Source organism: Chryseobacterium sp. WG14, assembly GCF_024586945.1.
In the GTDB taxonomy this organism is placed as follows: Bacteria; Bacteroidota; Bacteroidia; order Flavobacteriales; family Weeksellaceae; genus Chryseobacterium.
Genome location: NZ_JALCZD010000012.1, coordinates 1 through 57,671, shown reverse-complemented (window position 1 = coordinate 57,671; position 57,671 = coordinate 1). Strand labels below are relative to the sequence as shown.

The window sequence follows — 57,671 nt, the reverse complement described above, 5'->3', positions numbered from 1 at the left end:
ATATCTTAATGGAAATCAATGCTCATCAAAAACCGATGATCATGGTTTTCAATAAAATTGATGATTTCAGCTACGAGAAAAAAGATGAAGACGATCTGACTCCAGGTACAAAGAGGAATATTTCTCTTGAAGAATGGGAAAAAACATGGATGGCAAAATCTAAATATCCTACCGTTTTCATCTCTGCACTGACGAAAGAAAATTTTCCAGAAATGAAGAAGATGATTTACGATGAGGTGATGAAAATTCATATCTCCAGATTCCCATACAATGATTTCCTTTTCGAGTATTTCGATAACGACGAGGAAGAAAGCAGCAATTGATGAAATATCACTTTTTCCTTCTGTTCATCTTTTTTTCGGTTTTTGGTTTCAGCCAGAAATCAAAAATTGATATGAAAGCTATTGAGAAAAGTCTAAGCAACAATGGTTCCCCATATAATTATGATAAACTTATTTTTAAGTACAAAGGGCTCCCAAGATCTTTAGACAGTATAGAATCTCAATATCTTTACTATGGAAGAAATTTCAGAACGGATAAAATCATCACTTCGGATGAGCGCTTCAAAAGTCTGGCGGAAGCTTTTAAGCAAAATAATTTTGAAGACTGTATAAAGCAGGGAAAAGCCTTATATGGTAAAGATCCTACCAATCTGGATATTCTGTTAATTCTTCTCAGGGCCTATGATTCTTTAAAAGACGGAAGCAATTTTATGCACCATCTTAATCAGTTCCGCTCATTAGCTGATGGCATAAAAAGCTCCGGAGACGGCAAATCTGAGAAAACAGCCTACCTGGTTAATTCCGTAGGAGATGAGTATATTTTACTGAATATTTTGAAAATTGGACAGGACTATACCAGAGGTTCAAAACCTTCCAAAGACGGAATGTTTGACATCTGGGAGAAAGAAGGGGTTAAAACCTATATTAAAGTACTTTATTTAGACTCATAAATTAAATTTAAAAAACACTTAGTGGAGTTATATTATTCATTCTCAGCATTAATCGTATTAGCATCAATATTTGCCTATCTTAACTATAGGTTCCTTAAACTTCCAAGTACCATCGGAATAATGGTTATCGCCATTGTAGTTTCTATTTTCCTGGTATTGTTTGGGGAAACGGTTCTTCCAAGAACTTTCGGGCATCTTCATAACCTGATGAACAGTATTGATTTTACAGAGGTTCTGATGGGAGCAATGCTTAATTTTCTTCTTTTTGCAGGAGGAATTCATATTAACATCAATGACCTGAAAGAACAGTTCAGACCGGTATTGATATTTTCTACGGCGGGTGTTGTCATTTCCACTTTTGTAGTGGGTTTTGGAATGTTTTACTTACTGCCCTATGTAGGAATTAAACTTCCTTTTATTTACTGTCTGGTTTTTGGAGCATTGATTTCCCCTACAGATCCTGTAGCGGTTCTGAGTGTTCTGAAACAGGCTAATGTTTCCAAATCACTGGAAACAAAAGTGGCCGGAGAATCTCTTTTCAATGACGGTATGGCGGTTGTCGTCTTTACAGTGGTTTTACAGCTGGCAGTGGGAAAAGAAGTAGACTTAAGTGTCGAAAATATAGGATTGCTTTTGCTTCATGAAGCTGGAGGAGGTATTTTACTTGGGGTTTTACTGGGATGGATTACTTCCAGGCTGATGCGTGAAGTGGATGATTATATTATCTCCGTTTTGGTAACGCTTTCTGTAGTGATGGGTGGGTACCTTATTGCAAGACAAATGCATATTTCCGGCCCGTTGACAATGGTTGCAGCAGGTTTATTTATGGGTAATTTTAACAGGAGTTTCAAAATGAAATCCGTTACGCAGGATTATTTGATTAAATTCTGGGAACTGATTGATGAGATCCTGAATGCTGTATTATTCCTGTTTATCGGGTTCGAACTTTTGATGATTAAAGATCTGAAACACTATATGATTCCCGGAGTATTGGCAATTATTGTAGTCCTGCTGGCGCGGTTTATTTCCATCTGGGGACCTACAAAGTTTACCTCTTTGAGACGAAGCTTTAGCCCGCAGACCGTAAAAGTACTGGTTTGGGGAGGAATCCGTGGCGGAGTATCTATCGCATTGGCAATGTCTATTCCGAAAAGCGAATACAGTGAAATTATTCTAAGTATCACCTACTGCGTGGTAGTATTCTCTATTATTGTTCAGGGTCTTACTATTGCCAAGGTTGCCAATCCCAATAAAATTGCCAAGGAAGAAGAGGAACAGGAGACTGTAGTGCTGGAAGATAAAGCTTAATATGTAACACACTAACAGCGTTTAGAATGAGTAGTATTGTTAAGGAAATACAGGAAGCATTAGCCGTTTTATCAATTCCCGAAAAGGCTGAATTCTTTCCAAGATTCTTCAAAACCGGAAAGGGAGAATATGGAGAAGGAGATTTGTTTTTAGGGGTAACTGTTCCGGATCAAAGGTCTGTTGCCAAAGAATACTATTCAAAAATCAATTTAAAGGAATTAAGCGGGTTGCTGGCTTCAGGATATCACGAACACCGGCTCACAGCTCTTTTTATGTTGGTTTCAAAGTTTGAAAAAACAAAAGATCAGGCAGTAAAAGATGAAATAGTAGCTTTTTATCTTCATCATCTTCCCTATATTAACAATTGGGATCTGGTAGATTCAAGCTGCTATAAAATCCTGGGCAGATATACCTTTGAGAACGGAAAAGAATATCTTCTGAGGGAGCTTTCCGAGTCTGAAGTAATGTGGCATAAAAGAATTGCTGTGGTGGGAACCATGCATTACGTAAAAAAAGGATCATTTGAACTTACCAAAGAATTGGTGACCAGAAATCTGAAACATACCCACGACCTGATGCATAAAGCAAACGGATGGCTGTTAAGGGAAATGGGAAATAAGAATGAAGGACAATTAATCAGTTACCTGAATCTGTACTATAAGGAAATGCCGAGAACCTGTCTCCGGTACGCTATTGAAAAATTGGACGAGGACCTCCGACAGAATTATTTGAAAGGACTTATTTAAAAAATAAAAGCAATAGTAGTACTGTTTCATATCTTGAAAAACTACCTGAAAACAGCTATTTATCTCCAAAAAATCAAAGATTGTAGGGATTTAAGACTGGAATTGAGTAGTTTTGTTGTTTTAAACTCAATCATGAAAAACATTCTTAAGTTATGTCTTCTGTTTCTGCCTTTGCTGGTGCTGACAAGCTGTTTCGATATTTTAGACAAGATTAATCTAAAAGCTGACGGAACAGGAGAATATACTGTTATTCTTAATGCGAGTAAAAGCAAAACAAGACTCGCTTCAATTTCTAAAATGGAAACTATTAATGGGAAAAAGGTTCCCAAGAAGTCTGAAATTGAAAGCAAAATCAATGAAGCCTCTAAAATTTTCAAAGGAACACCGGGAATCAGTAATGTGAAAACCTCTATGGACTTTGATAATTACATCATCAAACTGAGCTGTAATTTTAAGAAAATTGAAAATATCAATGCCGGACTAGAGAAACTAAAGGCTCAGAATATACTGGGTAAAATGATTCCAACACAGATATACAGCCAGAATCTTGAAAAAAAGGTATTGACGAGAAATAAAGTGAATACATTCAAAACGGATTACGACAAGATGAGTAAGGCAGACAAAGAAGTCTTTAATGGTGCCACATATACTTCCGTAATGCAGTTTGAAAACACTGTAAAATCCCAGACCAACAGTGCCTATCTGCTTTCTCCAAATAAAAAGGCCGTAAAGATGGACGCGGGCATCTTAGATGTAATTCTTCAGAAAAAGCAATTACAAAATACAATCCTTTTCCAATAAATTTCTAACATTAAACCATGAAATCTATAGTATTAAAAACACAAAAAATTATTTTCTTAGTCTTTGGCTTTAGTATTGTTTTAGCGCAAAATAGTATGAAAGTCCCAAATGATGCCGTATTTTATATGGAAGTCAATGGGAAACAGCTTAACAACAAAATCAATTGGAACAAGCTTAATCCTTTACTGCATGAACTAAGCAAAAAGAGCAAAGAAAAACCTTCATGGACAGATTATTCTAAAACCGGAATTAAATATGATGCCATTCAGTATCACTACGCCAGTTTTAATGACTCCATCAAAACCTACCATACTCATTTTATCATCGATAATAAAGAGAAGTTTCAGGAATTCATTAATTCCATTAAGAAAAAAGGACAGGAAACGTCCGGAAAAAATAACTATTCTTACGTTGATATAGATGATGATATTTTTGTTGCATGGAACGGAAGCCGTGCAGTGCTTAGCCTGATAAGCTATACGAAACCTTATAAAGATCTTTGGGCAGATGAGGCTGCAACCGTGGCAGACAGTGTTGCCGTGGCGGTTGATAGTGTTTCGGTTGACTCAGTGTATGCCGAAGAACTGGAGAAACCATTTGATTATAAAGATGAAATAAAAAACCTGAAAGAGGATATTAAATACCTGAGAGAAAGCATTAAAGATAACAACACGGAGATTGCAAGGATTCAGAAGGATATCAAATACCTGCAAAAACATCACCAATATCCTAAAGAAAAAGAGGAGGTTTTAGTCCCGGAACCAGAAGGTGAGGGGAACTATGGTTCGGAGTATGATGACTCTGAGTCTGAGAAAGCTTACCAGAAAGAACAGGATTCTATCCGCAGAGAGAACTTCAAGGTTGTAAAAAAATATGCTGAAGATCATTTTGACCAATATTTCAGTTCCAACCTGGAAGTGGAAGCTTCTAAAGAAATGTTGACCTTCAAAGATGTGAATTCTGACGTTTTTGTGTATACAGACTATGGAAGGATCGTCAATGACGGAATCTACGGCAAAGCGATGAAACGCTACGATTTCGGGCAGGTTTTCCAGAATATGTACAACTCAAATTCTGCTTACAATCTATACTTTGACAAAGATAAAGTAAAGCTGATCAATAATTACCAGCATAAAAATGCTGAGATGCAAAAAAATATCTCGTCAATTTATAAAGGAAAAAAGAACAGAAAACTGCTGGACCTCATCAATGAAAAAAGTATTGGCTATTATGCCGTTAATGTAAACGGAGGAAAAGTTTTTGATGCGATATACAGTCTTATTCAGGATTCGGGAGAAGCCAAGTATAAAAAAGAATTAGAGCTGATCATGGAAACGATGAAAATTGTTTTGGATGAAGAAGCCATTACTAAAATAGCACCGGGAAACGGAATTTTTGTTTTAAATGAGTTGAAATCAAAAAAAGTAGACTATACTGATTATGAATATGATGACGACTATAGTGAAAAGGAAGTAAAGAAAACCAAAGATGTAGCAGTTCCTAATTTCACTTTTGCTTTTGCTACGGAGAATGAAGGGTACTGGAACCGTATTTTTAATGTGTTGACAACGAATAAAAAGCTGGCTAAAAACTTCTCAAAAGTAGGAAACTTCTATACTTTTAAGGATGATAAAAAAGAAGGGTATTTTGATCAGCTGTTCTTTACTGTAAAAGATGGGGTTGTTTACCTTACGAGTTCTACAGATAATATCACCGCTGCTCACAGCCAGTCTGAAGTATCTAGGAAATGGGCAAAAGATTCATCCAGATATCCCTTATCCGGAAGACTGGACCTGCAGAAACTTTTAATCGGTTTAGATAAAGAGTTCGAAAGTCCTTCGGAAAGAAAAACACTGGATCTGTTCAGAAAAAATGTAGGGGAGCTGTATTATAAAACTGAAGTAAAAGAAGAGAGTATACAAACAGAAATGGATTATAATATTAAAAATTCTTCTGAAAACAGCCTGATGTATTTCTTTGATCTGTTTAATGAGATTTTTAAAATAAAAGATTCCGAAAAAAAACCACCGGTATTGTAGATGAATAAAAAGAAAGGTATTGCCTCGTTAATTCTGTTACTGGCTGTTACAGCTTATTTTGTGCTTTTTTATAAGGATAAGAAACTTAGGTTCATTCCTGAAAATGCCGATGCAGTAGTTTTAATAGACGTAAAGAATCTGACGAGGCAATATCTTTTCAGCCTGATCACACATCCCTCACAATGGGGCAGCAAGACGAAAGGGAAAGGTTCAGTTTCTCTGAGGGAATCGGGAATTACAATCCCGGATTTTTTACAGGTTTTCCATCTTAAAGGGACCCGGGTTTCAGAATGGTACAGTGTTTTAGAACTTAAAGATCCTCAGAAATTTATTGCGTTTTTAAAGCAGCAAAATTTTGCGAGTAAAGGGAAGAATATTTTTCAAAAGGATCATATTTTTCTTAGCATAGAAGGTGGAAACTGTATTGTAGGAACTTCCAATTCGGGTTTTGGAGCCATAAACAAAAAGCTTTTTCAAAATTCCCAAAAGAACATTTTAGATGCAGATCGGTTTATTCAAAATACGGCAGGGAGCATTTCTTTTCTTTCAGGACAGAAGATCCACAATTTCTCCATTGAGTTAAAAGATGATGAAATTGAAATAAAAAACAACTTAACTCCGGAAATCGTAGATGCGATTGTCTCGAAATTACAACAGGGGAACCATTTTCTGGAAGCGGAATTAAATGCTGATAATATAAAAAACTACACTCATTTTTTCAATATAAACAACGGAGATTCACTACAGATCAGTCATTTTAAAGCTACTGCTGATCTTGAGCAGGTAAATGATACCATCATCAGTTATGGTTATGATGATAACTTTAACGAAATTGAAAAGAAGACGTATCAGAAGATTATACAGCCGAACTATATTATTGATTTTCAAAGCCCGGTTCCCGAAAAAACAAGGGGCTATTTTCAGGCTAAAAAATGGATTAATGCTCAAAACCAATTCACGGCAATTCCTTTTCAACCCAATAATGTCAGCAGAAATACTGCCGGATTTGTTATAAAATCTACCCGAAAACCAATACAGCAGTCTCCAAAACTGGAGAAAAATTATATTTTCATCAGAAACAGTGAAACACTGTTCTCTTCTCTGAGTATGTTAAGTAAAGCTGAAAAAAGGATTATTTCTGATATAGACTATGTGTTTTATGGTAATGAAGCTCAAAATTATTGGGTCAAAGTAAAGGCTAAGAATGGAAAATTACCCTTAATTTTGCGGTGGTAAAATCTTTCATCCTAAAAAATGATCCTATATTCATGGCTCCATCAGAAGTTGTCTTGCTAAAACAAATCACACATTATTCTTTACACCTGATTTTTCCGGTGTTTATTGCACTGGTTTTTTTTCGTAAAAACTGGAAAAAAGCGTACCTGATTATGTTAGCTACGATGCTTGTAGACCTGGATCATCTTTTTGCCAATCCGGTGTTTGACCCATCCAGAAATAGTATAGGCTTTCACATTTTACATTCCTATTATGCAATTGCAGTGTATGTTCTGATGCTGTTTTTTAAAGGGAATATTAGAATTGCTGCCGTTGGGCTTTTGTTCCATATGCTGACGGATTTTCAGGACTTTACCCTCTGGACTCATTAAAATAACATTAATATTACCTTTTAATCTTCCGATTTTTATAGATTTTTCGTATTTTGTAATCACTTTATGAGATTCAAAGAATTTTTACATTATACTTATATTTTTCCTGTCCTTACAGTCGGTTACTATTTTTCCGGACTCATGGGAGGTGGTGTTATATATGACATCATTGCAGGTGTTTTTCTTATTGGAAGCGTCTTATCGGCGGTACATCATGCCGAAGTAGTCGCTCATAAAGTAGGAGAGCCTTTTGGAAGTATTATTCTGGCCCTATGTATTACCATTATTGAAGTGGCACTCATCATCTCACTGATGGTTGCCGGCGGAGATCAGGCGATCACGCTGGCCAGAGATACCGTTTTTGCCGCAGTAATGCTTATCCTGAATGGAATTCTAGGTATATGTATTCTGGTAGGCGGCGTAAAATACCATGAACAGTTCTTTGCAAGAACTTCTGCCACCACGTATCTGGTAAGTATTGTTTCCATTTTAGTGCTGACACTTGTGCTTCCTAATTTTACTTCCAGTGTCAACGGCCCTTTTTATAATGAAGCACAGCTTATCTTTATTTCCATTGCCTGTCTTGCTATCTACGGAGTATTCCTGATGGTACAGACGGTTCGCCATAGAAGTTATTTCATCGTTCCTGATGAACATCCTGAAGAACATTATATTCCCTCATTAACGAAGACATTCATAAGCTTTGCCTTTTTGGTGATTTGTCTGGTGATTGTGGTTCTAATGGCTAAAGGCCTTTCCGATACTATTGAGGGTATGGTACAAAGTCTTGGTGCTCCAAAGTCCCTGGTAGGGGTGATTATTGCCGCCGTAGTGCTTCTTCCTGAAGGGGTAGCGGCCATACGTGCTGCAAGGGCCAATCAGATACAGTCAAGTTTAAACCTGGCATTAGGTTCAGCGCTTGCAAGTATAGGACTGACCATTCCGGCAGTATCAGCGGTATGCATCATGTATGATATCCCATTGGTGCTGGGACTGGATAAAAAAGATATTATCCTGCTTTCCTTATCCGTGTTTATTGTCATGCTTTCGTTAAGCAGGGGAAAAACAAATATCCTTTATGGGACTGTCCTTTTAGTCAATCTGGCGGCCTATATCTTTACGGTAATCGTTCCTTAAAAAAATAAATATCTCGAAATCTTGTATTCCAAATACAAACTCACTAAAGTCTTCTGGCCAATTCCATTTTAAATGCCATTAATTTGGCAATATTTTCGGATTTGTAGATGGCCATATCCGCATTTTCACCCACAAAATTTTCCTCAATAGTCGTTCGCCAGAGTTTCAGCCATTGATCAAAGTGCTTTTGTTCCATGGCCTGCTGCTCGTTGATGGGAAAATGTACACCCATGGGATTTCCTTTATATGTCATCTGCCCAAAAAGAATAGACTCCCAAAAAGAATACATTTTTGGAAGGTGTTTATCCCAGTCTACTTTTGCAATATCATTAAAAAAGAACCCAATAGTCTCATCTTTAACCACTTTGGTGTAAAATGAATTGACGAGGTGTTCAATGTCTTCTCTTGACTCCAGCTTTTTCATATTTCAAATGTACTGCAAATTCAATTTAAAAATCAAATCACAAGATTGATAAATTTCATGAAAACAATATTTTATCTTTGTACCGAAGTAAAGACGAATAGAAAATTTGCCGATTCACAAATTCCTGAAGTTCTTTAATCAAGAAAAAATACAAAAATGACAAGAGGATTCAGAAAAAAAATACGTCAGAAAAATACTGAAAACAGTGGCTTCGGAAGTAATGCATCGGGAAGATTTATCAATAAAGACGGCCTCCCGAATGTTCAGAGAACAGGAGTGAATGTTTTCAATAGGTTAAGCTGGTATCACACGATGCTGAACTTATCTTCATTCCGCTTTATTTCCTACCTGGTTGTGGCCTATATCCTGATTAATCTGGTCTTTGCCATGATTTATTATCTCATTGGAGTAGAACACCTGACCGGAATAGATAAGAGCGATCCCCTCAACGAATTTATTGATGTATTCTTCTTCAGTTCACAGACATTTACAACGGTAGGGTATGGAAGAATAGCCCCTGTAGGTTTTATGGCCAGCCTGGTGGCTACTTTTGAAGCTTTTTTGGGATTGCTTACCTTTGCTATTGCTACCGGACTTTTTTATGGGAGATTTTCAAGGCCCCGGGCTTATTTAAGATTTTCTGATATCGCTGTGATCGCTCCTTTTCAGGAGGCTACAGCATTGATGTTCAGGCTTGCTCCATATAAAAATAATGCCCTTACAGATGCTGATGTTATTGTATCTGCTGCTATTGAAGTGATTGAAAATGGGGTTCCCAAAAGTAATTTTTATCGATTAGAGACCCATTTAAGCAAAATCAATACATTGGCCTTAAACTGGACTGTAGTACATAAAATAGATGAAAATTCACCATTTTATGGGTTTTCAGAAGAAGATTTTAATGCTACGGATATTGAGCTTATTGTTCAGGTGCGTGCATTTGATGAAGTTTTTTCCAATACAGTAGTTCAGAGGTCTTCATATGTGACAGGAGAAATTATTTATGGAGCCAGATTTGTTCCCATGTATTATCCTAATAAAGATAACCAGACCACAATTTTGGATCTGGATAAAATTAATGAATATCAAAAGGAAGAACTGACGGCTTTAGTAAGAAATAAAGAATAAATGGACTTAGATTTTTATAAAAAACAGGCTTTACAAAAGCAAAAAGAACATAAAAAGTTTTTGGATGGATTAAAGAAAAAACCTCCCAGAAATCTGGATTATATTGTTCAGGAAACCCATGATGAAGTCTTTGAAGAAATCAACTGCTTGCAATGTGCCAATTGCTGTAAAACAACCGGACCTTTATATACTGAAAAAGATATTGAACGTATCGCAAAACATTTGCGAATGAAGCAGGCCGATTTTGAAGCAAAATTTCTGAGAACAGATGAAGATAACGATAAAGTATTACAGAATCTTCCCTGTTTTTTTCTGAATAATGACAATACCTGTTCTATCTACGAGGTAAGGCCGAAAGCCTGTAGGGAATATCCTCATACCGACCGTAAAAAGATCTACCAGATCAATCATCTGATGCTGAATAATACAGTGATTTGCCCCGCCGCTTTTGAATTTGTAGAAAAAATGATGAAAAACGTTACAAAATAGAATATTTTGCTAAATCCTCTTAAATAATTATAAAGTACGTTAAATAAGACCTTTATGGATAATTTTATAAATGATGTGTCGTTTAGTTTAAACAATCATTTAAATATTACATTATGAAAAAGTTATTTTTAACGGCAGCGTTTACATTAGTCGGAGTAATCGCAGTATCGGCTCAAACACAAACTCAGAAGCCTGCCGAAACTACTACTAGTAACCAAACGACAACTCAAACACAACAGCAGAGTCCGCAGACTACCACAGACTGGACTACCTCATCAACTACCAGCGGGCAAAAACAAACCACTACAGCAGAGGCTTCTACTGCTACCCCAGCAGCAGATGCTACAGTAAGCACCGGAAGCACTATGGAAGCGACTAAACCTGCCGAAGCAACTAAAGAAGAGAAGAAAAGTAAAAAGAAAAAGTAAAGCATTTTAGTAAACACCGAAAGAATCCTGAAATCTAGTATTTCAGGGTTTTTTTTGATCAATTTCTTTGATTCTGAATGCTACTATCCTGCGGACTAAATCAAGAGGTAAATCCTTTGTAATAGGGAACTGCACGGCTCCTTTCGAAAACTTGTAATTTCCTTCTTTGAAATCCTCCTCAAAAGTCTTTATCCCTTCAGCACCAGGATAAAAACCAATATGATTCTTATATGCTGCAAAATAGACCAATGGTTTACCTTTATATCTAAAAGCCGGCATTTGATAGCTTATATACTCTTCCAGGTCTGTGGACTGAGTATGGATGGCTTTTCTGAGTTCCTCTAATTTTTCCTGAATTTCTTCCGGAAACAACAGGAAGTATTCATTACTATTTTTGAAGGTATTTGTCATGAAATAAAAATAAAAAAAGTGCTGCATATAGCAACACTTTCTCCTTTCACTTTTTACTTTTTTCCCATTATCCCGGGAACAGGCTGTATCAAAAAAGGTCGGGATTTTTTCCCAACCTTATATTTTATGTTATACAACTCCCTGAGCCAACATTGCTTCTGCTACTTTTACGAAGCCGGCAATATTTGCACCTTTCACGTAGTTTACATAACCGTCTTCGTCTTTTCCGTAGTCTCTACAAGCTTTGTGGATACCGATCATGATTTCTTTTAATCTTGCGTCTACTTCTTCAGAAGTCCAGTTTAAACGGATAGAGTTCTGAGTCATTTCTAATCCTGATGTAGCAACACCTCCAGCATTGGAAGCCTTACCAGGAGAGAATAATACTTTATTATCAAGGAAATAGTTGATTGCATCCAGTGTAGAAGGCATATTAGCCGCTTCCGTTACACACAGACATCCGCTTTCAACCAGTTTCTTAGCGTCATCTAAATCTAATTCATTCTGAGTTGCAGAAGGGAAGGCAACATCACACTTGATGTCCCAAGGACGTTTCCCAGCGTGGAATTCAGCAGAAGGATATTTTTTAGCATAATCTTCAGCTCTGTTGTTTCCTGAAGATCTTAATTCTAATAAATAATCAATTTTTTCTCCGCTAATACCATCTTTATCGTAGATATATCCGTCCGGACCAGAGATGGTTACTACTTTAGCACCAAGCTCCGTTGCTTTTTTGATAACTCCCCAGGCTACGTTTCCGAACCCTGATACCGTTACTGTTTTACCTTTGAAATCTTGTCCGATAGTCTTAAGCATCTGCTCAGCAAAATATACTACACCATATCCTGTAGCTTCAGGACGGATCAATGAACCTCCATAAGCAAGACCTTTCCCGGTAAGAACTCCTGTAAATTCATTTCTGATTTTCTTATACTGTCCGAATAGGTATCCGATTTCTCTTGCCCCTACACCGATATCTCCTGCAGGTACATCTGTTTCAGGACCAATGTGCTTACATAATTCTGTCATGAAAGCCTGGCAGAAACGCATTACTTCCATATCAGATTTACCCTGTGGATCAAAATCTGAACCTCCTTTACCACCACCCATTGGAAGGGTTGTTAATGAATTTTTAAATACCTGCTCGAAAGCTAAGAATTTAAGAACAGACAGGTTTACTGTAGGGTGGAAACGGATTCCTCCTTTGTATGGCCCAATAGCAGAGTTCATCTGAATTCTGAAACCTCTGTTAACCTGGATCTCTCCTTTATCATCAACCCATGGAACTCTGAAAATAATAATTCTTTCAGCTTCAGCCATTCTTTCAAGCAGCTTCATTCCGGTGTATTCTTTTTTGGTAGCAATGAACGGAATTACGGTTACGGCAACTTCTTTTACAGCCTGTAAAAATTCCGGTTCGTTAGGATTTTTTGCTTCAATTTTTGCAATAAACTCTTGGATTTTCTGGTCAATATTATATTGTTCCATATATTAAGGTTGAATATTATTGTCAACAAATTTAATTTTTTTTTCAAGATTCACAACACTCTATTTTAACATTGTTGAAAATTAAATAATAATGTTTCAAAATATTATTAAATTAATAATTTACTATTAAATTTTATTAAAAATGAAATGTTATATATGAAATAATGCAGTATTAAGAAATCGTTAATTCTTAAATTGCGATAAATTGCCTCCCGGAAAATGATTTTACTTTCCCTAAAAGCTCCAATTCTAAAATGACTGGTAAAATTTTGTGAGTGGAAATTTCAATTTCCATCGAAAGATCATCCAGGGATATTTGTGGATTCTCTTTTATAAATTGATATATTGTCTGTTGAAAATCAGTTAATTGTACCATTGATTCACTATACGGGAAAAGCTCTTCAATTTTCTGCTGAGGATGGTTCCATCCCAGCAGATTGATAAGGTCTCTGAGGGTGGAAATGGCGGTTGCTTTATGATGGAAAATCAATTGATTACAGCCTTGGCTACAGGAGTCAGTAATTTTTCCCGGAAGAGCAAAAACATCCCGGTTATAGTCATTGGCAAAAGTTGCCGTACTTACAGATCCTCCTCCGAATCCTGTTTCTACAACAATGGTAGAAGGCGAAATTCCGGCCACAATTCTGTTCCTTTGAATGAAATTTTCGCGGTCCGGTTTTCTGGCTGAGCTGAACTCTGTAAGTAATACTCCTCCTTCCTGAAGAATTTTTTCTGACAGTCTTCTGTTGTTGGCCGGATATAAAAACTGGAAACCGTGAGCAAGTACTGCTGCTGTAGGTTTTTTGTGTAGAATAGATTGTTCATGCACTTCTTTATCAACACCCAATGCAAGGCCGCTTACCGATAAAAAAGGAGCAGACTGCGTTGCTTCAAAAAAATCATGGATGAATTGCCGGCCATAAGCCGTCATATTCCGGGTTCCTACGATGCTTACCTTCCGAAGTGAATCATCAAGTTTTCCTTTTTGATACAATATGGCAGGAGCATCCGGGCATTCATGAAGAAGATTGGGAATTTCTTTAAGATGTCTTAGTTTGATCTGGATATTATTCTTTTCGCAAAATTTTAATTCTTTTTCTGCAAAATCCAGATGTTCTTTATTTCCAATGCCGGAAACGGTTTTTTGTCCCAGTCCTTCCAGTTTTTTATATTCCTTTTTAGCCCTTTTCCACGTTTCTTCTGCACTTCCAAAAGTCCGGATAAGTTTATAAAAATTAATATCACCAATCTGGCTGCATTCGCGAAGGGCAATTGCATATAAATATTCTTCAGAAATCATGTGTGTTTTTTTCCAAATGTAGTGAAAATAAGTTTTTATTTCTTCCTTAATTCCTCCAAATGATTCCAGATATCATCTCTCTTTTTATAAGGTAATTCCAGAAAATCTTCAGGATGATTTTCTTTATATTCCTGCCACAGTTTGTCATCCTTTTCACTGTAATAATTAGGGAATTCCCAGATGTATTTTTTCTTTTTTTCACCTACATTTTTAAAGGCAAAAGCAATAATGCTTCCTACTACCGCACCGGAAAGATGGGCCTGCCAAGAGATCTTACTCGGTTCTTGCATAGTATAGAATAGCTCCTCAGGAAGCATGCCCCAAACTAAACTTCCATAATACAGAACGACAAGCAATGATATGGTAAGCAGCTTTGTATTCCACTTAAATACTCCGCTAAAGAAAAGGAAAAATGCAAGAACGTAGACCACACCGCTGGCTCCAATGGTACAGGTGTACATATAATCACCGGTGAGAATATCTATAGGGGGAAGAAGCCAGACCAGAAGTCCTGTGGCCAGCCAGCCAATAATAAATACCTTATTGGCTACTAAAGGATAAAACTGGTACAGCAGAAACATCAGGGCAGCAACAGGAATGGAGTTTCCTATAATATGATCTATATTCCCATGTAAAAGGGGAGAAGTGATAATCCCCAGCAATCCCTCCGGTACTAAAGGGATAATAGCCCCAAAGCAACTTCCAAAAAAGCCGCGCATCTGTAAAAAGTATCCGAACCACATTGCCGAAAGCATCAGCGGGGGGTATATCATTGCTTTTTTGGAAAGTACATTTTTAAACATGCAGATGGTACGTCAAATCAAAAGCCAACGGTAAATTTCGGAAAATTTGTCGATGAATCAGATTCTACTGAGCTGATTTTAAGACAAAAGGTATCAATTTATTTTTTGCAACGAGTATTTTGGCATTGAATTTATTCATATACTACCTTATTGAGGTTGAAATCTGATGAAAAATGAATTTTTTGGAGATCAATTGACCTTTAAGAAAAATTATATTTAATATTTTTGCATTGAAAATTTTTTAGAAGATGAAGCGGTTTTTATTAATTCTTTCCTTTTTCATAGGGATTTATGTAAGTGCACAAGAAGAATTGAAAAAAGATTCTGTAGTGGTAGACACAGTAAAATACTGGTCTGTGTTAGGGAAAAACACAGTAATGATTAACCAGGCCGCCTTTTCCAACTGGGTGGGTGGTGGAGCCAACAATGTGGGCTGGCTTGCCGGTATCAATTACAATATGACTTATGAAAAGGAAAATGACCTTTGGGAAAATATCGTTATCTTGGGATATGGACAAAATGATACTAAAGGGCAGGGAATAAGAAAAACCCAGGATGTTATGAATATTTCTACAAACTACGGGAGAAAGTTTTCCAAAAGCTGGTATTTCTCTTTAGGAGCTGGTGTACAGTCTCAGTTTGCTCCGGGATATGAAGATGGTAATAATCCAGATGCCAAGAAAATATCGAATTTTATGGCTCCCGGGTATCTGAATGTCGGGATGGGTATTACGTACCGGCCCAACGATGATTTAACGGTGACCTTGCGTCCTACCAACGCCAGATGGACTTTTGTATTGGATAAAAACCTTCAGCTGGCGGGAAATTATGGGTTGAAAAATGATGGGGATTCTTCATTACTGCAGTTTGGTTTTCTGGGAACGGCTATATATAAAGTGAAAATTATGGAAGATATTCATTTAACCAATACAGCTTCTGTCTTTTCCAATTACCTTGACCGCCCTGACAGGCTGGTTCTTGCTTACGGAGCCATTTTGAACCTGAAAGTTAACAAGTTTATTTCTTCCAATATAAGTTTAGATTTGCTGTATGATCATAATCAAATAGAGAAAACTCAGCTAAAACAAACGCTGGGGATTGGTTTCGCCTACACGCTGGATAATGGTGTGAAACGCTCTGACCGTAAAGACAGCCAGTGGTGGATTAAGAAATAGATGATCACAAAATATATAAAAAAAGTACTTCTGAAAGGAGTGCTTTTTTGTGTATTAGTAAGATTTTATTTTAAGTACTTTTAAGTTTAAGGTTTTTTGTTTTGATGCCGGTGAGTTTTAAACTGTTTATCTTTAATTGGTTATAAATAAAATTTTGTTGTTGTAAAATTCAAATTAAAGTGAGTATTACCAAGGCGTAAATTATTATTTATACATTTGCAAGGAAAATAGTTAATTATGAAAAAACTTTTATTGATGGCTTCCATTTCTTTTGGGGCTATTGCAATGGCACAGGAAACTAAAACTGATGCTCCTGCAGCAGATACTGTAAAAGCCTGGTCTATTCAGGGACAAAACACATTAATGCTTAATCAGGCTGCCTTTTCCAATTGGGTCGGAGGTGGAGCCAACAACGTGGGATGGCTTGCCGGTGTCAATTACAACCTGACTTATGAAAAAGGCAAAGATCTTTGGGAAAATGTTATTATCCTGGGATATGGCCAAAACAACACTCAGGGTACGGGCGTAAGAAAAACCCAAGACGTTATCAATCTTTCTACTAACTACGGTAGAGAATTTGCCAAAAACTGGTATTATTCTATGGGAGCAAGTCTTCAGACTCAATTTGCTCCGGGATATGAGGATGGCAATAATCCTGATGCTAAAAAAATATCAAACTTTTTTGCACCGGGATATTTAAATTTAGGAGCCGGTGTTACCTATCGTCCTAATGATAATTTTACGATGACACTACGTCCTGCCAATGCAAGATGGACTTTTGTTCTGGATAAAGATCTTCAAAAAGCAGGAACATATGGCCTTAAAAATGACGGAGATTCTTCTCTTTTTCAATTCGGTTTCCTGGGAACAGCTATTTACAAGCTGAAAATCATGGAGAATATAAGCCTGATCAACACGGGTTCTGTTTTTTCAAATTATCTTGATCATCCGGACAGACTGGTTCTTGGATATAGTGGAGTGCTAAATATGAAGATCAATAAATATATTTCTACCAATGTAACACTGGATTTATTATATGACCACAACCAGATCAAGAAAACCCAGCTGAAACAAACATTAGGAGTAGGGCTAGCTTATAATATTGATAACGGAAAGAAACGTTCAGATAACAAGGATAACCAGGGGTGGCTTAAGAAATAATCTTAATCACTATACATAATAAGAAAGCACTTCAATTTGAAGTGCTTTCTTATGTATCAATTATATAAGTCTTAAAATTCTAAATCAACTTCTAATTTCTCCGCCAATAGCTTTGAAATTTTTTCTTTTAGAGGCTCTATGTCGATATTCTGCATCGCATCATTTGCAAATGCATACAAAAGAAGTGCCTGTGCTTCTTTTTTAGAAATACCTCTTGCTCTAAGATAGAACAGGGCATCTTCATTAAGCTGGCCTACTGTACATCCGTGAGAACATTTTACATCATCTGCAAAAATTTCCAATTGAGGTTTTGTATCAATACTTGCCCCTTCGCTTAATAAGACATTGTTGTTTTGCTGGTAAGCATTCGTTTTCTGGGCAATTTTGTCAACAAAAACTTTCCCATTGAAAACACCGTGTGCATTACCGTCAAAAATACCTTTGTAGTTCTGATAACTTTCACAGTTCGGATAATTGTGGTGAACGGCTGTATGGTGATCTACCAGCTGATCTTTTCCGATAATGGTAATCCCGTTCATAAATGAATTGATATTTGATCCATTATGAATGAAATCCAGGTTATTTCTTACCAGTTTACCTCCAAAAGAGAATGTATTCACCGTCGTTAAACTGTCTTTCTCCTGTTTTGCGAAAGTGCTGTCAATCAGGTAAGAAGTATTATTGTCGTTCTGAAGTTTATGCCAATCTGCTTTTGCATTTGGAAAGGTGAAGATCTCAGTCACAGAATTGGTCAGCACATAAGTGCTGTCAAAATTATGGTGGCTTTCAATAACCTCTACTTTTGCTCCTTCTTCTACGATCAATAGGTTTCTTGTATTGTAGAATGTATTTTCCTCCTGGTTTTGAGAAATATAGAAAACATGAATAGGTTTTTCAATCACTACATTTTTAGGAACTTTTAAAAAGAATCCATATTTGCAGTAGGCAAGGTTTAAGTTTGTGAAAGCTAAATCCTTAGATGCAATAGTGTTAAAGTATTGATCAAAAACTTCTTTATGCTGATCATCATTCAATGCGTAATTGAATGAAAGGAATTCTACGTTTTCTATAGAAACCTTAGAAAGCTCTTTGTGAAGCTTCCCGTTTACAAAAACAATCCAGTCGAAATTTTCCTCTCCTAAGTGCAGTTGGTCAAACTGCTCTTTAGTGATGTTATGGTTCTCTTTTGGAAAGAAATTGTAGTCTTTCTCTGTGATCTCCCTTAGATTGGTATATTTAAACTCTTCGTCTTTTTTGGTAGGAAAACCTGTTTTGGCAAACTCTCCTAAAGCCTGAACTCTCGTTTCATCCAAAAAACGGTGACGAAGTGTACTGAGAAATTCGTTATGATTATTTAAAATTTGTTCGTTTAAACTCATTGTTTATTTGAAATTTGAGATTTGAGATTTGAAATTACGGACGGTTAAATTTATTGCCATTATGCTCGATAGTTTTTAAATATCTTATAAAGCCGGAAATCATCTTTGATAAATCCGTATAATCCTTTTTCAAATCATTAAATTCATTTTCGGTAATAAAATTTCTATCAAACGCTCTGATTAATTGAGATCTTACTTCTCCACATGAACCTTTTGACATAGATAGAAAATTAATAAATTCTTTATTTCCCTCCCTTTCAAAACCTTCTGCGATGTTATCCATTACAGAAGCCGATGAACGGTCTATTTGATTTTTAATGTTTAAACTGCAATTTGAATTTTGTACGAGTGAGATGAAAATTTTATGGCATAATTCTCTGGATTTTTTCCATATTTCTAAATCCTCAAAATTATTTATAGTTGCCATAATCTCAAATCTCAAATCGCAAATTTCAAACTAGTTAAGCAGCCAGTCGTAACCTTTCTCTTCAAGCTCTAACGCTAAAGATTTATCACCTGTTTTGATGATTTTTCCATTCGCTAAAACGTGAACAAAGTCAGGCTGAATATAGTTAAGCAATCTTTGATAGTGCGTAATCAAAAGAACTGCATTTCCTTCATTTTTAAAGTGATTTACTCCATCTGCTACAATTCTTAAAGCATCAATATCTAATCCTGAATCTGTTTCATCAAGAATAGCCAATTTAGGATTAAGCATCATCATCTGGAAGATCTCATTTCTTTTTTTTTCACCTCCGGAGAATCCCTCGTTTAATGATCTTGAAAGGAAATCTTTTTTGATCCCTAATTTTTCAGATTTTTCACGGATTAATGCAAGCATTTCTTTTGCCGGCATTTCTTCCAGTCCATTTGCTTTTCTGGTTTCGTTTAGAGCGGCCTTGATAAAGTTTGTTACAGAAACTCCCGGAATTTCCACGGGATACTGGAAAGAAAGGAAGATTCCTTTATGTGCTCTGTCTTCAGGTGCATCTTCGCTGATGTTTTTTCCTTCGAAAAGAATTTCTCCATCAGTCACTTCATAATCCTCTTTTCCTGCAATTACAGAAGAAAGTGTGGATTTACCAGCTCCGTTTGGCCCCATGATAGCGTGAACTTCACCTGGCTTTATTTCAAGATTAATACCCTTTAATATTTCTGCGCCATCCTCAATTTTGGCGTGAAGGTTTTTAATTTCTAACATTTTATTTGCTTAAACAAATTATTTTTGAATTCTATATACTAAACTTTCAGGTTGACCAGGGACGTCATTAAGCTTCCCAATTTGTATCATTCCTGCCTTTTCCAAAACTTTAATAGAAGCTATATTGTCAGGACGAACAATTCCGAATATTTCTTCTTTGTTCATATCATTACATCCAAAGTCTATAGCCTTCTTTGTGAACTCTGTGGCGTATCCTTTTCCCCATGCTTCTGGGGCAAAACGATATCCAAGGTTCAATTTTTCTTCCTCTCCATAGAGTTTATAGCTCAGCCCTCCAAAACCTATACTGTTTTCAGGGTTGTGTTTTTCAACGATAGTCCAACCTCCAAAATTATGCTTTTCCCAATGGTCAAGCATTCTGGCAAATGTATCTTCTGCTTTTTCAAGACTCATTGGCCCGCTTGGGTTATGCATATTGGTTTTAGGATCATGATTAATTTCAAAAAATCTTTCAAAATCTTTTTTTACAGGTTTTTTTACAATTAATCTTTCTGTAGCTATCATATCTTTTTATCCTACAGATCCTTCTAATGAAATTTCCAATAATTTCTGTGCCTCGATAGCAAATTCCATAGGAAGTTTATTTAAAACTTCCTTACTGAAACCATTTACAATCAGTGCAATGGCTCTTTCGGTATCAATACCTCTTTGGTTACAGTAGAAAATCTGATCTTCTCCAATTTTCGAAGTGGTTGCTTCATGTTCCAATTGTGCGGTAGGGTCTTTGATCTCGATGTAAGGGAAAGTGTGAGCTCCACATTCATTACCCATCAATAAAGAGTCACATTGGGAAAAGTTTCTTGCCCCTTTAGCAGTAGGCATTACTTTTACCAATCCTCTGTATGAGTTTTGAGATTTTCCGGCAGAAATACCTTTTGAAATGATCGTTGACTTGGTATTTTTTCCAATGTGGATCATTTTTGTACCTGTGTCTGCATACTGGTGATTGTTCGTCACAGCGATAGAGTAGAACTCTCCGATTGATCCGTCACCTTTCAGAATACAAGACGGGTATTTCCATGTTACTGCAGAACCCGTTTCCACCTGTGTCCATGAGATTTTTGCATTTCTTTCGCAAAGTCCTCTTTTTGTCACAAAGTTGAAAACTCCTCCTTTTCCTTCTTCATTACCTGGATACCAGTTCTGAACAGTTGAGTATTTAATTTCTGCATCATCCATTGCAATCAGTTCCACAACGGCAGCATGAAGCTGGTTTTCGTCTCTTGACGGAGCCGTACATCCTTCCAGATAAGAAACATAACTTCCTTCATCAGCAATCACAAGAGTTCTTTCAAACTGGCCTGTTCCTGCCTGGTTGATACGGAAATAAGTGGAAAGTTCCATTGGGCATCTTACTCCCTTAGGAATATAGCAGAAACTTCCGTCAGAGAATACTGCGGAATTCAATGCTGCATAAAAGTTGTCTCCTCTGGGAACTACTTTTCCAAGATATTTTCTTACTAAATCAGGATGGTTTTTAATGGCCTCAGAAATAGAACAGAAAATAATTCCTTTTTCAGCCAATGTATCCTGAAAAGTGGTTTTCACAGAAACTGAGTCTATTACAATATCTACAGCTACTCCTGAAAGTCTTTTCTGCTCTTCGATATTAATCCCTAGCTTTGCGAAAGTTTTCAATAATTCCGGATCTACTTCGTCAAGGCTTTCCAATTCAGGTTTTGCCTTTGGAGCAGCATAGTAACGGATTGCTTGAAAATCCGGCTTTTCATATTTGATGTTTGCCCATTCAGGTTCTACCATTTTCAGCCAGATTTTGAAAGATTCCAAACGCCATTCAGTCATCCATTCAGGCTCTTCTTTTTTTGCAGAGATAGCACGGACGATATCCTCATTTAAACCAATTGGGAAGTCTTCATAATCAATCTTCGTTTCCCAACCGAATTCATATTTTTTATTTTCTAGATCGACTCTTAAATCGTCTTCAGTGTATTTTGACATTTAATTAAATAATTAAAAATTAAATGATTAAAAAATTAGCTTTGCTTCCTTGTATCAGTTTTAGAGAGATAATCAATAAATTTTGATAGTTGTTTAGAAACCAATTTACAATCATTAATTAGTTCGTTTGTATCTTCGTCATATAACAGTGAGCAAAGATGTAACATATTTCTTACTTCTCCACAGCTTCCTTTAGAATATTTTAAATACCGAATAAAACTGGGCGTTGTTATTATACTCACTTCCTTCTGCAATGTTGTTTGAAATTGACAGCACCGCTCTTTTAATTTGGTTTGTCAATTCAAATTCTTTTTTATACTTGTCTTTATTTAAAAGATCAAAAATATCTTAGTTAGATTGACTGCAAGCTTATAAACTTCAAAGTTTTCAAATTCAACAGCCATTACTAATCTTTAAATTTTTAATTGTTTAATCTTTTAATAGCTACAAGCTAAATGATTCTCCGCATCCACATGTTCTGGATGCATTAGGGTTATTGAATACAAACCCCTTTCCGTTCAATCCTCCTGAGTACTCAAGAGTTGTTCCTGCTAAGTATAAGATAGATTTTTTATCAATAACAATTTTAATGTTATTATCTTCAAAAATCTGATCTGTGTCTGTTTTTTGGTTGTCAAACTTTAAAACATACTCTAAACCAGAGCATCCGCCGCTTTTAACTCCAACTCTTATATAATCTTCAGCAGGGTTAAAGCCATCTTCTGTCATCAGCTGAATGGCTTTTTCCTTTGCGTAATCTGATACTTTTATCATTGTATTTATTTAGAATGATTTAATTATGCAAAAATACGAACTAATTTCCGCAATCTCAAATCGAAGATATCTATTTTAATGATTCTGATCTTAATACAATATTTTTAATACTGCGTTAACGTTAAAAGATATATAAATTTTCGCTTATGAATATGAATATTTTTAACCTTGAATTGTATTTCCTATCTATAAAGGAAAGCGATAATGAAACAAAAAGTATTGTTTTTTTGCATTATTTTTAACTGTAATACCCCTCGGAAGACTGTAAAATACGTCTATGAAGCCTTTAGGAACACGCATTAAATTAATTTGTGAAGGTGAAAGGTGAAGAAACTTTTAGTATTAAAAAGAGCAGTTGCTATTTATCAATGAAGATAAAGTGAAAAAAAACGTCTTTTTTTGTGTCTTTTAAATTTGAATTAAAATAAAAATATAAATGAAAAAATTAGGTATTATTGTTTTTGCCGTTTTTATGCAACATATCTCTGCGCAAACCAACAGATTTGTGTATCAGGTAACTATGAAGCCGAACGCAGAAAATAAAACGGATATTAAAACCGAGAATGCATATTTGGATATTTCCCCAGAAAAGTCAGTTTTTTACTCTGAAAACAGGATCAAAAGAGATTCCATTATGCAAAAAGCATTTCAGGGAGGTGGCGGAAGAGGAAGTATCAACAGAGATCAGATGGAAAATCTGAGAACGAATATGAGCTATTCTGTAGAAAAAGATAAAATAAATCAGAAGACGTACTTTAAAGATAGAATAGGGAGAGATAGTTATTCTTATGAGGAAGACAGGCCTCTAAACTGGAAAATTTCTTCAGAAACCACAAAAATTGGGGAATATAAAGTTCAAAAAGCAGAAACTGATTTTGGAGGAAGAAAGTGGACCGCCTGGTTTACTACAGATCTTCCGTACCAGGATGGTCCTTATAAGTTTGGTGGGCTTCCCGGGCTGATCGTAAAAGTGGAAGATGATAGAGGAGATTATTCTTTTGATTTGATGAAAAATTTTAAGATTGCTGAATTTCCTGTTCTGAACCAGTTTGGATCTCCTATAAAAGTAAAAAGAGCCGATTTTGTAAAACAGCAGCAAAAGTTTAAGACTGATCCAGCAGCCTTTATGAGCCAAAGCGGAGGGCAAGGTGGGTTTTCTACTACGATGAGAGTTGGTGGCGGAAGAGGCCCGGGTGGAGGTGGAAACCAAAATCCTGCTGATATGAAAAAAAGAATGGAAGAAAGGGTGAAAGAAGAAGCTAAGAAAAATTCTAATCCAATCGAATTGCAATAAATAAAAAGTCCTGAAGAAAACTTCTTCAGGACTTTTTTATATTCTATCTGTTTATTTTAAAAGTTGGTTGAAAGTGTCGCCTTGTCTGATATCACCGCTATTATAGCCCTTCATAAACCATTCTTTACGTTGTGCTGATGATCCGTGGGTAAAACTTTCCTGATTAACATATCCCTGAGCTCTTTTTTGGATGTTATCGTCTCCCACAGCCTGTGCTGCATCTATAGCAGACTGTATATCTCCCGGTTCCAGTATATGTTTGGAATCATCCGTTTTCTTGGCCCAGACTCCGGCATAGAAATCGGCCTGTAATTCTGTAGCAACAGACACTCTGTTCATCTCTGCTTCCGAATATCTTCCGCTTCTTCTGAGAGCATCTACTTTTTGTGTGGTACCCAAAAGAGTTTGTACATGGTGTCCTACTTCATGAGCAAGAACATAGGCCACTGTAAATTCGGTAACCTTTGCTCCGAATCTCTGTTGAAGTTCATTGAAGAAACTCATGTCCATATATACTTTCTGATCAGCCGGGCAATAGAAAGGCCCCATTGCAGATTCAGCAACACCACATGCAGATCTGGTTGTATTTTCAAAAAGTACTACTTCAGGTGCAGCATAGGTCATCCCATTTTCTTTAAAGATCTGATCCCAGGTTAAAATATTCCATTTGGCCATCATGTCGACCATTTCACCGATCTGTTTTTCATTGGCCGTAAGTTCTCTTTTTTCACCGGAATTTCCTGAAGACTGTACACTGCCGGAATTCAATATACCGGAAGGGTCTCCTCCTAAAAAGAACACAATTGCTGCTATAATTAAAGTTCCGAGTCCGCCGCCTACGATCATGCCACCTCCTCCGCCTCCGGAACCACGGCGGTCATCAACGTTTCCGCCTCTGTCGTCTGTCCATTTCATACTAATAATTTTATGGGTAAATTTAATTAAATTAAGTTAAAACTATATCAGTCAATATTTTAAAAATACATAATGTTTTATCTGTTGAGCTGTTTTGTTTTCAGCCAATAGGATGTAGACTGATAGGCTGAGATGGTTTCATCTATCAGTTTCTGATCGGTATTCTTTAATAGTTTTTCGTTATAATACAGCTTAAATTCCGGTGCAAGATCACTTTTATCCAGTTCTAAAGAATATTGTTTTGCTTTTTTTACCGGAGAAATTACTGTTAGATATCCGTCTTTTATAAAGCCCAGGTCCTGATACGTGGCAACATAAGCTTTAGGCTGAAATTCTTTTGTGAAAACATCCTGACCCAGGAACTTAGACTGGTAACTGAAATTCAGAAGCCCTAAAACCGTAGGCATTATATCGATCTGAGACATCAGTGAATTAAACTTTTGAGGCTCGATAAATCCTTCCGAAAAAATCATGGCTGGAATTCTGTATTTATCCATCGGAAGTTCTGTTTTTCCTGCACTGGAAGCGCAATGGTCTGCAATGATAACAAAGACTGTATTTTTGTACCAATCCTGTTTTTTAGCCATATCAAAGAAAAGTTTAAGCGAATAATCTGTATATTTTACACCACCTTCTCGGGATTTTGATGTCCCCGGAATATCAATTCTTCCATCAGGATAAGTGAATGGTCTGTGATTGGAAACGGTCATCCAATGATTAAAAAACGGTTTTCCTGATTTTGCTTCGGCATTCATCACCTGGATTGCTTTTTTAGCCATATCTTCATCCGCAACGCCCCAAACATTGGCAAAACTGATTTCCTCAGGTTTAAAATTATTTCTGTCTACAATGCCATACCCATTTCCTTGGAAGAAGTCCTGCATATTATCAAAATAGCTATATCCTCCGTAAAGAAATTTAACATCATAGCCTTTAGATTTAAAAACATTTCCTGTTGTAAATTTGTTTTTATTATCATCTCTTTTAATAATACTTTCTCCTGCTGTTGGAGGGATACAAAGGGTTAAAGCTTCCAGACCGCGTACGGTTCTGTTTCCTGTAGCATAGAGGTTGGTGAACATCAATGACTTCTCTGCCAGGCTGTCTAAGAACGGGGTGATTTTTTGAGTATTTCCATAATGTTCCATAAAATCTGCAGAAAGGCTTTCAATGGAGATCAGGACTACATTTTTCTTTAGCTCGGGCTGTTCTGCAATAATATTTCTTGCCAATGCAGGCGGTGAATACTGGCTTAAGAAATTCTTTTCTGCCTGCTGTTGATTGATCTGTGAATAAAACTGGAAATAGTCTAGCTCATTATGTGTAAAGGCCCAATAGAACTTAGGAATTCCATTCGCTTCAATTTCATTTGCAAAAACATTGTCAGACTTAATCTGCATCAATGAAGGGATTACCAATAAACTAATTCCGCAAAGAACAGCATAGGAGCCCAGCAAAATCATTTTTTCCTTGAAGTTTGGAAGTTCCAGAAGCTCATTCTTTGTTTTTTTATAGATGAACCAGGTAATAGATAATGTTACAACAAGTATTGCCGAGAATAAAGGAACTACAGGGTAGCTTTCCATAATATTTCCGATCACTTCATTGGTGTAGATCAGATAATCTACTGCTATGAAGTTATAGCGTACCCCAAATTCATTATAAAAGAAGTACTCACTTACTCCATTAAAGATGATGGAAAGTACATATAATAAAAGCGTGATAAAGTATAATGTGTTACGAATTTTAATCCTTTGAGTAGGAAGGAAGAGCATGAGTCCAAAGAAAAAGGTCTTTATTCCTACAAATGCCAGTGCAACTTCTGTTATAGAGCCTCCGTACTGCTTGAAGATATTGTTCGGAATGAGCCATATATAAAGGAAAAATAAGACTAATATTCCAAAAATAATATAGCCGTAGGGCTTTTTATATTTTGAATTGGAGAGAAATAAAAAGTAAAGTGCAAGTAATGCACTGGCCAGTATGAAGACAAAGAAATCATTCAAAAGGCCAACTAACAAGACTTTTATTATTTCAAAAAATCCAAAACTAGCGGTTGTAATAGGGTGAAAAAAGAATACTGTCCTTATTATTAACGAGATAATAATATAGAAAACTCCTAAATATAGGAACGGTTTTATTTTTTTTAAAAACATGGAGATGCTGTCTATAGTAGTTTGCACAAAGATAGTTTTTGTGTGTAACTTTTAATAGAAAAAAATAAAAATATAGCGTTTATGGGTAAGATTTAGGAATTAAAATAATAAATTTTCAATCTATTTATTTTCCAGTTGTTCTGTATGCTTTTGTAACAATTCAATAAAAAAAGGACTATTAAAAATAGCCCTCTATATTGGTATGTTGTATCAAATTAGGAGTGCCCGAATCCGATATTTCCTTTTTTATCCGATAATTTCTTTTTGAAATCAATCATTCTTAAAGCGGTTACTGCTGCTTCAACGCCTTTGTTTCCTAAGTCACCACCACTTCTGGCAATAGACTGTTCTTTGGTGTCGTCAGTCAATACGCAGAATATTGTAGGGGTATCCGTCATGATGTTACAGTCTTTGATTCCCTGTGCTACTGCAGAACAAACATAGTCGAAGTGAGGGGTTTCTCCACGGATTACACATCCGATGGATATCACGGCATCATATTTTCTTTCTTTGCAAAGCTGCATGCTTGCATAGTTCAGTTCAAAAGCTCCGGGAACAGGAAAAAGTTTAATGTTCTCAGGTTTTACCCCTTCTTTTTCAAGTATTTCTAAAGCTGCATCGCGAAGATTGTATGTTACAAAGTCATTCCACTCAGAAAAAACAATGCCGATAGAAAAATCTTCGGCATTAGTTATATGAAGTGGCTTGTAATCGGAAAGATTAACTGTTGCCATTTTTTAATAATATTTAGTCATTTCAATATAAGAATCAGACATTCCGTTGTCATAGTCCTGATATTTCTCGTCAATTGCTGAGAAGTATTTTTTAGCTTCCGGATTTTTCTTCAACCCTAATGCTACGATCCCTGCTTTTCTTGTGAAGAAATAAGTAGTGTAAGGATCATCAGAAGCTGTTGCTGCCTTATCTAATAAAGCTAAAGCCTCATCGTTTTTGTTAAGACCTGATTTCGCATCCGCCATAGCTCCGTATTTCATTGCCATTAACGTTTTGTTATCAGATGAAAACTTATCTAAAAGGTCGTAAGACTCCTGGAATTTGCCTTCTTTAAATTTCAATAATCCGGCATTGTAAGCAGAAAGCTGACCTACGCTTGTTCCTGAATAATCGTTATATGTACCTACAAAACCTGGATTAGCTGCAGATTTTCCACCTAAAGCTTCTTTATCTTTACCTTCTACAAGGTTTTTTTGAGCAGCAAGGAAACTTTTTACAGCTTCAACATTCTTAGGAGCAACTACAAATTGCTTGTACCCAAAGAATCCTAGAACGCCTAAGATTAAAACTCCAAATACAATCCCTAAAGGTTTTGAATATTTTTCAAGAAATCTCTCAGTGTTTAAAGCCTCTCTGTCAAGGTCTTTAAAGAACTCAACCGTTTCTTTACCTTCTTGCTCATTCTGAGCATTCTTTCCCAATTTTGCCATAAGTTTTTAAAAATTGAACTGCAAATTTAATTGTTTCTGAATGATTTACAAAATACTTTATCAGTATTATTATGCAAATGTTATGAAATAGTATCTGTTTATCATAAAAATGCTTCGACTCCGCTCTGCAGGCTTTTTTTAAACCAACCTTTTGTTGATGTTGTCTCGCTGAGCGGAGTCGAATAATTTATAAGTAAAGTTCTTAGTATTCTAAGATATGATAGATTTCGGCACCGAACTTTTCAAGTTTTTCATCTCCCCCCAGGCCTTTTAAGCCAATAAGGAAACTGAACTGAGAAACGGTAGCTCCTTGTTTCTCTACCAGTTTGGCAGCTGCTTCGGTAGTACCTCCGGTAGCCAATAAGTCATCATGTATCAGTATTCTCTGTCCTTTTTTGATTTGTCCTTCACGGGTTTCTATTTCAGCAGTACCATATTCCAGGTCATATTTCTCTGAAATAATAGGTGGCGGAAGTTTTCCTTTTTTTCTGATCAGAATGAACGGAACTTCCAATGCCACTGCAATGGCAATCCCAAAAAGGTAACCCCGGCTTTCTATTCCGCATACAGCGTCTATTTTTCCTTTGCTGAAGGTAACCAGATCGGCTATTACATCTTCATATAGTTTTGGGTCTAGAAAAATAGGTGAAATATCCTTAAACTGTATTCCTGGTATTGGAAAGTCAGGGAAATTTTCAATTGTTTCTTCTAGTCTTTTGATCAGTTCTGCTGAAGCCATTTATGGGTTTATTTTATAGCTGGAAATTTTCCAGTCTCCGTTTACATTTTTAAGTCCGAAAGTTACTTTTAGAGATGTCGTTTTACCGTTTTTATCGGTTACATCATACGTTGCATTTACACTTGCTCCATTAGGATTGGTAGCACTTGTAGTGATGTTTTTTACGCTTACATTTTTTACAGATCCGAAACCTGAAGTAGGGTTTGAGAAAGACTCATAGCTTCCCCAGCTTGGGTTATTGGAGGCATCGTATGCTGCTTTTAGATTTTGAGAGCTTACGCTGTTCAAAAATTTACTTACTGTATTTTTAGGATCTGCGGCAGGTTGCTTCGGAGCAGCCGGTGCTGTAGGAGTTGCAGTTCCTGGTTCTGTAGTGGTAGGTGTTGTTGAAGGATTATTCGGATCTATTACACCACTTGGCTGCTGAGTTACTGATGCAGTGTCTGTTTTAGGAACGGCAGGAACTTTCAGGGCAGCAGCATTTACATCAAGCCCTATTTTTGACATCTTGAATGTTTTTGCCGTTGTTTTTACTGAAACAGTGATATCTATTTTATTATCAACTACTTTTGAAGCCGGAATAGACGAGAATTTCAGGTTAAAACCTTTAAAGTTATTATCCTGCATCAGGTTTTTGGCTGTAGAAAGTCTCACTCCGTTGCTGAAAACCTCTAATGTTGCCTCTAGTCCTGCACCGGTAAATGATACCGGATTGCCTGCAGCATCTACAAGTCTTGGAATAATCTGTATTGAGGTAGGAGCTCCAGTTCCGTCATCTCCCGTTGGTCTTGTAACAAGGCTTAGCGCTCCTGCTTTTACATCATTAGGATCACTTTCTTTGGCTTTATCATCTCCGAAGATATTCATTTCTCCCAATGAAGGCGGGCCGGTGCTTGCCCACTCGATTCCGTTTTTCTGTGCAATTTCGTCTGCCAGTGTCAGGATCTCAGGTACCTTTTTTCCGTCAATCAGTTTTCCAAGTGCTTTTAGCTCGTTCACATCACCATCTGCTTCCACACCGAATGTTTTAAGGATATAAAGAGCTTCATTAAACTTTATCTGTTTAATGGTTGATAAGCTGGCCGTCATATCATTGATACTAGACTGCAGTGTTTTAGTATTCGTAGCATCTACATGATCTTTCTTACATGCTGTGAAAAGCAACAGACTGAAAACAAGTAGAAAAGAAAACTTTTTCATTTTTATTTGGTTTGTTGCAAATTTAGTAAAACCTGTTAATAATAGCTTGTTTTTATTTTAAGGATTCTGAAAATAATTTGAGTGAGAAAAATAGGGAAATCATCTGCAGTTGACTTTACGTAGTTGTAGATGATTTCCAAGACTAAGTCTACGGGCAAGTTAATTAACCCTGAATGATATGCAGAACGTTTCAATAGTCCACTGACTCTTTCACTTTGATACAGTGTTGTTGGCTGAAATGTTTAAAGTTCTATAACATGAGGTTTCATTTCGGAATCATGATTGGCAATTGCTTCTATGCAATTTGGTTTTTCGCTTTCGCTTTTAACCCATTCCAGTGAGGTTACCACTTTATGTTTATCTACCTGAACACCAGGTAAAATCATTTGTTCCCATGATTTTTTTGCATACCCTACATCGCTGGCTAAAAGCACAAAATTCTCGTTGTTTTTTATTATGGTTGCAGCAAGTCCCATTGTATGACCTGGTGTAGAGACAAATACTACTGTTCCGTCATTAAACAAATCGTAAGATAAGCCTTCCGGGCCTATTCCTGTTTTGCTGAAGCTAAATAACTCAAAATCAATATTCTCCCACATGCTTGTCACATATCGTGTTGCTCTATCCTTGGTTTCTTTCCATTCTAAATCACTTACCATGATCTTTTTAGCGTCTTTTACCAGCTTTATACCGCTTACATGGTCGGCATGCAAATGGCTCAATACTAAATAATCAATATCGGAAGTTTTATATCCTAACTTTGCTAATTGCTCGTCTATAGCATCACCATCTGGTAATAAAGCTCTGCTTACAGAGTATTGTAGAAGTCCTAGATGCTTTTTTTGTTGTGTTCGAACATCAGAATGCCATCCTGTATCTATCAGGACAAGACCTTTAGGGTGTTCGATTAAATAAGCAGAAACAGGAAGCCAAATCTGGTGATTTTTGTTTCTAAATAATCCAGTATAAGCTAGCGGGTTAATGGTGTTTTCGTGAAAGGGGAGAGAACTGTCTACTCTTACCGTTCCGCAATGTAATATATGTACTTTCATCATTATGAATTTAATTGTGGTAAATTTATAATGATTTTTAGATAATATTTTTGATTTCAATCAAAAAATAGGTTATTTTTTGTTTTTTAATCTACTTAATGTTTCTTGTGTTATTCCCAAATAAGAGGCAATATTTCCCGATGGTACATTTGAAACAATATCAGGGATTTCGATAAGCAAAGTTTCATATCTTTCTTTTGGAGTTTGAAATTTAAGGTTGTAAACCCTATCATTTGATTTTTTTATATAGTCAATCATTCCGCTAAAAATAAATTCCTGCATCAGAGCGTTGTTGTTGATGATATTTGTCCACTGTTCAAAGTCAACCATGACAACGCTTGTTTCTGATAACGCCTCAATTCCGAATTTACAGGTCTTATGATAAAAAATGCTCTCAATAGGAATGCCTATCATATTTTCCTGCAAGAAATACAAAGTTACATCCTTCTCCTTTTTATTATAAAACACCCGTGCTATTCCTTTTTCAATGAAATAGATTTGCTTAGAAGTATTTTCAATCGTTAAAATTAATTCTTTCTTGGAAAATTTTTTTCTACGAATACATTTTGCCAGTTCTTCTGCTGCTATGTCATTCAATAATTTCTTTGTTTTAAAAAAATCTAAAATGTTCATTATTGTTAAAATCTAATTTGTGAAATTTTCGCTAACCTCCCGGCGGCTTGCGAAGTAGCGCAATAGAACCCGAAGCTTTCAATTATTTGCTACCGTAAGTAAAACAGCGAGGGTTTACTAAATTACAAAAACAAAAGCATAAACTAAGTTATTTTCGAAAGACTTAACCAGCACTTTTACTGAACTGTTTGATGATAGCTATGTTTTTGTGTATCATGCTTTTTTATTACCTATTTCTTATTCTGCTGTTCTTTCAAATCATCTTTGAAAAAAGAGCTAAAAATGGTCTGCATATTGGGGAATGAGGAATCTTGCCAATACTGGGTTTTGTAGTTGCTGTAGTCTTTATTAAATTTTACTTCATCAGTATCGTTGGTATCACTGAAGCTGATTTCTGTAGGATAAAAATTTTGATAAGAAATAATCTGGTTGTAGTTTTCCTCACTTTTATGCTTTAGTTTAATAAAAAGGATTTCATTAAATTCCAGTAAGTCTTTGAGTGTTTTTTGAGAATCCTTTTCAAAAGCGATATTCTGAATTCCTCTCAGATCAAAAAAACGGAATCCAAACAGTGCAAATTCTTGTTGCTGCAGGTACTCGCCGCTAACCTCAATTTCATCCTTGCCGCTGCCTTTAAGTTCTTTAATTTTTATGTTTTTCTTTTTGTATTCATCAAGATTTCCCACTTTTTTCATATTGGGAATTCCTAATGAACTTCCATAATCCCAAAGAGCGGTCTGTTTCTTTTCTTTCTTGGGATCTATAAGTCTGTATACCCGATATTGTTCCACATGACTGCTTTTCAGCTTTTTTGTTTTATTATCGAAGGTATAGGTTACAATTCCATCAGCATAGGCATTCAGTTTATTGTTGACGGTAACATAAGAATTAAAATTCCCTTTGATAAGGATGTATTTTGTAGGCTTATTATTTTTAATGACTACGGTTTCTATTTCTTTTACCTGATCATTGATCTTAATGACAGGCTGGTCGAAATCTGAATAGGAGAGTGTAGCCACCAGAAAATTATTATAAACCAGCTGGAATTTTTCCTGAGCCGGGGACAAGGATTGCTTATCAATTTTTCCATCAATATCAGAGTACGCGAGTATGCTGCCGTCTTTACCAAAAACAGAAACCTTTGGAAGAGGAATGTTGCTTTTTTCGGAAACGAAAGTAATGGTCTGGGCATGGGTAAAAATGGAGACCAGGCAGAATAGGAGGTAAACCAGATACTTTTTTTTCATAGCACTATATTATTGCGATTAGACATCAGGCTTATGAATATGCAGGAAATGAATCTTAAAAGGGCAGCGATTGGGCTGACGGCATAAAAAAAGACTGATCGTTTACCAATCAGTCTTTTATAATTTTATTTTGTTACAAGTCCTTAGAAAGGATACTCATAAATTTCAGATTCGTGTAAGTAAGGGTTTCCTGTAGGGATCAGCTTCAGTTTAGATAAAGCAGAAAGTACAGTAAACATAAACAATCCAACTACGAATAGGAGAGCTCCCAATATTAATAGGAATACTTCAGGAGTGTTCCAGTATGGTCCTACCGTTCCAGGCATTACCATGTTGAAGTAATCCAGGATGTGTCCTAAAATAACTACTACAGCCATTATTGTTACTACTTTGTAGTTTCTCTTGATGCTGCTGCTCACTAATACCAATAACGGTAATAAGAAGTTTACAATAAGCATTGGTAAGAATGTAGTACCATAGTGCTGGAATCTTCCAAAGAAGTAGTTAACCTCTTCCGGAACGTTGGCATACCAGTAAAGCATGAACTGAGCGAACCATGTATACGTCCAAAGCATACTTGTAGCGAAAAGGAATACTCCTAAATCGTGTAAGTGGTTGTCATTGAACTGAGGTAAGAAACCATTTTTCTTAAGATAAACACTTAATAGAATGATTACAGCAATACCACTTGAAAGGCAGCTAACCATTGAATACCAGATATACATTGTAGAATACCAGTGAGGATCAATAGACATTAACCAGTCCCAAGCCCAAGCAGCAGAAGCAAATCCGAAGAATGCAATATATCCTACTGCCCATCTGTAAAGCATCTGATACTCAACTTTAGATTTAGTTTCATCTACTTTTTTAGACTGAGCTTTCAGTTTCCATGCGAAGAATGAAGCACCTACTACATAAATGATCGTTCTGATAGCATAGAAAGGTATGTTTAAGAATCTTTTCTTTTCGAATAAAATGACATCAAAGTGTGCAGATTCAGGATTGGTTAATTCCGGATCCATCCAGTGGAATAGGTGGCCATTGTGCGTGATGTTCAATATCATCATAATAACCAGAATTGCACCTCCGTAAGGAATATAAGAAGCAATAGCTTCCATTACTCTTGTAATAATAATTGGCCAACCAGCGTGGGCAGCATGCTGAATACAGTAAAAAAACAATACAGCACAACTTACTCCAAAGAAAAAGACAGCTACAAAGTGCAGCGATGCTAATGGCTGGTTGTGAACCTGAAGCTCGGCATGCTCTAAATGAGCCGCGTGATCCTGTGGTCCAACCATTTCACTTGAGTGTGTAGGAGCATTATGACCTGAAGCATGAACAGCTTCCATCATTTGTTCTATTTTCTCAGTAGAAAGTCCTTTATTCATAAAGAAGCCAATACCAAACAGAACTAAACCTACAACAAGAAGTATTATAGAAGTTGATTTTAATTTTGGTGAAAAACTATACATTTCTTTTCTTATTTTTTAGTTTCGGTAGTCGTTTCAGTTGCTGGCGCCGCTGCTGTAGCTGCTGCCGGTGCTGCTGCTCCTTTTTTGAAAGCACTCATCACATACATTGCCACTCTCCATCTGTCTCCTGCGTTCAGTTGTCCCGCATAAGATCCCATTGCATTTCTACCGTTTGTTAATACATAATGAACAGATCCTACCGTAATTTCTCTATCAGCATAGTTTGGCACACCAGAGAAAGCACCGGTTTGTACAATTGGACCTTGCCCATCACCTCCTGTTCCATGACATGCAGCACAAGTACGGTCAAACAACATTTTTCCTCTTTCAATATCTTTAGCAGCGTTTGCCGGATTAAGAGGAGAGGTTGTCATAGTCTTGGAAGCGTCATATCCTGCATTGTATTGATCTACATTTTTAGGAAGTAAACCTTCTTCAAAGATTCCGTCTTTATTTTGAGCTACTGAACCTTCTACGGGAGCAAGACCTGTTGCAAAGCTGTTTTTTACAAACGCAGGGATTTCATTTTCATGATCTGAGTATGCATCCTGAGCTTTCATCAATGGGTCATAAGCTACCGGAAAATACATGTCCGGGAAATATACCAATGGAGCATTGTCTTTTGGTCCGCAAGAGTTAAGTAAAACTGTAGTTAAACCTAAAACTGCTGTAATTTTTAATACATTCTTTTTCATTTTAAGCATCTTTAACAGTTATTTCTTCAACTCCAGTTTCAATAAGTAACTGTTTTACAGATTCTACATCTTCAGTTACAAATTCCATCATGAATTTATCATCAGTAGTTCTTGGATCCGGGTTCTGAGCGGGAGCTCCTGGATACATTTTGTTTCTAACCAAGAAAGTTAAAGACATCATGTGAGCTGCACAGAATACCATTAATTCGAACATTGGAACTACGAATGCCGGCATATTGTGTGCCCAGTCAAAAGCTGGTTTACCACCAATATTCTGAGGCCAGTCATGGTTCATTACATACCAGGTAACCGTAGCACCGATAGTAACACCATAAAGAGCATATAGAAAGGCCGCATCAGAAATTCTTGTTTTCTTTAATCCTAAAGCTTTGTCTAGTCCGTGAACCGGAAACGGAGTATATACTTCGTTTATTTTGATTCCTTTATCGTTGAATGCTTTAACGCCGTTCATTAAATCGTCGTCGTCAGCATAAAGTCCGTATACAATTTTAGTGGTGCTCATCTCCTTCTTTTGCTTTATAAGTTTCACCTGAAATTTTCAGAATCGATTTTAATTCAGCCTGTGCAATTACAGGGAATGTTCTTGCGTATAATAAGAATAATACAGAGAAGAATCCGATTGTTCCTAAGTATACACCCACATCAATGATCGTTGGCTTAAACATAGTCCAAGATCCTGGTAAGTAATCTCTTGAAAGGTTGATAACGATGATATCGAAACGCTCAAACCACATACCGATGTTAATGATCAATGCAACAATGAATGTCCAGATAATATTGGTTCTTGCTTTTTTGAACCAGAAAGATGCAGGAACAACAAGGTTACAGATAATCAATGACCAGAAAGCCCACCAGTAAGGTCCTACTGCAGCACCTGGTGAAAGGTACGTAAAGTCTTCAAATCTTGATCCGGAATACCATCCGATGAAGTATTCAGTAGCATAGGCTACCGTTACCATACCCCCTGTTAAAACGATTACGATGTTCATAATTTCGATATGATACATAGTAATGTAATCTTCAAGGTGACAAACTTTTCTGGCAATCAACAATAGGGTCTGTACCATCGCGAATCCTGAGAAGATTGCACCAGCTACGAAGTAAGGAGGGTAGATTGTAGAGTGCCATCCTTTAATAACTGAAGTTGCGAAGTCAAAAGATACCGTAGTGTGTACCGAGAATACAAGTGGAGTAGCTAACCCTGCAAGAACCAAAGAAAGTTCTTCGAATCTTTGCCAGTGTTTTGCTTTACCACCCCAACCGAAAGCTAAGAATGTATAAATCTTCTTAGTCCAAGGAGTTTTTGCTCTATCTCTGATCATTGCAAAGTCAGGGATTAATCCCATAAACCAGAATACAGTTGATACTGAGAAATAAGTTGAGATCGCAAATACGTCCCATAATAGAGGAGAGTTAAAGTTCCCCCAAAGAGAACCGAACTGGTTTGGTAAAGGGAATACCCAGTATCCAACCCAAACTCTACCCATGTGAATTACAGGGAAGATTGCTGCCTGCACCACCGCAAAGATCGTCATCGCCTCTGCAGATCTGTTTACAGACATTCTCCATCTCTGTCTAAATAATAATAATACTGCTGAGATTAGGGTCCCGGCGTGACCGATACCTACCCACCATACGAAGTTGGTAATATCCCAACCCCAGTTAATAGTTCTGTTAAGCCCCCATGCTCCAATACCTGTCCCGATAGTATAAGCGATACAGCCGAATCCATAGATGAATAGAACTAGTGCGGCATATAGTGAAATCCACCATAATTTACCTGCTCTTTCTTCGATAGGTCGTGCAATATCTTCTGTGATATCGTGATAAGTTTTGTGACCAATAATCAGAGGTTCCCTTATCGGAGCTTCGTAATGTCCTGACATTTTTTACCTATTTATTATTTAAACTTTATTTTTCTACTCTGTTTCTTACTTTAGTATGATAGAACACATTTGGTTTGGTTCCGATCTCCTCTAGTAAATAATATCTTCTGTTGCTAGAATATAAATCTCTAACTTCAGATTCTTTGTCATTCATGTCTCCGAACGTCATTGCTCCAGTAGAACAAGCAGCAGCACAAGCACAAGAGTTTTTAAACTCAGCATCTGTTACTTTTCTGTTGTCTCTCTTAGCTGCTAAAATAGTAGCCTGAGTTTCTTGGATACACATTGAACATTTCTCCATTACCCCTCTAGTTCTTACAACTACGTCTGGGTTAAGTACCATTCTTCCTAAATCGTTGTTCATGTTGAAGTCGAACTTGTCATTTAGGTTATACGTAAACCAGTTGAAACGTCTTACTTTGTACGGGCAGTTGTTTGCACAATATCTGGTACCGATACATCTGTTGTAAGCCATATGGTTTTGACCTTGTTTACCGTGTGAAGTAGCCGCTACCGGACATACAGTTTCACATGGAGCGTGGTTACAGTGCTGACACATTACAGGCTGGAAGATTACATCCGGATTGTCTGCAGGGTGGTTTAATGCACCTCCTTCTTTATTGAAAGCAGTACCGTATAATTCTGGTACAGCCATTCCTTCTTTTAATCCTTCATATACCTCTACTTTCTGTCTTGAAGAATAGTAACGGTCAATTCTTAACCAATACATATCTCTGGACATTCTTACCTCTTCTTTACCTACTACAGGAACGTTGTTTTCAGCCTGACATGCAATAACGCAAGCTCCACAACCTGTACAAGAGTTTAAGTCGATAGATAAGTTGAAGTGAGGACCATCTGTATCATCAAAAGCATCCCAAAGGTCAATTTTTCTTGCTGGAAGTGCTCCACTGATGGTGTGGTATTCCAAAGGCTTGTTCCATCCTTTGTGCTCATCATCAAAAGGTACGCTGATGAATTCCGCTAAAGGAACTTCCTTAGCAATTTCATAACGTCCCATTAAGGTGTTTTGAAGCTGGATACCTGCAAATTCGTGATCTTCTCCTGTCTTTTCAATTTTAACTCCTGAAAGAGCCAGGTTAGAACCATCAAATAATGGATAAGCATTTACCCCTGTATCTGCAGTAGCTCCTGAGTTCTTTTTACCATAACCAAGCGCTAGACCTACAGATCCTTCTGCCTGACCAGGTTGAATGAATACAGGAACATCTTTTATTGTTACTCCGTTTACAGTAAGGTTTACGATAGAACCATCCAACTGCATTCTTGCATTAAGATCGTTATCAATCGCAAATTTCTCTGCATCTTTAGGAGAAATTGTCAAGTAGTTATCCCAAGACATTCTGGTAAGAGGATCCGGTAATTCCTGCAACCAAGGGTTGTTTGCCTGAGTACCATCTCCCATTGAAGTCTTAGTATATAATACCAATTCTAATTCGGAAGCTTTAAAGTTTCCTAATTCAGCAACCGCCTGTGCAGCGTTTCCACCTGTATAAGATAATGTTGTTGCGTTGTTAGAAGTAACAATACCGTTATATAAAGCCTTATTGAAAGAAGTAGCACCTAAGATAGAAGCTGAGCTGGCTTTTAAATAATCATAGTAGTTGTTAGCAGCATTGTTTTTTCCATTCTTCCAAACCAATAAAGATTCTTCAATCTGTCTTGACTTGTAGATTTTCTGGATCGTAGGCTGCATTAATGAATATACTCCTGTCTGAGGTTCAATATCACCCCAGGATTCCAGCCAGTTAGCTACAGGAATTACAGCTTTCGCTGCTTTGTACATTTCATTTTTCTTATCAGCAACAGCTACTACACAAGCAACTTTTGATAAAGATTTTTTGAAATCTTCTCCTTTTGGATGAGAGTAAATAGGGTCTACATTGTTTGCTATTAATACGCCAACCTGGCCTGCATTTACCCATCCTAAGAATTCCTGGTATCTTGCTTTATCAAATTCTTTCAGGAAGTTTGCTTTACCAGTGAAAGCTACTGATCCTAATTTTTGGTTGATTAAGTGTGCTAGAACCTGTGCTCCTTTAGAACCGTCAGCTAAAACAACAGCTTTGCTGCCTTTTGCTTTAAGTTCGTTCGCAATTTCAGTAGCCGTCTTATCAGAAGTACCACCACCTACGATTGCATTGTAAACTTCAACTAAAGTTTTGTTTACTGCACTTGGCTTTAATCTGTATCTTGAGTCAGCATTAGCACCTGTCAATGACATGTTAGATTCCACCTGGATGTGTCTCAACATGTTTGGACCCGGCTTTCTTGCTGCTGCGTAAGAAGTTTCTAAGCTTGAAGCATTATAGTCTCCTAAGAAGTCAGCCTGGAAAGAAACTACCAATTCAGAACCTTTAAGGTCATATACTGGTAATGCTCTCTGTCCGAATACTTCCTGAGCTGCATCCAGAGACGCAGAGTAAGGAAAAGCATCATAGGTTACTAATTCTGCTGTAGGATATTTTGCTTTGAATTCAGCAAATAGCTTTTTGAAAGTTGGTGAAGCAAAAGAGTGTGACAAAAGCACAATCTTTTTACCTGCAGCTTTCGCATCTTCCAGTCCTTTAAGAACAAAGCTGTCTACTTTATCGAAAGTTTCGTCCTTACCATCCAGTTTAGGCTGCTTTACTTTATCATTATCATAAAGAGAAAGTACACTTGCCTGAGCTCTTGCGTTAGTTTTACCTAAATCACCAGCTGCTGGGTTTGGATCAATTTTGATAGGTCTACCTTCACGAGTCTTTACTAAAACACTGGCAAAGTCGAAACCATCAAAATAAGTGGAAGCGTAATAATTGGGTACTCCCGGAATAATATCATGTGGCTTTACCACATAAGGAATTGTTTTGATTACCGGAGCTTCACAGGCAGCTAATGTAACTGCTGCTGTAGAGAATCCTAAAAGCTTTAGGAAGTCTCTTCTTGAAGTACTTGATCCGTTGTTCTCAGCATCTCCAAGGAAATCTTCTACCGGAATTTCTTCCTGAAACTCTTTCTGAGCCAACTTATTATTTAAAGCTGGGTCTTTAAGTTCATGAATACTTCTGAATTGTATTTTGTTTGAAGCCATTTATACTTCTAATTTTTTAGTTATTAATAATGACATTTACCACACTCAAGACCTCCAATTGCATCTACAGTGATTTTACCTCCATCCTTAGGATATTGTTTTTTCAACTTGTCATGTAGATTCTTGAAGTACTCTTTATTATAACCGTTGTTCATATCAACTTCAGTCGTTCTGTGGCACTCGATACACCATCCCATAGTAAAGTCGTTAGCCATTTGAACAACATTCATTGTATCAATTTTTCCGTGACAAGCTTTACATACAACATCAATTTTGTTGTCAGGATTCTTTTTGTTGAAAGAATTGATGATTGCCTGCTCACCAGCTACTACGTGCTGAGAGTGGTTGAAGTACACGAAGTCTGGCATGTTGTGGATTCTTGTCCATTCAACCGGCTGAGTTTTTCCTGTGTACTGTTGTTTTGCAGGATCCCAACCTGTTGCAGCATAGATCTTCTGGATTTCTCCGTCATAGAATGCCTTGTCTTTTCCTGGCTCCATGTAGTGATCTGCGTTGTATTCAGAAATTGTTCTGTGACAGTTCATACAAACGTTCATAGAAGGAATTTCAGATACCTTTCCATATTTGGCACTGGAGTGACATAGCTGACAGTCAATTTTCTGTTCTCCAGCGTGAATTTTGTGAGAGAAGTAGATAGGTTGTTCTGGTTTGTACCCTTTGTACACCCCGATCCACATTAGCCAGTTCCATACTCCGTAAGCTGCAAGAATAGCCAGAATAGTTAAAGCTATCTTCCCAACGTAGTGGAACTTCTCATACATTTCCTTGAACGAACGAACCCTTGTTTCATTAAGACCCGCTAATTCTTCAGACTGACCTAGTGTTACCAGCTGTCTTAGTTTTACCAAGATCCAAACTAATAAACCTGCAATCGCTAAAAGAGAAATGATGACAATGTTTGTAGTAGTTTTGTCTGCAGGTGCTGCCGCGGCTGCGCCAGTTGCAGAAGTTGCTTCCGGTTTTTTCTCTTCCGGAGCCGGAGGATTAGTAGTGAAAGCTAAAATGTCATCAATATCCTTCTCTGTAAGATTAGGAAACTGTAACATCTCAGTCTTATTATACTTTTCAAAAATCTCATTGGCGTATTTATCCCCAGAAGCTCTAAGAGCTTTGTTGTCTTTGATCCACTTGTGAAGCCAATCTTTGTCTACACCACCCTCTGTCTTTACACGTTCTACAACCCCTTTTAATGGAGGTCCAATAACCTGTTTGTCCAGCGCGTGGCATGCAGTACAATTCGCTTTGAAAAGTTTCTCTCCGTTTTTAGGATCGCCGTCTTGCCCGTAAAATGAAGCACTGGTTGATAGCAATAAGCCTATTGCGATCAACGTTTTTTTATAATGCTTTCTCCAACTAATCATTTAAATTATCTTATGTTAGTAAAATATTGAACATATCAATCCCGCAAAAATAATATTTTTAACACTAATTTAACGGCATATAAAAAGGGGAAAATGTCATTTAAGGTTAATTTGTATTGATTCTAAATAACCTGTTTGGTATAGTTTTTTAATTTGTATAAATTTGCGGAAACAAGTTTAAATGAGAAATCTGATCAAAATATTTTCAATATTATCATTATTAGGATTTTATAATATTGAAGCACAGCAAGTTGTTAAAAAGGATACGCTTTCGGGAACGGAGCTTGTCATGACTATGGATTCTAAAATTAATACTGCCTTGGAAGGAATTGAAGGCAAATGTTCCAAAGTTGCGAGTAATATTCCAACTAAAGATTCTAATAATACCGATAATGGTATTTCTACTGGAGGAATCACGAGGGCACCTAAAATTTATGTTCCAAATAGAGAACTTACCAATGCTGAGATTTGTAAAAAAAATCCTAGAATTTTAGGATTTAAAATTCAGATTACAACGGTTAAAAGCAATGAGGAAGCTAATGAGGTGAAGGCTTATTTCAGAAAGAGATTCCCCAATCTTAAGGTGGAAACCGATGCTTCTTTAAGACCAAATTATAAGATTTTAGCTGGAAGTTACTTTACAAAACAAAGTGCTGCGGGTGATCTTTCAAGAATCAGAGAATATTTCAAATCTGCTGTTGCTGTACAGTACAGAATTTTCTGTGCGGAAGCAAAATAAAAGAGATTTGATTTCACAAATACTAAAAAGGCTGAGAAAATTTTCTCAGCCTTTTCTATTGGTAATAAGTTTCCAGGAACCAGAAAAATTCGGACATTCTATACCAGTTGTTGGTCAGCAGGTAAACAAACAGCAGAGCAACGGTTAATGTTAAAAATGCGGATATTTTTGGGGATGATCTGTAAGCATAGAAAAGCCACCCTATGAGCAGTGGGTAGACAAAAACAAAGTGCCCTCCATAGATATAGGAGGTGTGAAGACCGAATCTCATGGCACAGTGGATGGTCATATCAACAAAAAATGAGATCATAATAATCTGGACCCATTTATTTTTAAAATTCTTAAAATAACTCCAGGTTATCAATGCTAATAATACACCTACGAAAATATATGAAAACACTGATGAATACGGCTCCATATAAAGGGCCTTAAAGGAAAATCCTTTCATATTATGTTTGTCAGATATGATAAAACCCGGGAATAAAATGTTACCGCCAAAAAAGAATGAAAGAACCATATCCCACGTGGGTATGGATTCTACATTAGAGAATTTTTCATACTGCTGATTGGTTTTTGAAAATATGTTCTGGTATTTAAAATCTATCCGGTTCAGGTAGAGTAATGCATAGCAGATGATTGCAATACTTCCCCTTACAATTGCGTTGCCTATTTTTTTCCAATCCCGGAAAAGACCTTTTTCAAAAAATACCGGAATGAAAACCTTGACAAGATTGGTTATAGTAAGGCCTCCAATAGTAATGGCCGCCAATGATAGTGCTGCTGTAGGTGTTTTTTTCTGCTTTTTTAATTTGATGGCTGCATAGTGGTTGTATAAGCTAAGTAAGAATAGAGTATAGGTGAAGTTTTCAGGAGTGAATGACAGGATGATATTCGTTGAAAAAATACCAAAAAACAGAATGAGGAGTAGGTTGAACTGTAAAGGAAGCCTGATAATGTTTTTTAAGTACTTAAAAACCTGAACAATATTCAATGTTATGATGATATTGCTGAGCCATGCCAGTATAAGCCTGAAGTTGGCATCCATTTTACCACCGGACATAAAAAGTGAGAATTCTCTGATCCAATTGAAAAAATAATAGGATAGAGGATGTCTTTCGAAACTTCCTCCCGTCATAAGGATTGATTTATTATCAAAACTAAAGTAAGCATCCCATGGAATTCTGCTGTCAAATATGATTCTGTAGTTAATGGCTATGTAAGAACCAAGGATTCCATAGCAGGTGATGAAAAATAAAAAAACGGCCACTTCTGTATAAGTGGAAGGAAATACCAGCTTTAAAAAATGAATGAATTTTGTTTTGATCAAAGACACGGGTCATATTTTTTGCAAAAGTAGAATAAAAAAACCACCAAAAGAGGTGGTTCTATAAAGTTTGTATAAACGTATTATTGCTTAATGATTTTTTCTGTAGTAGAAGTACCGTCTGCAAATTCTATCTTCATCAGATACGTTCCTTTTGGCAGGTCTGAAATATCTGTTTTTGAAGAATCTGTTTGATGGGTTGCTTTACCAGACATATCAAAAATTGAAGTAGTTTTTATTTTCTTATCAGTTTTGATATTGATTTCTCCTTGTGTAGGGTTAGGATAAAGAGAAATAGCAGATTTTGTTTTTGAAGTTTCACTGGTAGCAAGTACTCCCGTAGCTGTAACTTTTACGTCATCCAGCATAAACATGTATTTATCTGCCGACATGTATTGGAATCCTATTTTTATAGTTTGACCTGCATAGGCATCTAAATTCAAAGTAACCTGCTGCCATGCTGCATAAGGAGCAATTTTGGGAGAAATTCCTGAAATTATAGTAAAATTGGCACTGGACGTTGGGGTACCAGTTCCTGTGTATACTCCTACTTTATAGCTTTCTACAAAAGCAGGTGACATAGCTTTTACCCAAAATGTTAGAGTATTTGCACTGCTTCCTAAAGTTAATGCAGGAGAAATCAACCAGTCATTGTTGGCATTTACTCCCCCAGCAGGTGATCCTGCCCATGCTGCTGCATATTTAAGTCCGGTGTGAGGAGTGAAGTCTCTTACTTCTTCATCTGCTGCAGTTGCAGTTAAGTTGTTAGTAGCATTACTAGCTGACGGGTTGAAAATTTGAAAAGCCATTGGGCTTCCTGCGTTAGTCCAATCAGGTGCCCATGTTGGAGAAGTTTCACCACCAATTACCGGACCTCCGCCATAGTACGTGTTTAAACCGTCCAGATCGAGTGTGGACCAGTTTCCGAATCCTGTAATGGCAAAATTCGTGTAAGATTCAAAGCCTTCATCTAGTAAGACTGTTTGAGAGTGTGCTATTGTTCCGAACAATAAACTTAAACAAAGTATAGCTTTTTTCATGTTAAAATATTTTTCATAAAATTAAGAAAAATATTTTAATAGTGTAATGAATATTCAATGAATAAAGAAAAATATTAACCTTTTGCTAAGAACTGCAGGAAAGTGTAGAACATCCGGTAATGTCATTATAGCTGTTTGGGCGTTTGGCTGAAAACTCAGGATGCCTTTCTTCATAGGGGTTTTCTAGTGCTTCGGTTAGTTTTTCCAGCATGTCTGTTCTCCCAATGCTGATCTCTTCAATACATTCATAGAGCAGGTAGTTTCTGAGTGTGAATTTAGGATTTGTTTTTTTCATTAAAGCTAAAGAATCCTCTCTTGAAATGGTGTTTAGATTTAACCGGGAGTTGTATGTAGTAAGAAAATCTTCCAGCTTTTTCAGTTTTTCTTCATTAACCGAAATATAGGAAACCTTGTTGAAGAAGTCTTTTACATCTGTAGTAGAAGGTAGTTTTTCAAGATAATTGAAAAATAAAGTGTAATCCATCTGCAATTCCTGCATCAGGCCCTGCCAGTTGGTAAAAAAATCTTCATCCTCTTTACGCAGCTCATCAAAACCGAATTTTCTACAAAGCATTGCATCATGGCTCTCCCAGAAATAGGTCCCAAAATGATTTAAGGTATCTTCTAAAAATTTTTCGTCTTTAATTATGGGATGAAGAGCATTGGCAAGCTGCCAGAGATTCCATTGGGCAATCTGGCCCTGTTTTCCAAAAGCATATCTTCTTCCCGGAAGGTCAGTGGTATTTGGTGTAAAATTCAAATCATATTCATCCATCATTGAATAAGGCCCGTAATCTATGGTTAATCCCAAAATTGACATATTGTCTGTATTCATTACTCCATGTACAAAGCCTACTCTGAACCACTCAACTATTAAATTTGCAGTTTTTGTACAGACGTTTTCAAAAAAATCTTTATATCTCTGAATGCCTGATGAAGTGATTTCGGGAAAGTAATTCTCAATGGTAAAATCTACAAGTTCCTGTAAGGTTTTATATTCCCTTTGTGCAGACATGAGTTCAAAATGACCAAAACGGAGAAAGCTTTCCGCTGTTCTTATGACCACAGCTCCTTTTTCCAGTTGTGGATTTCCGTTATACATCATATCACGAACCACATCTTCTCCTGTAAAAGCCAGGCTTAAGGCTCTTGTAGTGGGAACACCCAGATGATACATAGCTTCACTCATCAGATATTCCCGGACTGAAGATCTTAATACGGCTCTTCCGTCTGCATGCCGTGAGTAAGGTGTTGCACCTGCTCCCTTCCATTGCAATTCTGTCTTTTGGCCTGAATTATTTTCAATTTCCCCTGCCAGAATTGCTCTTCCGTCTCCAAGCTGTCCTGCCCAGTTTCCAAACTGATGTCCGGCATAGGCTGTGGCATAGGTTTGAATATTTTCTGGAAGCTTGTTTCCAACCAGAAAATCAAGATCTTTTTCTTCAAATGCTCCTAGCCCTATTTCTTCAGAAAGTGTTTGATTAAAAGCTATTAGCTTAGGTTCGCCAAATCCTGCCGGGCTAATGGTAGCAAATAAAACCTTGGGCGTATTTCTCTGCATAAGGTTGCCGGAAAAATCTCCTGGAAATTTCTTGATGAAAGGTTGTCTGATGCGTTCGATATTCATACACCAAAGGTATTAATTATAAAAGAAAAGACCTTTCAAATTCTTGAAAGGTCTTGTGTATTTCTAAAAGAGAAATTATTTATTAAAATCTACCTCATCGTTTGAGTGAAGATTCTCATTGATGTTTTCCTCTTTCTTTTCTGTGGTTTTCTTTGGACTAGGGTCTGCTGCTCTTGGGTTTTTAATTTCGTCAATTGTTTGAAGACTTCCATCATCTCCATAACCTCCGCTTAAGCCCCTAAGGTTTGAGCAACCGTCTTTCCAGTCTGAAGGCTTAATAAACTTATCATCCGGAGATACTCCCAGGGTTTTATCTGCCCATACCTTTTTCATGTAGATAGCCCAAATTGGCAATGCCATTCTTGCTCCCTGACCTTCACCGGTACCAAAGAAGTGAGTGGCTCTGTCTTCCCATCCAACCCATGCTCCGGTTGCCAGTTTAGGAGTGATTCCCATAAACCAACCATCAGAGTTGTTCTGTGTGGTACCTGTTTTGGCGGCAATTTCCACTCCTTTTGAAATTCCTCTTCTTCCCAGCTCTCCTGAAGCTGTTCCGTACTGTGCCACACCTTTCATCAATTCGATCATGGTGTAAGCGTATAGTGGGTTCATTACCTCTTTTGGTTCTACATTTACTTCTTTGATTACTCTTCCGTTGGCATCTTCAATTCTCCAGATCATTTCCGGTTTATTGTGGTTACCATAATTCGCAAAAGTACTGTAGGCACCTAGCATTTCATAGATGGTAATATCTGATGAACCCAGGGCAATAGTATTGTTTCTCGGGATATCTTCCGTTACACCAAGGTCTCTTGCTGTCTGGATTACAGCATCTACGCCTGTCATCTCAATAAGTCTTGCGGCAATAGGGTTTTGAGAGTGTGCCAAACCATCTTTTAAAGTAAGCATTCCCCCTCTTCCCGGCACATGCCATCCATTGTGATCGTAAGTTCCGTTGGAAACTGTTGAGCAAGGTGTCATTCCAAGTTTCATAATAGCGGTAGCATATACGAAAGGTTTGAAGGTAGATCCTACCTGTCTCTTACCCTGCTTGATATGATCATATTGGAAGTGCTGCCAATCAATACCTCCTACCCAGGCTTTGATTTCTCCGGTTCCCGGAACCATGGACATTAGTCCTGCCTGTGCAATCTGCTTGTGGTATCTGATAGAATCCCAAGGTGACATTTCCACCTCTTCTTCTCCGCTCCATGTAAATCGTGATGTTTTGATAGGCTTTTTAAACTCCATCATGATAGAATCTTCAGGCATACCATCAGCTTTTAACAGCTTATATCTACCGGTTCTTTTCATGGCCTGAAGCATTACCTGACTGATCTGTTTGTCCGTAAGATAGTAGAATGGCCTGTTTTTTCTTCCTCTCTGTTCTGCATCAAATCTCTTCTGAAGATCTGTTAAGTGTTCTTTGATTGATTCTTCGGCATACTTCTGCATTTTAGAATCAAGGGTAACATATATTTTTAAACCGTCTTTATAAAGGTTAAGCTTTTTACCGGTTTCTTTTTCATATCCTGCCAGGTATTTGTCAATTTCCTTTCTCAGGTAAAACTTATAATACGCGGAATATCCGTCAGTGATACTTTTAATAGGGTGGAAATCTACTTCTACAGGCGTATTGATTGCTTTTTCATACGTTGCCGCATCAATATAACCGGTTTTTTGCATCTGATCCAATACAACATTCCTTCTTTCCTTTGCTTTTTCAGGATATCTGTAAGGGTTGTTTTTTCTTGGGTTTTCGAGCATAGCTACAAAAGTGGCAGCTTCAGGCAATGTAAGTTCCGAAGTTTTTTTATTAAAATAAACTCTGGAAGCCATCTCAACACCGTTTGCATTGAAAAGGAAATCAAATTTGTTGAAATATAAGGTAATGATTTCTTCCTTGGTGTATCTTTTTTCAAGACTTACTGCCACTACCCATTCTTTAAGCTTTTGGAAAGCTCTCTCTATTTTGTTTTGAGAAGCTGTTCCGGTAAAAAGAAGCTTTGCCAGCTGTTGGGTAATAGTAGAACCACCTCCACGGCCTCCTCCGTAAGCAACGGCTCTGGCAATAGAGTATAGGTCAATTCCTGAATGTTCTTTAAAACGTTCATCTTCTTTAGCCTGTAATGCATAAATAAGATAAGGAGGAAGATCCTTGTAAACAATAGGCTGTGTTTTTTCTTTTTCAAACTTACCCAGCGTAACGCCATCTGAAGAGATAATTTCAGAAGCGACAAAGATATCCGGATTTTCAAGTTCTTTTACATCCGGCATTTCTCCAAGGAAACCCTGAGAAACAGCGAAGAAAAGGCCTGAAATTCCTAATACTACTGCAATGAGCCCAATCCAGATAAATGAAACCCATTTTTTCCAAGAGGTATTTTTCTTTTGTTTGGGAGGCAGAGGGAAAGTTTTCCCTTTGTTTCCTGTATTTTTTCTGTTTTCTTCCATTTATGATTACGGTTTAGCCGTTTCTAATTTTATCCCAATATCTTCAATTCCCGGAAGGTTGTCATTCCTCATAGCCTGAGTCAGCCCGATTTCATATTTACCTTTTCCTGGAAATCTATAATTCAATTTATACTGAAACAACGTTTCCTTTGTATCACCAAAGCCTGTACCAAGCCATTCTCCATTGGGTTTTGCCAAAACATAATTCAATGTGTCGGTTTCCTTCTTTTTATTCTGGAGATTGGTAAAATTGACAATGAATCTTATATTGCTGTAAGGATAATCGTTATTATTCCTTACAACAAATATAATATTTTTAGGATTCTGCGGATCTGAAATTTCAAGATTAAATTTTTGCTCACTTTTCTTATTCCATTTGTTATCAACGGAATTCATAATGACATCTTCTCCTGAAGAAGAAGTACAGCTAAAGAAAAGGATAAGGGAAAATAATCCTAAAATGTTACGCATCATTATCTTTTTTTGGAGGAAATTTCTTTTTAAATTTCTTCTTATTTGGGTTCGTTTGTGGCTTTTTCTCAGCATCAGCACTGTTTTCTGTCTTTTCCACAGGACGTTTTTGCTGTGGATTAGGTTTTTGTTGTCTGGGCTGCTGATTTCCTGATTGAGTATTTGGGTTTTCCGGTTTTTCAGACCTTTCGGGTCTGTCTTGTCTTTCCGGTCTGGTTCTCTTCTGTCCCTGTCCTTGCCCTCCCTGTTGAGGGTTGTTTGGCTTATTCTGGTTATTTCTGTTTCTGTTTCCCCGGTTTTTCTTTTCGAAACGGTCTACATTGTTTTCCTGAATAAGGTCAATGCTTTGAAGGGGTAAGTCAGGTTGTTTTAAATCTTCCAGTGGAAGGGTTCTTTCGCCTCTTTTATTTTTTGAAATCAATTTTTTTACAAGATCAATATCAAAATCATACCAGGCAATAGAGCTATCTACATAAGCAAACCACATTTTCTTTTTGAAAACGTCTATTTTAATACAGAATGCTCTCCCTTTTTCTGTTTCCAAAACGGTGGAAGAAGACGGGAAATTGCTTAATGCATCCAGATAACTGTCCAGTTCATAGTTAAGACAGCATTTAAGCTTTCCACATTGTCCTGCCAGCTTTTGAGGATTGATACTCAGCTGCTGATATCTTGCTACATTGGTATTTACAGATCTGAAGTCGGTCAGCCAGGTTGAGCAGCAAAGCTCACGTCCGCATGACCCTATTCCTCCTACTTTCGCAGCTTCCTGTCTGAAACCGATCTGTTTCATGTCGATCTTTGTTCTGAAGGAGCCTGCATATTCTTTTATCAGCTGTCTGAAATCCACTCGGGTATCAGCAGTATAATAAAATGTAATCTTTGAAGAATCACCCTGATATTCTACATCAGTGACTTTCATTTCAAGTCCTAATCTGTGGGCAATTTTTCTTGCTTCAAGTTTTACTGCGTCCTCTTTTTTTCTTGCTTCCTGCCATACCTCAAGGTCTTTTTGGTTGGCTTGTCTGTATATTTTTAGTGCTGATTCTTCAGATGCTTTTTTCTTTTTCATCTGGATTTTCACTAATTCTCCGGTAAGGCTTACAACACCTACATCGTGTCCCGGGCTAGATTCTACTGTAACTACGCTACCAATATGTAAAGGGATATTGTTTACATTTTTATAAAAAGATTTCCTGTCATTTTTAAACCTAACTTCTACAAAGTCACACCTGTTAGATGCTGGATTGTTGATGTTAGAAAGCCAGTCAAAAACACTTAATTTATAACTATTCCCGCAGGTATTTACATTTTCACAACCACTTGCAGTCTTCTTGGGACCGCAAGAATGTGCAGAATCGCCGGATGTTTTGCATCCACAACTCATATTAATATTATTTATAATCTTGCAAATTTATGTATTTTTATCTTTATGCAATTCTAAAATATTTAAATATTCAATAACCTTATTGTTTAAGGTTAAACAAAATAATTGAATATGTTTATATAGGCTCTTAAGTATTTATAAACAATGGTTTTATGGGTAGTTTTATCTAAAGTGTTATTTTAAACATAGTTTTCTTTAAGTATATTGTTTAAAATATTGGGAAATATTAACAGACGTATTCAAAATAACTTTATATTTGGATTATATAATAATAGTCTATGAAAAAAATATTAGTATCAACTGCTTTATTGGCGGGGGTTTTATCTTACGCAGGGGGCTTCAGAGTTTCTTTGCAGGGGGTAAAACAATTGGCAATGGCGCATACTAGTGCTCATGCCGAAGACGCGAGTGTGACATTCTTTAACCCCGCGGGTATGTCATTTATCCCTTCCAAACTGAGTGTAGTGGCAGGAGGGTTTGGTGCAAGTAATAAAGTTACTTTTCAAAACTTAAATACTTTACAGAGTACAGAAACAGATAATCCTCTGGGAACACCTATCTACGCAGCGATTACTTATAAACCAATAGAAAATCTATCCGTAGGGTTAAGCTTTTCCACGCCTTTTGGAAGCACTGTTCAATGGCCGGAAGATTGGGAAGGCAAAGAGTTGGTGCAGAAAATGGAGCTGAAGAGTTACTATTTTCAGCCTATGGTTTCTGTGAAACTAGCTCCTTGGTTGTCTTTTGGTGCCAGCTATATTTATGCAAGAGGAAAAGTAGATTGGGATAAAGCGGTAACGCAATTCGGAGGACAGGTTAACATCAATGATGAAAAAGCCAGTGGCCATGGATATGGATTCGGTTTCTATTTCAGACCTGACCCTAAGTTGGATGTAAGTATAGCTTACCGTTCAGCAATAGATATGAAAGCTAAAAACGGAACAGCTACGTTCAAGTTCCCTACACAGTCTCCTTACTCTCTGTTAAAATTAAATGCAGCAGGGCAGGATGGATTTTCAGCAACGCTTCCATTGGTTGAAGAATATACAATTGGTTTGACCTATAAAGTGACTCCAAAATGGCAGATTTCTGCAGATTTTAATTACCATGGATGGGAAAGATATAGCAAATTGGTGTTGGATTTTGACAATGCACCACTTGCCCCTAACAATCCTTCAGATCCGACGGTTTTAGTAAATCCTAAGAATTTCAGAAATTCCAAGACATTCAGATTGGGAACTCAATATGCATTCACCAATATGATCTATGGACGCTTGGGAGCTTATTATGATGAGTCTCCTTACTCCAATGAAAACTTTATTCCTGAAACCCCTTCATTTAATACCTATGTGGTGACCGGTGGGGTAGGATTCAAGTTGAAAGAATTTGGAATTGATATTGCCGGAGGATATGCAATGCCTCAAGCCAGAGATGTAAACAATTCTGCTATCGGACTTTACGGACAAGCGAAAGCAAAAGCATTCTACTTCGGTCTAGGTTTATCTTATAATCCTTTTTAATTAAAAGACTATGAAAAAAATTATAATATCAACAATTGCTGTCTCTGCACTTCTTTTCACTGTAACGAGCTGTAATACAGATTTCGATACGGATGTGAAAGATATTCCGGTAACGAAAGGAGACGCAGATTTTTCAAAATATATTTCTTTAGGTAATTCTCTTACTTCCGGATATCGTGATGGGGCGCTATATAGCAGCGGCCAGAATGAATCCTATCCGAGCATGATTGCCGGACAGATGAGACTTGCGGGTGGAGGAGATTTCAAACAGCCTCTGATGCCTAATGACGTAGGAGGGTTTAACAATCTTCCTGGTTTTCCTGGAAAATTAAACCTTCAGATAGTTAATGGATCCCCGTCTCCGGTACCAAGTGCTCCGGCAGCGGCATTGGATCTTTTGCCTAGCGGCAGTTCTTATAATAATATGGGGGTGCCGGGAGCGAAGTCATTCCATCTGGTTGCACCCGGATATGGTAACCAAGCAGGTCTTGCTGCTGGAAAGGCTAATCCTTATTTTGTAAGATTTGCCTCTTCTGCCACAACAAGCGTTTTGGCTGATGCGATGGCTCAGAAAGCAACATTCTTCTCTCTTTGGATAGGAAATAATGATGTATTATCATATGCTACCAATGGAGGAACAAATTCGCAGACAATAGGTGGAGTTACAACATATACTACTGCTACAGTTCAGACAGGAAATACTGATCCGACGTTATACAAGTCAAATGATATTTCTGATCCGGCGGTAGTGGCGGGTTCTATTAAAGGAGTTTTGGACGGCCTTAAAAGTGTAGGAACAACTAAAGGGGTTATTGCAAACATTCCTTATGTTACCTCTGTGCCTTTCTTTACGACAGTTCCTTACAATCCTTTGACACCTGAAAAACTGGGTGCTAATTTAGCAACACTTAATGCGAGTTTATATGGTCCTTTAAAGCAGGCGCTTACCGCTTTTGGTGCTGGAGACAGAATTAATCTTCTTTCTTCTACTTCTCCCAATCCTGTTTTAATTAAGGATGTATCCCTTACGGATTTATCGGCTCAGCTTACAGCAGCGTTAACTCCTTCTTTAGGAGTGGGGCTGGCTGGTGCTTTCGGACAAATCTTTGGACAGGCAAGACAGGCTACGTCAAGTGATTATATCCTGCTTACTACAAGTTCTGTGATTAGTACTACTGCACCTGGTGTGCCGGCTCCGGTAAATGTATATGGAATTTCTTATCCTCTACAAAACCAACATGTATTAACAAAAACAGAGGCTGCTTATGTAAAAACAGCAACAGATGCATACAATGCCTCTATAAGATCACTTGCTGACTCATATGGATTGGCTTTTGTAGATGCAAATGCTAAAATGATTGATTTGAACGGACAATCCGGAATTTCATTTGACGGCGTAAAATACTCTGCAAAATTTGTTACGGGAGGAGCTTTCTCTCTTGATGGTGTTCACCTTACAGGACGGGGATATGGTGTTATAGCCAACGAGTTTATTAAATCTATAAATGCAAAATACAGATCTACATTACCACAGGTAGATCCAAACAAATATGATGGTGTTAAATTCCCATAATAATTGATAAAATAAAAACTTAAAGACCACAAGAGTAATTCTTGTGGTTTTTTTTTAAATTTGCAAAATCTTTTAAAAAGTAAAAATGGCCGATCAGTTAAGTTATCTATTTTGTACAAGAACCAGCAGGGACTTGGCAGAGAAAATTGCCCAGCATTATGGGAAAGAATTAGGGAAAATCAACTTTCAGGAGTTTAGCGACGGGGAATTTGAACCTGTTTTAGACGAATCTGTAAGAGGAGGAAGAGTTTTCTTAATAGGATCTACGTTTCCACCCGCAGACAATCTTTTGGAGCTTCTCCTAATGATTGATGCAGCGAAAAGAGCTTCTGCAAAGAGTATTACCGTTGTAATTCCTTATTTCGGACTTGCGAGACAGGACAGAAAAGACAAACCAAGAGCGCCGATCGGTGCTAAGCTAGTTGCTAACCTTCTTACTGCAGCAGGGGCAACAAGAGTAATGACAATGGATCTTCACGCAGATCAGATTCAGGGATTCTTTGAAATTCCTGTAGATCACCTTTATGCTTCCTCTATTTTCGTGGATTATATCAGATCTTTAAATCTTGATAATCTTACCATTGCTTCACCGGATATGGGAGGTGCAAAGAGAGCTAAAAACTATGCAGGCCACTTGGGGGCAGAAGTAGTAATTGCTTATAAGGAAAGAAAGAAAGCAAACGTTATCGAAGAAATGTTCCTAATCGGAGATGTTACAGGTAAAAACGTAATCCTTATTGATGATATGATTGATACTGCGGGTACGCTTTGTAAAGCTGCAGACATCCTAATTGAAAAAGGTGCAAAGACAGTAAGAGCGATGGCTACGCACGGAGTGCTTTCGGGTAAGGCTTACGAGAATATTGAGAACTCTAAAATCTTGGAAGTTATTGTAACTGACTCAATTCCTGTTAAAAATAATTTGTCAACTAAAATAAAAGTGCTATCTTGCGCCCCATTATTTGCGGATGTTATGACAATGGTTCATGAGCATAGATCAATTAGTAGTAAATTTGTTATTTAATTGATTTTTAGCGACTTGCAAATTAAAACTAAAATAATTTTTTAAATTTTTATAAATGAAATCTATTACAATTCAAGGTACAAAAAGAGAAAGCGTGGGCAAAAAGTCTACAAAAGCTTTACGTGATGCTGAATTAGTTCCTTGTGTTGTTTATGGAGGTGGTGAGCCTTTGAACTTCTCTGCTGAAGAGAGAGCTTTCAAAGGATTAGTATACACTCCTGAAGCACACACGGTATCTATTGAAGTTGATGGTCAAACAATTCCAGCAGTTCTTCAGGATATTCAGTTTCACCCAATTACAGACAAGATTCTTCACGCAGACTTCTATCAATTATCTGACGATAAGCCAGTTGTTATGGAGGTTCCTGTAAGAATTACTGGACGTTCAAAAGGTGTTGTTGCTGGTGGTGCTTTACGTCAGTCTTTCAGAAAATTGAAAGTAAAAGCTATTCCTGCTAACTTGCCGGACGAAATAGTTGTAGATGTTACTCCATTAAGAATTGGTAACAAACTTTACATCGGAGGTATCAAAACTGAAGGATATACTTTCATGCACCCGGACAATGCAGTTGTAGTAGCTGTTAAGATGTCTAGAAATGCAATGAAAGGAGGTGCAGCAGCAGAGGACGATGATGAAGAAGAAGTGGCTGAAGAAGTGGCTACTCAATCTCCTGATGTTCCAACAACAGAAGAAAAATCTGCAGAATAAGAATTGCTTATTATGCAAAGGTATAAGAACCTGTCATTTTATTGGCAGGTTTTTTTTATGGGAGTAAGGTAGCTGTTAAAGAAAGACAATAGGCAATGGATTTATTTGTTACTTCTCATTTCAATCTTATCCATCGAATAATTCTATTAACTGACAACAATCAGCAGGCAGCCGGATGTATCCTTTCGGAAAAAAAGCCGTAAATTTGAAGTGTTCTAAATAAGGACGTTTTAATTTAAAATGTAAATAAATGTTTGACATTCAGGAAATAAGAAGCCAGTTTTCTATATTGGACAGGGAAGTGAACGGTAAGCCATTGGTTTATTTGGATAATGCAGCTACATCTCAAAAACCAAATTCGGTGTTGGAAGTTTGTCATGCATATTATACAGAACTTAATGCTAATGTTCACAGAGGAATTCATACATTAAGCCAGCTCGCTACAGAAGAAATGGAGCTTTCGAGAAGAAAGATTCAGAAATTCATCAATGCTGAACATGACTTTGAAGTTATTTTTACAAAAGGAACTACAGAAGGGTTAAACCTCATTGCTTATATTTTAACTCAAAAATTAAAAAAAGATGATGAGATTATTATTTCCTATCTGGAACATCACTCGAATATCGTTCCATGGCAAATGCTTTGCGAAAGAACCGGAGCAAAACTGCGTGTAATTCCTATTGATGAAAACGGTATTCTGCAGATGGATCAATTTGATCAGTTCCTAAGTGAAAAAACCAAAGTGGTATCTGTAAACCAGGTTTCCAATGCGTTGGGAATTGTAAATCCTATTGAAGAAATTATATCAAAAGCAAGAAAAAATACAGACGCCTATATTGTTATTGACGGGGCCCAGTCTGCTCCTCACTTCAATATAGATGTTCAGAAAATGGATTGCGATTTCTTTGTGTTTTCCGGCCACAAAATGTATGCTCCGATGGGAACAGGTGTTTTATATGGGAAACGTGAAATATTAGAGGCTTTGCCGCCATTTCATGGAGGAGGAGAGATGATTGCTACCTGCTCTTTTGATGGAACTACCTATGCAGGGCTTCCATTTAAATATGAAGCAGGAACACCAAATGTAGGAGGGAATATTGCATTGGGAGCTGCCGTGGATTTTATGAACAGAGTAGGACATGAAAATATTCAAAACCATGAAAATGCGTTGTTGCAATATGCTCAAAAACAGCTTTTAGAAATAGAAGGAATTAAAATATATGGTGAAAAAGCAAAAAGAACAGGTGTTGTTTCTTTTAACCTGGAAGGAGTAGGGATTTCTTCCGATGTAGGAATGATTCTCGATAAAATGGGAATTGCCGTAAGAACAGGGCACCACTGTACGCAGCCTATTATGAACTTCTTTAATATTGCAGGGACAGTAAGAGCCAGTTTTGCTGTGTATAATACTTTTGAAGAAATTGATGCTTTGGTAGAAGGTGTTAAAAAAGCGCAGCGAATGTTAAGCTAGTATATATTACTTTTCAATATATCAATAAAAAAGCAGCTGGACAGCTGCTTTTTCTAGTCAGGTTCACAGGTACATCGACCGTTGATAATAACCTGATGATAGCCATCAGCACATGGAAGACAGATTTCCCCTCCTGCCATTATATGCTTTAGGGTTGTTTTATTAAGTTTTTTCATAATAATGGGATTAAAGTGTTAGTTACTCGAATATAAGATAAATAGTTGATAAAATATTATGCCGGCGAGATTCTTTAGCATTGACTAGTCCTGAAATAACGATACAAATTAAAGGATAAAAGTAAATAATTAAACCAGAGTAAATTTATTTTTGCTTTGGTTTTTTATTTTATAAGTTTTCATTTTTAATT

At 37.0% G+C, this 57,671-nt stretch carries 56 protein-coding genes (1 of these 56 running past the window's edge); 21 read left to right on the top strand and 35 right to left on the bottom strand.

Annotation, left to right across the window (positions count from 1 at the left end):
* The 9 genes from hflX to MP478_RS17920 form a co-directional block, all read left to right on the top strand.
* A protein-coding gene (gene hflX / locus MP478_RS17960; protein WP_230033417.1) for a GTPase HflX crosses the window boundary here: on the top strand, nucleotides 1-323 show its 3' end. 901 nt of this gene lie to the left of the window's left edge; only the last 323 of its 1,224 coding nucleotides appear in the window; the start codon falls outside the window, past its left edge; the stop codon is at nucleotides 321-323.
* Nucleotides 323-952 (top strand): DUF4919 domain-containing protein, encoded by a 630-nt coding sequence (locus MP478_RS17955; RefSeq protein ID WP_257201220.1) that lies wholly within the window; start codon nucleotides 323-325, stop codon nucleotides 950-952. The genes hflX and MP478_RS17955 overlap by 1 nt, the downstream gene beginning before the upstream one ends.
* A 21-nt stretch (nucleotides 953-973) precedes the next feature.
* Complete coding sequence (locus MP478_RS17950; protein WP_257190238.1) at nucleotides 974-2,260, top strand: sodium:proton antiporter; 1,287 nt, start codon at nucleotides 974-976, stop codon at nucleotides 2,258-2,260.
* Nucleotides 2,261-2,286: 26 nt separating this feature from the next.
* Entirely contained in the window at nucleotides 2,287-3,006 is a 720-nt protein-coding gene (locus MP478_RS17945) for a DNA alkylation repair protein (RefSeq protein WP_257201219.1), read from the top strand.
* A gap of 132 nt (nucleotides 3,007-3,138) precedes the next feature.
* Complete coding sequence (locus MP478_RS17940) at nucleotides 3,139-3,807, top strand: hypothetical protein (RefSeq protein ID WP_257190240.1); 669 nt, start codon at nucleotides 3,139-3,141, stop codon at nucleotides 3,805-3,807.
* A 17-nt stretch (nucleotides 3,808-3,824) separates the two neighbouring features.
* Nucleotides 3,825-5,846 (top strand): hypothetical protein, encoded by a 2,022-nt coding sequence (locus tag MP478_RS17935; protein WP_257201218.1) that lies wholly within the window; start codon nucleotides 3,825-3,827, stop codon nucleotides 5,844-5,846.
* Complete coding sequence (locus MP478_RS17930) at nucleotides 5,847-7,082, top strand: hypothetical protein (protein WP_257201217.1); 1,236 nt, start codon at nucleotides 5,847-5,849, stop codon at nucleotides 7,080-7,082.
* A gap of 32 nt (nucleotides 7,083-7,114) precedes the next feature.
* Nucleotides 7,115-7,453, top strand: a complete 339-nt coding sequence (locus MP478_RS17925; protein ID WP_230033431.1) for a DUF6122 family protein — start codon at nucleotides 7,115-7,117, stop codon at nucleotides 7,451-7,453.
* A gap of 66 nt (nucleotides 7,454-7,519) precedes the next feature.
* A complete protein-coding gene (locus tag MP478_RS17920; RefSeq protein WP_230033433.1) occupies nucleotides 7,520-8,590 on the top strand; it encodes a calcium:proton antiporter in 1,071 nt (356 codons plus the stop codon).
* Nucleotides 8,591-8,633: 43 nt separating this feature from the next.
* Here MP478_RS17920 and MP478_RS17915 read toward each other — a convergent pair whose 3' ends face one another.
* A complete protein-coding gene (locus MP478_RS17915) occupies nucleotides 8,634-9,014 on the bottom strand; it encodes a group III truncated hemoglobin (RefSeq protein ID WP_257201216.1) in 381 nt (126 codons plus the stop codon).
* A 156-nt stretch (nucleotides 9,015-9,170) separates the two neighbouring features.
* On the opposite strand from MP478_RS17915, the gene MP478_RS17910 reads away from it, so the two are divergent.
* From MP478_RS17910 to MP478_RS17900, 3 genes are all read left to right on the top strand, one after another.
* Nucleotides 9,171-10,142 (top strand): ion channel, encoded by a 972-nt coding sequence (locus MP478_RS17910; protein WP_257201215.1) that lies wholly within the window; start codon nucleotides 9,171-9,173, stop codon nucleotides 10,140-10,142.
* A complete protein-coding gene (locus MP478_RS17905) occupies nucleotides 10,143-10,631 on the top strand; it encodes a YkgJ family cysteine cluster protein (protein WP_257201213.1) in 489 nt (162 codons plus the stop codon).
* 113 nt (nucleotides 10,632-10,744) lie between these two features.
* Entirely contained in the window at nucleotides 10,745-11,059 is a 315-nt protein-coding gene (locus MP478_RS17900) for a hypothetical protein (RefSeq protein WP_257201212.1), read from the top strand.
* Nucleotides 11,060-11,101: 42 nt separating this feature from the next.
* On the opposite strand, the gene MP478_RS17895 is transcribed toward MP478_RS17900, so the two are convergent.
* The 4 genes from MP478_RS17895 to MP478_RS17880 form a co-directional block, all read right to left on the bottom strand.
* Nucleotides 11,102-11,470 (bottom strand): iron chaperone, encoded by a 369-nt coding sequence (locus MP478_RS17895; RefSeq protein WP_257190248.1) that lies wholly within the window; start codon nucleotides 11,468-11,470, stop codon nucleotides 11,102-11,104.
* A 129-nt stretch (nucleotides 11,471-11,599) separates the two neighbouring features.
* A complete protein-coding gene (gene gdhA / locus MP478_RS17890) occupies nucleotides 11,600-12,958 on the bottom strand; it encodes an NADP-specific glutamate dehydrogenase (protein WP_230033445.1) in 1,359 nt (452 codons plus the stop codon).
* A 190-nt stretch (nucleotides 12,959-13,148) separates the two neighbouring features.
* On the bottom strand, nucleotides 13,149-14,258 hold the full coding sequence (gene dprA, locus MP478_RS17885; RefSeq protein WP_257201211.1) for a DNA-processing protein DprA: 1,110 nt from the start codon (nucleotides 14,256-14,258) through the stop codon (nucleotides 13,149-13,151).
* 35 nt (nucleotides 14,259-14,293) lie between these two features.
* Complete coding sequence (locus tag MP478_RS17880; RefSeq protein WP_257190250.1) at nucleotides 14,294-15,061, bottom strand: rhomboid family intramembrane serine protease; 768 nt, start codon at nucleotides 15,059-15,061, stop codon at nucleotides 14,294-14,296.
* Between the two features lie 248 nt (nucleotides 15,062-15,309).
* On the opposite strand from MP478_RS17880, the gene MP478_RS17875 reads away from it, so the two are divergent.
* Nucleotides 15,310-16,236 (top strand): DUF3078 domain-containing protein, encoded by a 927-nt coding sequence (locus MP478_RS17875; protein ID WP_257190251.1) that lies wholly within the window; start codon nucleotides 15,310-15,312, stop codon nucleotides 16,234-16,236.
* A 237-nt stretch (nucleotides 16,237-16,473) separates the two neighbouring features.
* Entirely contained in the window at nucleotides 16,474-17,397 is a 924-nt protein-coding gene (locus MP478_RS17870) for a DUF3078 domain-containing protein (RefSeq protein WP_230033454.1), read from the top strand.
* A 71-nt stretch (nucleotides 17,398-17,468) separates the two neighbouring features.
* On the opposite strand, the gene sufD is transcribed toward MP478_RS17870, so the two are convergent.
* The 8 genes from sufD to MP478_RS17830 all read right to left on the bottom strand — a co-directional run bounded on the left by sufD (nucleotide 17,469) and on the right by MP478_RS17830 (nucleotide 22,731).
* Complete coding sequence (gene sufD, locus MP478_RS17865) at nucleotides 17,469-18,776, bottom strand: Fe-S cluster assembly protein SufD (protein ID WP_230033456.1); 1,308 nt, start codon at nucleotides 18,774-18,776, stop codon at nucleotides 17,469-17,471.
* A gap of 34 nt (nucleotides 18,777-18,810) precedes the next feature.
* The gene (locus MP478_RS17860; protein ID WP_230033458.1) at nucleotides 18,811-19,203 is read right to left on the bottom strand and encodes a four helix bundle protein; all 393 of its coding nucleotides are present in this window, start codon (nucleotides 19,201-19,203) and stop codon (nucleotides 18,811-18,813) included.
* A 30-nt stretch (nucleotides 19,204-19,233) separates the two neighbouring features.
* A complete protein-coding gene (gene sufC / locus MP478_RS17855) occupies nucleotides 19,234-19,977 on the bottom strand; it encodes a Fe-S cluster assembly ATPase SufC (RefSeq protein ID WP_230033460.1) in 744 nt (247 codons plus the stop codon).
* 18 nt (nucleotides 19,978-19,995) lie between these two features.
* Complete coding sequence (locus MP478_RS17850; protein WP_230033462.1) at nucleotides 19,996-20,502, bottom strand: GNAT family N-acetyltransferase; 507 nt, start codon at nucleotides 20,500-20,502, stop codon at nucleotides 19,996-19,998.
* A 6-nt stretch (nucleotides 20,503-20,508) separates the two neighbouring features.
* The gene (gene sufB / locus MP478_RS17845) at nucleotides 20,509-21,957 is read right to left on the bottom strand and encodes a Fe-S cluster assembly protein SufB (protein WP_047484614.1); all 1,449 of its coding nucleotides are present in this window, start codon (nucleotides 21,955-21,957) and stop codon (nucleotides 20,509-20,511) included.
* A 35-nt stretch (nucleotides 21,958-21,992) separates the two neighbouring features.
* Nucleotides 21,993-22,199 carry a four helix bundle protein gene (locus tag MP478_RS17840; protein WP_257190254.1) on the bottom strand — a complete coding sequence of 69 codons (207 nt, stop codon included), beginning with the start codon at nucleotides 22,197-22,199 and terminating at the stop codon, nucleotides 21,993-21,995.
* Complete coding sequence (locus tag MP478_RS22620; protein WP_257201209.1) at nucleotides 22,150-22,257, bottom strand: four helix bundle protein; 108 nt, start codon at nucleotides 22,255-22,257, stop codon at nucleotides 22,150-22,152. The genes MP478_RS17840 and MP478_RS22620 overlap by 50 nt, the downstream gene beginning before the upstream one ends.
* Before the next feature lie 144 nt (nucleotides 22,258-22,401).
* Nucleotides 22,402-22,731, bottom strand: coding sequence for an iron-sulfur cluster assembly accessory protein (locus tag MP478_RS17830; protein WP_230033464.1), 330 nt, complete (start codon nucleotides 22,729-22,731; stop codon nucleotides 22,402-22,404).
* A 436-nt stretch (nucleotides 22,732-23,167) separates the two neighbouring features.
* Here MP478_RS17830 and MP478_RS17825 point away from each other — a divergent pair, with 436 nt between their 5' ends.
* Nucleotides 23,168-24,025 carry a GLPGLI family protein gene (locus MP478_RS17825; protein ID WP_257201208.1) on the top strand — a complete coding sequence of 286 codons (858 nt, stop codon included), beginning with the start codon at nucleotides 23,168-23,170 and terminating at the stop codon, nucleotides 24,023-24,025.
* Nucleotides 24,026-24,076: 51 nt separating this feature from the next.
* On the opposite strand, the gene MP478_RS17820 is transcribed toward MP478_RS17825, so the two are convergent.
* From MP478_RS17820 to MP478_RS17750, 15 genes are all read right to left on the bottom strand, one after another.
* On the bottom strand, nucleotides 24,077-24,940 hold the full coding sequence (locus MP478_RS17820) for a neutral zinc metallopeptidase (RefSeq protein WP_230033468.1): 864 nt from the start codon (nucleotides 24,938-24,940) through the stop codon (nucleotides 24,077-24,079).
* A gap of 77 nt (nucleotides 24,941-25,017) precedes the next feature.
* Nucleotides 25,018-27,096: an LTA synthase family protein gene (locus MP478_RS17815; RefSeq protein WP_257201286.1), complete on the bottom strand. Its 2,079-nt coding sequence runs from the start codon at nucleotides 27,094-27,096 to the stop codon at nucleotides 25,018-25,020.
* Nucleotides 27,097-27,311: 215 nt separating this feature from the next.
* Entirely contained in the window at nucleotides 27,312-27,830 is a 519-nt protein-coding gene (gene ribH, locus MP478_RS17810; RefSeq protein ID WP_034734563.1) for a 6,7-dimethyl-8-ribityllumazine synthase, read from the bottom strand.
* Between the two features lie 3 nt (nucleotides 27,831-27,833).
* Nucleotides 27,834-28,541, bottom strand: a complete 708-nt coding sequence (locus MP478_RS17805; RefSeq protein ID WP_230033470.1) for a tetratricopeptide repeat protein — start codon at nucleotides 28,539-28,541, stop codon at nucleotides 27,834-27,836.
* Nucleotides 28,542-28,743: 202 nt separating this feature from the next.
* A complete protein-coding gene (locus MP478_RS17800; protein WP_257201207.1) occupies nucleotides 28,744-29,280 on the bottom strand; it encodes an adenine phosphoribosyltransferase in 537 nt (178 codons plus the stop codon).
* Nucleotides 29,281-30,480: a hypothetical protein gene (locus MP478_RS17795; protein WP_257201206.1), complete on the bottom strand. Its 1,200-nt coding sequence runs from the start codon at nucleotides 30,478-30,480 to the stop codon at nucleotides 29,281-29,283. It lies immediately after the preceding gene.
* A gap of 242 nt (nucleotides 30,481-30,722) precedes the next feature.
* Nucleotides 30,723-31,535 carry an N-acyl homoserine lactonase family protein gene (locus MP478_RS17790; protein WP_257201205.1) on the bottom strand — a complete coding sequence of 271 codons (813 nt, stop codon included), beginning with the start codon at nucleotides 31,533-31,535 and terminating at the stop codon, nucleotides 30,723-30,725.
* Nucleotides 31,536-31,604: 69 nt separating this feature from the next.
* Nucleotides 31,605-32,165 carry a Crp/Fnr family transcriptional regulator gene (locus tag MP478_RS17785; RefSeq protein ID WP_257201204.1) on the bottom strand — a complete coding sequence of 187 codons (561 nt, stop codon included), beginning with the start codon at nucleotides 32,163-32,165 and terminating at the stop codon, nucleotides 31,605-31,607.
* Between the two features lie 230 nt (nucleotides 32,166-32,395).
* Nucleotides 32,396-33,412: a hypothetical protein gene (locus tag MP478_RS17780; RefSeq protein ID WP_257201203.1), complete on the bottom strand. Its 1,017-nt coding sequence runs from the start codon at nucleotides 33,410-33,412 to the stop codon at nucleotides 32,396-32,398.
* A gap of 143 nt (nucleotides 33,413-33,555) precedes the next feature.
* The gene (locus MP478_RS17775) at nucleotides 33,556-34,887 is read right to left on the bottom strand and encodes a quinol:cytochrome C oxidoreductase (protein ID WP_257190260.1); all 1,332 of its coding nucleotides are present in this window, start codon (nucleotides 34,885-34,887) and stop codon (nucleotides 33,556-33,558) included.
* Nucleotides 34,888-34,895: 8 nt separating this feature from the next.
* Nucleotides 34,896-35,591, bottom strand: a complete 696-nt coding sequence (locus MP478_RS17770) for a cytochrome c (RefSeq protein ID WP_257190261.1) — start codon at nucleotides 35,589-35,591, stop codon at nucleotides 34,896-34,898.
* Complete coding sequence (locus tag MP478_RS17765; RefSeq protein WP_047484637.1) at nucleotides 35,584-36,105, bottom strand: DUF3341 domain-containing protein; 522 nt, start codon at nucleotides 36,103-36,105, stop codon at nucleotides 35,584-35,586. Before MP478_RS17765 ends, MP478_RS17770 begins: the two co-directional genes overlap by 8 nt.
* On the bottom strand, nucleotides 36,092-37,489 hold the full coding sequence (gene nrfD, locus MP478_RS17760) for an NrfD/PsrC family molybdoenzyme membrane anchor subunit (RefSeq protein WP_047484639.1): 1,398 nt from the start codon (nucleotides 37,487-37,489) through the stop codon (nucleotides 36,092-36,094). Before nrfD ends, MP478_RS17765 begins: the two co-directional genes overlap by 14 nt.
* Before the next feature lie 25 nt (nucleotides 37,490-37,514).
* Complete coding sequence (locus MP478_RS17755) at nucleotides 37,515-40,583, bottom strand: TAT-variant-translocated molybdopterin oxidoreductase (RefSeq protein WP_257201202.1); 3,069 nt, start codon at nucleotides 40,581-40,583, stop codon at nucleotides 37,515-37,517.
* 23 nt (nucleotides 40,584-40,606) lie between these two features.
* Entirely contained in the window at nucleotides 40,607-41,965 is a 1,359-nt protein-coding gene (locus MP478_RS17750; protein WP_202272019.1) for a c-type cytochrome, read from the bottom strand.
* A gap of 181 nt (nucleotides 41,966-42,146) precedes the next feature.
* Between MP478_RS17750 and MP478_RS17745 the strand changes: the two genes are divergently transcribed.
* The gene (locus MP478_RS17745) at nucleotides 42,147-42,704 is read left to right on the top strand and encodes an SPOR domain-containing protein (protein ID WP_257201201.1); all 558 of its coding nucleotides are present in this window, start codon (nucleotides 42,147-42,149) and stop codon (nucleotides 42,702-42,704) included.
* Between the two features lie 55 nt (nucleotides 42,705-42,759).
* Here the strand turns inward: MP478_RS17745 and MP478_RS17740 are convergent, their stop codons facing one another.
* The 6 genes from MP478_RS17740 to MP478_RS17715 all read right to left on the bottom strand — a co-directional run bounded on the left by MP478_RS17740 (nucleotide 42,760) and on the right by MP478_RS17715 (nucleotide 51,007).
* On the bottom strand, nucleotides 42,760-44,037 hold the full coding sequence (locus MP478_RS17740; RefSeq protein WP_257201200.1) for a DUF6080 domain-containing protein: 1,278 nt from the start codon (nucleotides 44,035-44,037) through the stop codon (nucleotides 42,760-42,762).
* A gap of 74 nt (nucleotides 44,038-44,111) precedes the next feature.
* Nucleotides 44,112-45,068 (bottom strand): T9SS-dependent choice-of-anchor J family protein, encoded by a 957-nt coding sequence (locus tag MP478_RS17735; RefSeq protein WP_257201199.1) that lies wholly within the window; start codon nucleotides 45,066-45,068, stop codon nucleotides 44,112-44,114.
* An 85-nt stretch (nucleotides 45,069-45,153) separates the two neighbouring features.
* Nucleotides 45,154-46,695 (bottom strand): YdiU family protein, encoded by a 1,542-nt coding sequence (locus tag MP478_RS17730; protein WP_257201198.1) that lies wholly within the window; start codon nucleotides 46,693-46,695, stop codon nucleotides 45,154-45,156.
* A gap of 75 nt (nucleotides 46,696-46,770) precedes the next feature.
* The gene (locus tag MP478_RS17725) at nucleotides 46,771-49,149 is read right to left on the bottom strand and encodes a transglycosylase domain-containing protein (protein WP_257190267.1); all 2,379 of its coding nucleotides are present in this window, start codon (nucleotides 49,147-49,149) and stop codon (nucleotides 46,771-46,773) included.
* Between the two features lie 6 nt (nucleotides 49,150-49,155).
* On the bottom strand, nucleotides 49,156-49,623 hold the full coding sequence (locus MP478_RS17720) for a gliding motility lipoprotein GldH (RefSeq protein WP_230033508.1): 468 nt from the start codon (nucleotides 49,621-49,623) through the stop codon (nucleotides 49,156-49,158).
* Nucleotides 49,613-51,007: a regulatory iron-sulfur-containing complex subunit RicT gene (locus MP478_RS17715; protein ID WP_230033510.1), complete on the bottom strand. Its 1,395-nt coding sequence runs from the start codon at nucleotides 51,005-51,007 to the stop codon at nucleotides 49,613-49,615. The genes MP478_RS17720 and MP478_RS17715 overlap by 11 nt, the downstream gene beginning before the upstream one ends.
* 278 nt (nucleotides 51,008-51,285) lie before the next feature.
* Here MP478_RS17715 and MP478_RS17710 point away from each other — a divergent pair, with 278 nt between their 5' ends.
* The 5 genes from MP478_RS17710 to MP478_RS17690 all read left to right on the top strand — a co-directional run bounded on the left by MP478_RS17710 (nucleotide 51,286) and on the right by MP478_RS17690 (nucleotide 57,304).
* Entirely contained in the window at nucleotides 51,286-52,527 is a 1,242-nt protein-coding gene (locus MP478_RS17710; RefSeq protein ID WP_257190268.1) for an OmpP1/FadL family transporter, read from the top strand.
* Nucleotides 52,528-52,537: 10 nt separating this feature from the next.
* Complete coding sequence (locus tag MP478_RS17705; protein ID WP_257190269.1) at nucleotides 52,538-54,100, top strand: G-D-S-L family lipolytic protein; 1,563 nt, start codon at nucleotides 52,538-52,540, stop codon at nucleotides 54,098-54,100.
* An 85-nt stretch (nucleotides 54,101-54,185) separates the two neighbouring features.
* Nucleotides 54,186-55,124, top strand: coding sequence for a ribose-phosphate pyrophosphokinase (locus MP478_RS17700; RefSeq protein ID WP_230033518.1), 939 nt, complete (start codon nucleotides 54,186-54,188; stop codon nucleotides 55,122-55,124).
* A 55-nt stretch (nucleotides 55,125-55,179) separates the two neighbouring features.
* The gene (locus MP478_RS17695; RefSeq protein ID WP_257190270.1) at nucleotides 55,180-55,833 is read left to right on the top strand and encodes a 50S ribosomal protein L25/general stress protein Ctc; all 654 of its coding nucleotides are present in this window, start codon (nucleotides 55,180-55,182) and stop codon (nucleotides 55,831-55,833) included.
* Between the two features lie 250 nt (nucleotides 55,834-56,083).
* On the top strand, nucleotides 56,084-57,304 hold the full coding sequence (locus MP478_RS17690; RefSeq protein ID WP_257190271.1) for a cysteine desulfurase: 1,221 nt from the start codon (nucleotides 56,084-56,086) through the stop codon (nucleotides 57,302-57,304).
* A gap of 53 nt (nucleotides 57,305-57,357) precedes the next feature.
* On the opposite strand, the gene MP478_RS17685 is transcribed toward MP478_RS17690, so the two are convergent.
* Nucleotides 57,358-57,480 carry a GNAT family acetyltransferase gene (locus tag MP478_RS17685; protein WP_230033521.1) on the bottom strand — a complete coding sequence of 41 codons (123 nt, stop codon included), beginning with the start codon at nucleotides 57,478-57,480 and terminating at the stop codon, nucleotides 57,358-57,360.
* Nucleotides 57,481-57,671: the final 191 nt, after the last annotated feature.

Bases quoted from the DNA above. Each gene is read 5' to 3' on its own strand.
- MP478_RS17850 (WP_230033462.1), bottom strand. From the start codon at position 20,502: ATGATAGCTACAGAAAGATTAATTGTAAAAAAACCTGTAAAAAAAGAT.
- MP478_RS17705 (WP_257190269.1), top strand. From the start codon at position 52,538: ATGAAAAAAATTATAATATCAACAATTGCTGTCTCTGCACTTCTTTTC.
- MP478_RS17860 (WP_230033458.1), bottom strand. From the start codon at position 19,203: ATGGCAACTATAAATAATTTTGAGGATTTAGAAATATGGAAAAAATCC.
- gdhA (WP_230033445.1), bottom strand. From the start codon at position 12,958: ATGGAACAATATAATATTGACCAGAAAATCCAAGAGTTTATTGCAAAA.
- MP478_RS17695 (WP_257190270.1), top strand. From the start codon at position 55,180: ATGAAATCTATTACAATTCAAGGTACAAAAAGAGAAAGCGTGGGCAAA.
- MP478_RS17805 (WP_230033470.1), bottom strand. From the start codon at position 28,541: ATGGCAAAATTGGGAAAGAATGCTCAGAATGAGCAAGAAGGTAAAGAA.
- sufD (WP_230033456.1), bottom strand. From the start codon at position 18,776: ATGAGTTTAAACGAACAAATTTTAAATAATCATAACGAATTTCTCAGT.
- MP478_RS17745 (WP_257201201.1), top strand. From the start codon at position 42,147: ATGAGAAATCTGATCAAAATATTTTCAATATTATCATTATTAGGATTT.
- MP478_RS17920 (WP_230033433.1), top strand. From the start codon at position 7,520: ATGAGATTCAAAGAATTTTTACATTATACTTATATTTTTCCTGTCCTT.
- MP478_RS17815 (WP_257201286.1), bottom strand. From the start codon at position 27,096: ATGTTTTTAAAAAAAATAAAACCGTTCCTATATTTAGGAGTTTTCTAT.
- MP478_RS17820 (WP_230033468.1), bottom strand. From the start codon at position 24,940: ATGAAATGGACAGACGACAGAGGCGGAAACGTTGATGACCGCCGTGGT.
- MP478_RS17700 (WP_230033518.1), top strand. From the start codon at position 54,186: ATGGCCGATCAGTTAAGTTATCTATTTTGTACAAGAACCAGCAGGGAC.
- MP478_RS17720 (WP_230033508.1), bottom strand. From the start codon at position 49,623: ATGATGCGTAACATTTTAGGATTATTTTCCCTTATCCTTTTCTTTAGC.
- nrfD (WP_047484639.1), bottom strand. From the start codon at position 37,489: ATGTCAGGACATTACGAAGCTCCGATAAGGGAACCTCTGATTATTGGT.
- MP478_RS17830 (WP_230033464.1), bottom strand. From the start codon at position 22,731: ATGATAAAAGTATCAGATTACGCAAAGGAAAAAGCCATTCAGCTGATG.
- MP478_RS17900 (WP_257201212.1), top strand. From the start codon at position 10,745: ATGAAAAAGTTATTTTTAACGGCAGCGTTTACATTAGTCGGAGTAATC.
- MP478_RS17710 (WP_257190268.1), top strand. From the start codon at position 51,286: ATGAAAAAAATATTAGTATCAACTGCTTTATTGGCGGGGGTTTTATCT.
- MP478_RS17690 (WP_257190271.1), top strand. From the start codon at position 56,084: ATGTTTGACATTCAGGAAATAAGAAGCCAGTTTTCTATATTGGACAGG.
- MP478_RS17935 (WP_257201218.1), top strand. From the start codon at position 3,825: ATGAAATCTATAGTATTAAAAACACAAAAAATTATTTTCTTAGTCTTT.
- MP478_RS17770 (WP_257190261.1), bottom strand. From the start codon at position 35,591: ATGCTTAAAATGAAAAAGAATGTATTAAAAATTACAGCAGTTTTAGGT.
- MP478_RS17725 (WP_257190267.1), bottom strand. From the start codon at position 49,149: ATGGAAGAAAACAGAAAAAATACAGGAAACAAAGGGAAAACTTTCCCT.
- MP478_RS17755 (WP_257201202.1), bottom strand. From the start codon at position 40,583: ATGGCTTCAAACAAAATACAATTCAGAAGTATTCATGAACTTAAAGAC.
- MP478_RS17930 (WP_257201217.1), top strand. From the start codon at position 5,847: ATGAATAAAAAGAAAGGTATTGCCTCGTTAATTCTGTTACTGGCTGTT.
- MP478_RS17925 (WP_230033431.1), top strand. From the start codon at position 7,115: ATGGCTCCATCAGAAGTTGTCTTGCTAAAACAAATCACACATTATTCT.
- MP478_RS17880 (WP_257190250.1), bottom strand. From the start codon at position 15,061: ATGTTTAAAAATGTACTTTCCAAAAAAGCAATGATATACCCCCCGCTG.
- MP478_RS17775 (WP_257190260.1), bottom strand. From the start codon at position 34,887: ATGTATAGTTTTTCACCAAAATTAAAATCAACTTCTATAATACTTCTT.
- dprA (WP_257201211.1), bottom strand. From the start codon at position 14,258: ATGATTTCTGAAGAATATTTATATGCAATTGCCCTTCGCGAATGCAGC.
- MP478_RS17735 (WP_257201199.1), bottom strand. From the start codon at position 45,068: ATGAAAAAAGCTATACTTTGTTTAAGTTTATTGTTCGGAACAATAGCA.
- MP478_RS17750 (WP_202272019.1), bottom strand. From the start codon at position 41,965: ATGATTAGTTGGAGAAAGCATTATAAAAAAACGTTGATCGCAATAGGC.
- MP478_RS17800 (WP_257201207.1), bottom strand. From the start codon at position 29,280: ATGGCTTCAGCAGAACTGATCAAAAGACTAGAAGAAACAATTGAAAAT.
- MP478_RS17910 (WP_257201215.1), top strand. From the start codon at position 9,171: ATGACAAGAGGATTCAGAAAAAAAATACGTCAGAAAAATACTGAAAAC.
- MP478_RS17715 (WP_230033510.1), bottom strand. From the start codon at position 51,007: ATGAGTTGTGGATGCAAAACATCCGGCGATTCTGCACATTCTTGCGGT.
- MP478_RS17870 (WP_230033454.1), top strand. From the start codon at position 16,474: ATGAAAAAACTTTTATTGATGGCTTCCATTTCTTTTGGGGCTATTGCA.
- MP478_RS17875 (WP_257190251.1), top strand. From the start codon at position 15,310: ATGAAGCGGTTTTTATTAATTCTTTCCTTTTTCATAGGGATTTATGTA.
- sufB (WP_047484614.1), bottom strand. From the start codon at position 21,957: ATGTCAAAATACACTGAAGACGATTTAAGAGTCGATCTAGAAAATAAA.
- MP478_RS17785 (WP_257201204.1), bottom strand. From the start codon at position 32,165: ATGAACATTTTAGATTTTTTTAAAACAAAGAAATTATTGAATGACATA.
- MP478_RS17895 (WP_257190248.1), bottom strand. From the start codon at position 11,470: ATGACAAATACCTTCAAAAATAGTAATGAATACTTCCTGTTGTTTCCG.
- MP478_RS17730 (WP_257201198.1), bottom strand. From the start codon at position 46,695: ATGAATATCGAACGCATCAGACAACCTTTCATCAAGAAATTTCCAGGA.
- MP478_RS17955 (WP_257201220.1), top strand. From the start codon at position 323: ATGAAATATCACTTTTTCCTTCTGTTCATCTTTTTTTCGGTTTTTGGT.
- sufC (WP_230033460.1), bottom strand. From the start codon at position 19,977: ATGTTAGAAATTAAAAACCTTCACGCCAAAATTGAGGATGGCGCAGAA.
- MP478_RS17780 (WP_257201203.1), bottom strand. From the start codon at position 33,412: ATGAAAAAAAAGTATCTGGTTTACCTCCTATTCTGCCTGGTCTCCATT.
- MP478_RS17795 (WP_257201206.1), bottom strand. From the start codon at position 30,480: ATGAAAAAGTTTTCTTTTCTACTTGTTTTCAGTCTGTTGCTTTTCACA.
- MP478_RS17685 (WP_230033521.1), bottom strand. From the start codon at position 57,480: ATGAAAAAACTTAATAAAACAACCCTAAAGCATATAATGGCAGGAGGG.
- MP478_RS17825 (WP_257201208.1), top strand. From the start codon at position 23,168: ATGAAAAAATTAGGTATTATTGTTTTTGCCGTTTTTATGCAACATATC.
- MP478_RS17940 (WP_257190240.1), top strand. From the start codon at position 3,139: ATGAAAAACATTCTTAAGTTATGTCTTCTGTTTCTGCCTTTGCTGGTG.
- ribH (WP_034734563.1), bottom strand. From the start codon at position 27,830: ATGGCAACAGTTAATCTTTCCGATTACAAGCCACTTCATATAACTAAT.
- MP478_RS17945 (WP_257201219.1), top strand. From the start codon at position 2,287: ATGAGTAGTATTGTTAAGGAAATACAGGAAGCATTAGCCGTTTTATCA.
- MP478_RS17790 (WP_257201205.1), bottom strand. From the start codon at position 31,535: ATGATGAAAGTACATATATTACATTGCGGAACGGTAAGAGTAGACAGT.
- MP478_RS17905 (WP_257201213.1), top strand. From the start codon at position 10,143: ATGGACTTAGATTTTTATAAAAAACAGGCTTTACAAAAGCAAAAAGAA.
- MP478_RS17765 (WP_047484637.1), bottom strand. From the start codon at position 36,105: ATGAGCACCACTAAAATTGTATACGGACTTTATGCTGACGACGACGAT.
- MP478_RS17915 (WP_257201216.1), bottom strand. From the start codon at position 9,014: ATGAAAAAGCTGGAGTCAAGAGAAGACATTGAACACCTCGTCAATTCA.